The organism is Lactiplantibacillus sp. 30.2.29 (genome assembly GCF_018991255.1).
GTDB lineage: Bacteria > Bacillota > Bacilli > Lactobacillales > Lactobacillaceae > Lactiplantibacillus > Lactiplantibacillus pentosus.
Map to the genome: position 1 here is coordinate 1 of NZ_JAGYGU010000017.1, position 57,671 is coordinate 57,671.

The 57,671-nt window shown below is 48.3% G+C and carries 56 protein-coding genes and 1 other annotated feature (1 of these 57 running past the window's edge); of the genes, 21 read left to right on the forward strand and 35 right to left on the reverse strand.

What is annotated here, in order from left to right; translation table 11 throughout:
• Positions 1-34: 34 nt before the first annotated feature.
• The 19 genes from rplT to KGF65_RS10505 all read right to left on the reverse strand — a co-directional run bounded on the left by rplT (position 35) and on the right by KGF65_RS10505 (position 22,325).
• Positions 35-391, reverse strand: a complete 357-nt coding sequence (gene rplT, locus KGF65_RS10415; RefSeq protein ID WP_003638527.1) for a 50S ribosomal protein L20 — start codon at positions 389-391, stop codon at positions 35-37.
• Between the two features lie 36 nt (positions 392-427).
• A complete protein-coding gene (rpmI, locus tag KGF65_RS10420; protein WP_003638526.1) occupies positions 428-622 on the reverse strand; it encodes a 50S ribosomal protein L35 in 195 nt (64 codons plus the stop codon).
• Between the two features lie 21 nt (positions 623-643).
• Positions 644-1,165 (reverse strand): translation initiation factor IF-3, encoded by a 522-nt coding sequence (gene infC / locus KGF65_RS10425; protein WP_031267356.1) that lies wholly within the window; start codon positions 1,163-1,165, stop codon positions 644-646.
• A 23-nt stretch (positions 1,166-1,188) separates the two neighbouring features.
• Positions 1,189-1,312, reverse strand: a sequence feature (ribosomal protein L20 leader region).
• A gap of 74 nt (positions 1,313-1,386) precedes the next feature.
• Positions 1,387-3,351, reverse strand: a complete 1,965-nt coding sequence (thrS, locus tag KGF65_RS10430; protein WP_056952390.1) for a threonine--tRNA ligase — start codon at positions 3,349-3,351, stop codon at positions 1,387-1,389.
• Positions 3,352-3,683: 332 nt separating this feature from the next.
• Positions 3,684-4,619, reverse strand: a complete 936-nt coding sequence (dnaI, locus tag KGF65_RS10435) for a primosomal protein DnaI (protein WP_050338832.1) — start codon at positions 4,617-4,619, stop codon at positions 3,684-3,686.
• 3 nt (positions 4,620-4,622) lie between these two features.
• Positions 4,623-6,059 carry a replication initiation and membrane attachment family protein gene (locus KGF65_RS10440; protein WP_105924399.1) on the reverse strand — a complete coding sequence of 479 codons (1,437 nt, stop codon included), beginning with the start codon at positions 6,057-6,059 and terminating at the stop codon, positions 4,623-4,625.
• A 21-nt stretch (positions 6,060-6,080) separates the two neighbouring features.
• Positions 6,081-6,596: a transcriptional regulator NrdR gene (gene nrdR / locus KGF65_RS10445; RefSeq protein ID WP_050338834.1), complete on the reverse strand. Its 516-nt coding sequence runs from the start codon at positions 6,594-6,596 to the stop codon at positions 6,081-6,083.
• Positions 6,597-6,635: 39 nt separating this feature from the next.
• Positions 6,636-7,229 carry a dephospho-CoA kinase gene (gene coaE, locus KGF65_RS10450; RefSeq protein WP_088769640.1) on the reverse strand — a complete coding sequence of 198 codons (594 nt, stop codon included), beginning with the start codon at positions 7,227-7,229 and terminating at the stop codon, positions 6,636-6,638.
• Positions 7,230-7,238: 9 nt separating this feature from the next.
• Positions 7,239-8,063 (reverse strand): DNA-formamidopyrimidine glycosylase, encoded by an 825-nt coding sequence (gene mutM, locus KGF65_RS10455; protein WP_050338835.1) that lies wholly within the window; start codon positions 8,061-8,063, stop codon positions 7,239-7,241.
• An 11-nt stretch (positions 8,064-8,074) separates the two neighbouring features.
• A complete protein-coding gene (gene polA / locus KGF65_RS10460; RefSeq protein WP_105920876.1) occupies positions 8,075-10,723 on the reverse strand; it encodes a DNA polymerase I in 2,649 nt (882 codons plus the stop codon).
• Positions 10,724-11,884: 1,161 nt separating this feature from the next.
• The gene (locus KGF65_RS10465) at positions 11,885-12,601 is read right to left on the reverse strand and encodes a Bax inhibitor-1/YccA family protein (RefSeq protein WP_105924397.1); all 717 of its coding nucleotides are present in this window, start codon (positions 12,599-12,601) and stop codon (positions 11,885-11,887) included.
• A 253-nt stretch (positions 12,602-12,854) separates the two neighbouring features.
• Positions 12,855-13,061 carry a helix-turn-helix transcriptional regulator gene (locus tag KGF65_RS10470; protein ID WP_216748446.1) on the reverse strand — a complete coding sequence of 69 codons (207 nt, stop codon included), beginning with the start codon at positions 13,059-13,061 and terminating at the stop codon, positions 12,855-12,857.
• A 17-nt stretch (positions 13,062-13,078) separates the two neighbouring features.
• The gene (locus KGF65_RS10475) at positions 13,079-13,648 is read right to left on the reverse strand and encodes a DUF2975 domain-containing protein (protein WP_216748447.1); all 570 of its coding nucleotides are present in this window, start codon (positions 13,646-13,648) and stop codon (positions 13,079-13,081) included.
• Between the two features lie 189 nt (positions 13,649-13,837).
• Entirely contained in the window at positions 13,838-14,251 is a 414-nt protein-coding gene (locus KGF65_RS10480; RefSeq protein ID WP_003638516.1) for a hypothetical protein, read from the reverse strand.
• A gap of 29 nt (positions 14,252-14,280) precedes the next feature.
• Positions 14,281-15,243: a hypothetical protein gene (locus KGF65_RS10485; protein WP_105924400.1), complete on the reverse strand. Its 963-nt coding sequence runs from the start codon at positions 15,241-15,243 to the stop codon at positions 14,281-14,283.
• Positions 15,244-15,856: 613 nt separating this feature from the next.
• Complete coding sequence (gene narI / locus KGF65_RS10490; RefSeq protein WP_105924395.1) at positions 15,857-16,546, reverse strand: respiratory nitrate reductase subunit gamma; 690 nt, start codon at positions 16,544-16,546, stop codon at positions 15,857-15,859.
• Positions 16,543-17,112, reverse strand: a complete 570-nt coding sequence (narJ, locus tag KGF65_RS10495; RefSeq protein WP_088769646.1) for a nitrate reductase molybdenum cofactor assembly chaperone — start codon at positions 17,110-17,112, stop codon at positions 16,543-16,545. The genes narI and narJ overlap by 4 nt, the downstream gene beginning before the upstream one ends.
• Positions 17,105-18,664 (reverse strand): nitrate reductase subunit beta, encoded by a 1,560-nt coding sequence (narH, locus tag KGF65_RS10500; RefSeq protein ID WP_213472215.1) that lies wholly within the window; start codon positions 18,662-18,664, stop codon positions 17,105-17,107. The genes narJ and narH overlap by 8 nt, the downstream gene beginning before the upstream one ends.
• Positions 18,654-22,325: a nitrate reductase subunit alpha gene (locus tag KGF65_RS10505; RefSeq protein ID WP_213472214.1), complete on the reverse strand. Its 3,672-nt coding sequence runs from the start codon at positions 22,323-22,325 to the stop codon at positions 18,654-18,656. The genes narH and KGF65_RS10505 overlap by 11 nt, the downstream gene beginning before the upstream one ends.
• A gap of 307 nt (positions 22,326-22,632) precedes the next feature.
• Between KGF65_RS10505 and KGF65_RS10510 the strand changes: the two genes are divergently transcribed.
• The 14 genes from KGF65_RS10510 to KGF65_RS10575 all read left to right on the forward strand — a co-directional run bounded on the left by KGF65_RS10510 (position 22,633) and on the right by KGF65_RS10575 (position 33,151).
• Positions 22,633-23,667, forward strand: coding sequence for a HesA/MoeB/ThiF family protein (locus KGF65_RS10510; RefSeq protein ID WP_105924391.1), 1,035 nt, complete (start codon positions 22,633-22,635; stop codon positions 23,665-23,667).
• Entirely contained in the window at positions 23,664-24,131 is a 468-nt protein-coding gene (locus KGF65_RS10515) for a MogA/MoaB family molybdenum cofactor biosynthesis protein (RefSeq protein WP_050340071.1), read from the forward strand. The genes KGF65_RS10510 and KGF65_RS10515 overlap by 4 nt, the downstream gene beginning before the upstream one ends.
• Positions 24,132-24,151: 20 nt before the next feature.
• The gene (locus tag KGF65_RS10520) at positions 24,152-25,366 is read left to right on the forward strand and encodes a molybdopterin molybdotransferase MoeA (RefSeq protein ID WP_216748448.1); all 1,215 of its coding nucleotides are present in this window, start codon (positions 24,152-24,154) and stop codon (positions 25,364-25,366) included.
• Positions 25,345-25,848: a molybdopterin-guanine dinucleotide biosynthesis protein B gene (gene mobB / locus KGF65_RS10525; RefSeq protein WP_216748449.1), complete on the forward strand. Its 504-nt coding sequence runs from the start codon at positions 25,345-25,347 to the stop codon at positions 25,846-25,848. Before KGF65_RS10520 ends, mobB begins: the two co-directional genes overlap by 22 nt.
• A gap of 5 nt (positions 25,849-25,853) precedes the next feature.
• Entirely contained in the window at positions 25,854-26,345 is a 492-nt protein-coding gene (gene moaC / locus KGF65_RS10530; protein ID WP_105922007.1) for a cyclic pyranopterin monophosphate synthase MoaC, read from the forward strand.
• A 16-nt stretch (positions 26,346-26,361) separates the two neighbouring features.
• Positions 26,362-26,931, forward strand: coding sequence for a molybdenum cofactor guanylyltransferase (locus KGF65_RS10535; RefSeq protein WP_105924388.1), 570 nt, complete (start codon positions 26,362-26,364; stop codon positions 26,929-26,931).
• The gene (locus KGF65_RS10540) at positions 26,921-27,181 is read left to right on the forward strand and encodes a hypothetical protein (RefSeq protein WP_105924387.1); all 261 of its coding nucleotides are present in this window, start codon (positions 26,921-26,923) and stop codon (positions 27,179-27,181) included. The genes KGF65_RS10535 and KGF65_RS10540 overlap by 11 nt, the downstream gene beginning before the upstream one ends.
• A gap of 398 nt (positions 27,182-27,579) precedes the next feature.
• Positions 27,580-27,897, forward strand: a complete 318-nt coding sequence (locus KGF65_RS10545; RefSeq protein ID WP_216748450.1) for a hypothetical protein — start codon at positions 27,580-27,582, stop codon at positions 27,895-27,897.
• 202 nt (positions 27,898-28,099) lie between these two features.
• Complete coding sequence (locus KGF65_RS10550) at positions 28,100-28,537, forward strand: NreA (RefSeq protein WP_050340066.1); 438 nt, start codon at positions 28,100-28,102, stop codon at positions 28,535-28,537.
• Between the two features lie 23 nt (positions 28,538-28,560).
• Positions 28,561-29,595, forward strand: coding sequence for a sensor histidine kinase (locus KGF65_RS10555; RefSeq protein ID WP_105924385.1), 1,035 nt, complete (start codon positions 28,561-28,563; stop codon positions 29,593-29,595).
• 245 nt (positions 29,596-29,840) lie between these two features.
• A complete protein-coding gene (locus tag KGF65_RS10560; RefSeq protein WP_216748451.1) occupies positions 29,841-30,494 on the forward strand; it encodes a response regulator transcription factor in 654 nt (217 codons plus the stop codon).
• A 430-nt stretch (positions 30,495-30,924) separates the two neighbouring features.
• On the forward strand, positions 30,925-31,245 hold the full coding sequence (locus KGF65_RS10565) for a hypothetical protein (RefSeq protein WP_088769654.1): 321 nt from the start codon (positions 30,925-30,927) through the stop codon (positions 31,243-31,245).
• A 10-nt stretch (positions 31,246-31,255) separates the two neighbouring features.
• Positions 31,256-32,236, forward strand: a complete 981-nt coding sequence (locus tag KGF65_RS10570) for a hypothetical protein (RefSeq protein ID WP_065674677.1) — start codon at positions 31,256-31,258, stop codon at positions 32,234-32,236.
• A 15-nt stretch (positions 32,237-32,251) separates the two neighbouring features.
• Positions 32,252-33,151 (forward strand): hypothetical protein, encoded by a 900-nt coding sequence (locus KGF65_RS10575; protein ID WP_216748452.1) that lies wholly within the window; start codon positions 32,252-32,254, stop codon positions 33,149-33,151.
• A 280-nt stretch (positions 33,152-33,431) separates the two neighbouring features.
• Here the strand turns inward: KGF65_RS10575 and KGF65_RS10580 are convergent, their stop codons facing one another.
• From KGF65_RS10580 to KGF65_RS10605, 6 genes are all read right to left on the reverse strand, one after another.
• Positions 33,432-34,310: a helix-turn-helix domain-containing protein gene (locus tag KGF65_RS10580; RefSeq protein ID WP_105920867.1), complete on the reverse strand. Its 879-nt coding sequence runs from the start codon at positions 34,308-34,310 to the stop codon at positions 33,432-33,434.
• Positions 34,311-34,352: 42 nt separating this feature from the next.
• A complete protein-coding gene (locus KGF65_RS10585; protein ID WP_003638496.1) occupies positions 34,353-34,691 on the reverse strand; it encodes a metal-sulfur cluster assembly factor in 339 nt (112 codons plus the stop codon).
• 105 nt (positions 34,692-34,796) lie between these two features.
• Positions 34,797-35,987: a NarK/NasA family nitrate transporter gene (locus KGF65_RS10590; RefSeq protein ID WP_213472207.1), complete on the reverse strand. Its 1,191-nt coding sequence runs from the start codon at positions 35,985-35,987 to the stop codon at positions 34,797-34,799.
• Positions 35,988-35,990: 3 nt separating this feature from the next.
• A complete protein-coding gene (moaA, locus tag KGF65_RS10595) occupies positions 35,991-36,989 on the reverse strand; it encodes a GTP 3',8-cyclase MoaA (RefSeq protein ID WP_105924380.1) in 999 nt (332 codons plus the stop codon).
• A 37-nt stretch (positions 36,990-37,026) separates the two neighbouring features.
• Positions 37,027-37,272 (reverse strand): MoaD/ThiS family protein, encoded by a 246-nt coding sequence (locus tag KGF65_RS10600; protein ID WP_031267350.1) that lies wholly within the window; start codon positions 37,270-37,272, stop codon positions 37,027-37,029.
• Positions 37,273-37,274: 2 nt separating this feature from the next.
• A complete protein-coding gene (locus KGF65_RS10605) occupies positions 37,275-37,676 on the reverse strand; it encodes a molybdenum cofactor biosynthesis protein MoaE (RefSeq protein WP_003638492.1) in 402 nt (133 codons plus the stop codon).
• Between the two features lie 1,221 nt (positions 37,677-38,897).
• On the opposite strand from KGF65_RS10605, the gene KGF65_RS10610 reads away from it, so the two are divergent.
• The 3 genes from KGF65_RS10610 to KGF65_RS10620 are packed head-to-tail and all read left to right on the forward strand — an operon-like array spanning position 38,898 to position 41,125.
• Positions 38,898-39,353, forward strand: coding sequence for a flavodoxin (locus KGF65_RS10610; protein ID WP_050340055.1), 456 nt, complete (start codon positions 38,898-38,900; stop codon positions 39,351-39,353).
• A gap of 3 nt (positions 39,354-39,356) precedes the next feature.
• Positions 39,357-40,358 (forward strand): iron ABC transporter permease, encoded by a 1,002-nt coding sequence (locus KGF65_RS10615; protein ID WP_213472206.1) that lies wholly within the window; start codon positions 39,357-39,359, stop codon positions 40,356-40,358.
• Positions 40,355-41,125, forward strand: coding sequence for an ABC transporter ATP-binding protein (locus KGF65_RS10620; protein WP_105924379.1), 771 nt, complete (start codon positions 40,355-40,357; stop codon positions 41,123-41,125). Before KGF65_RS10615 ends, KGF65_RS10620 begins: the two co-directional genes overlap by 4 nt.
• Before the next feature lie 337 nt (positions 41,126-41,462).
• Here KGF65_RS10620 and KGF65_RS10625 read toward each other — a convergent pair whose 3' ends face one another.
• From KGF65_RS10625 to sufC, 6 genes are read right to left on the reverse strand one after another with little or no spacing between them, the layout of a single operon-like run.
• On the reverse strand, positions 41,463-42,530 hold the full coding sequence (locus tag KGF65_RS10625) for an ABC transporter substrate-binding protein (RefSeq protein ID WP_216748453.1): 1,068 nt from the start codon (positions 42,528-42,530) through the stop codon (positions 41,463-41,465).
• 22 nt (positions 42,531-42,552) lie between these two features.
• The gene (gene sufB, locus KGF65_RS10630) at positions 42,553-43,959 is read right to left on the reverse strand and encodes a Fe-S cluster assembly protein SufB (protein WP_003638487.1); all 1,407 of its coding nucleotides are present in this window, start codon (positions 43,957-43,959) and stop codon (positions 42,553-42,555) included.
• Entirely contained in the window at positions 43,956-44,423 is a 468-nt protein-coding gene (gene sufU, locus KGF65_RS10635) for a Fe-S cluster assembly sulfur transfer protein SufU (protein ID WP_003638486.1), read from the reverse strand. The genes sufB and sufU overlap by 4 nt, the downstream gene beginning before the upstream one ends.
• Complete coding sequence (locus tag KGF65_RS10640) at positions 44,410-45,648, reverse strand: cysteine desulfurase (RefSeq protein ID WP_105924377.1); 1,239 nt, start codon at positions 45,646-45,648, stop codon at positions 44,410-44,412. The genes sufU and KGF65_RS10640 overlap by 14 nt, the downstream gene beginning before the upstream one ends.
• Entirely contained in the window at positions 45,632-46,933 is a 1,302-nt protein-coding gene (gene sufD, locus KGF65_RS10645; protein WP_216748454.1) for a Fe-S cluster assembly protein SufD, read from the reverse strand. The genes KGF65_RS10640 and sufD overlap by 17 nt, the downstream gene beginning before the upstream one ends.
• Positions 46,934-46,946: 13 nt before the next feature.
• A complete protein-coding gene (sufC, locus tag KGF65_RS10650; protein ID WP_216748455.1) occupies positions 46,947-47,744 on the reverse strand; it encodes a Fe-S cluster assembly ATPase SufC in 798 nt (265 codons plus the stop codon).
• Between the two features lie 254 nt (positions 47,745-47,998).
• Here sufC and KGF65_RS10655 point away from each other — a divergent pair, with 254 nt between their 5' ends.
• From KGF65_RS10655 to KGF65_RS10665, 3 genes are all read left to right on the forward strand, one after another.
• Positions 47,999-48,220 (forward strand): FeoA family protein, encoded by a 222-nt coding sequence (locus KGF65_RS10655; protein WP_003638482.1) that lies wholly within the window; start codon positions 47,999-48,001, stop codon positions 48,218-48,220.
• Position 48,221: 1 nt separating this feature from the next.
• The gene (gene feoB / locus KGF65_RS10660; RefSeq protein WP_105921943.1) at positions 48,222-50,210 is read left to right on the forward strand and encodes a ferrous iron transport protein B; all 1,989 of its coding nucleotides are present in this window, start codon (positions 48,222-48,224) and stop codon (positions 50,208-50,210) included.
• A 198-nt stretch (positions 50,211-50,408) separates the two neighbouring features.
• Complete coding sequence (locus KGF65_RS10665) at positions 50,409-50,573, forward strand: FeoB-associated Cys-rich membrane protein (RefSeq protein WP_003638480.1); 165 nt, start codon at positions 50,409-50,411, stop codon at positions 50,571-50,573.
• A 142-nt stretch (positions 50,574-50,715) separates the two neighbouring features.
• On the opposite strand, the gene murC is transcribed toward KGF65_RS10665, so the two are convergent.
• Genes murC through ytpR form a run of 3 tightly spaced genes read right to left on the reverse strand, consistent with a single transcriptional unit; the run spans position 50,716 to position 55,857 of the window.
• On the reverse strand, positions 50,716-52,026 hold the full coding sequence (murC, locus tag KGF65_RS10670; RefSeq protein ID WP_105921945.1) for a UDP-N-acetylmuramate--L-alanine ligase: 1,311 nt from the start codon (positions 52,024-52,026) through the stop codon (positions 50,716-50,718).
• A 60-nt stretch (positions 52,027-52,086) separates the two neighbouring features.
• Positions 52,087-55,182, reverse strand: a complete 3,096-nt coding sequence (locus KGF65_RS10675; protein WP_216748456.1) for a DNA translocase FtsK — start codon at positions 55,180-55,182, stop codon at positions 52,087-52,089.
• A 33-nt stretch (positions 55,183-55,215) separates the two neighbouring features.
• Positions 55,216-55,857 carry a YtpR family tRNA-binding protein gene (ytpR, locus tag KGF65_RS10680; RefSeq protein ID WP_050340046.1) on the reverse strand — a complete coding sequence of 214 codons (642 nt, stop codon included), beginning with the start codon at positions 55,855-55,857 and terminating at the stop codon, positions 55,216-55,218.
• A 167-nt stretch (positions 55,858-56,024) separates the two neighbouring features.
• Between ytpR and KGF65_RS10685 the strand changes: the two genes are divergently transcribed.
• Positions 56,025-56,348 (forward strand): PepSY domain-containing protein, encoded by a 324-nt coding sequence (locus KGF65_RS10685; RefSeq protein ID WP_003638476.1) that lies wholly within the window; start codon positions 56,025-56,027, stop codon positions 56,346-56,348.
• 44 nt (positions 56,349-56,392) lie between these two features.
• Here KGF65_RS10685 and KGF65_RS10690 read toward each other — a convergent pair whose 3' ends face one another.
• Positions 56,393-57,671, reverse strand: partial view of a PH domain-containing protein gene (locus KGF65_RS10690; protein ID WP_216748457.1) — the 3' portion only. It continues 218 nt past the right edge of the window; only the last 1,279 of its 1,497 coding nucleotides appear in the window; its start codon lies off the right edge, out of view; the stop codon is at positions 56,393-56,395.

Here is a 57,671-nt window from a genome sequence, read left to right on the forward strand (position 1 = left end):
CAACATTAGAGCAACGCCCTAATTAAGTTTTAAATTAAGCAAGTGCCTTTTTAGCAGTGTCAACTAATGCCTTGAATGCATCCGCATCGTTAACGGCTAAGTCAGCTAACATTTTACGGTTAACGTCAACGTTAGCAACCTTTAAACCGTGCATTAATTGGCTGTAGCTGATGTCGTTGATCCGGGCTGCCGCGTTGATCCGGGCAATCCAAAGACGACGGAAGTCACTCTTACGCCGGCGACGATCGCGGAAAGCGTATTGGTATGACTTCATTACTTGGTCCTTAGCAACCTTAAATTGGATGTGCTTAGCACCACGGTAACCTTTAGCTAATTTTAAAATCCGTTTGCGACGTTTGCGTGTTACAGTTCCACCTTTTACTCGAGCCATGTTATTTCCTCCTAGATTTAACTAAAACGTTGTGAATTATTTTTGTAATAACTTGTGGTATGTTTTGACCATTGGCTTTTCGATAATAGCCGTACCACGTAATTGGCGACGTTGTTTCTTAGTCTTACCATGGAAACGATGACTAGTAAAAGCGTTGGCGCTCTTAATCTTACCCTTAGCAGTTACCTTGAAACGCTTTGCAGCAGCGCGGTTTGTCTTTTGTTTTGGCATAATCAATAATCCTCCTAGAAATTACTTATCTGTTTTTGGTGCTAGCACTAAGAACATGCTCCGGCCGTCCATCTTAGGATAGGCTTCGACCGTCGAAAATTCCTTAGTGGCTTCGATCATTCGGTTCAAGACCTGGCGACCAATATCCTTATGGGTAATGGCACGGCCCTTAAACCGGATGGAGACGCGAACCTTGTCACCTTTTGACAAGAACTTTTCAGCATGTTTCAGCTTCGTGTTAAAGTCATTGGTGTCGATAGCTGGGCTCAAGCGGACTTCCTTGATGCTGACCACTTTTTGCTTCTTACGGGCTTCCCGTTCCTTCTTTTGTTGCTCGAAACGGTACTTCCCATAATCCATAATTCTGGCAACGGGTGGCTTCGCTTTCGGCGCAACCAATACTAGGTCTAAACTAGCGTCTTCAGCAATCTGCATTGCTTCTTGTCGTGACTTGACACCTAATTGTTCACCATCACTGGCGATCAAACGTACTTCGCGAGCACGGATGCCGTCATTAACCATTGAATCCTTAGCTATGGTAATTCACCTCCGAAAAATTTTAGAGAAATTCACAAAAAGAGCGGGCGCATAATACGCCCGCTCAACCCCGTTAATGGGAATCAATTCATCGTTCATCTGCCCGATAACTCTGGTTACCAAGGCGAGAAGCGGGTGCTTCTGCTTTTTTTCTCAACTCCAATATATTAACAAGAACGACCGCCCTTGTCAACCCATCAATCTACATTGATGTCATTAGTCGTTAATTATTTGCTAGCACCACGACTGTAACGCTTGATTTCCTGCGTGATTGCCCCAATGAACATGTCGACAGCTTCGGATTCCGTCCGTTCTTCACCGTACTTCCGAACTGAAACGCTACCGTTAGCAACTTCTTGGTCACCGACAACTAACAAGTATGGGACCTTCTTCGTTTGTGATTCACGAATCTTGTAACCCATCTTTTCGTTCCGGTCATCAATGCTTACCCGAACGCCTTCAGCGGCTAAACGACGACGAACCGTTTCGGCATAGGCGCCATGTGCACCGTTGTTAACTGGAATGATGGTAACTTGCTTAGGTGCTAACCAAGTTGGGAAGGCACCCTTGTACATTTCAGTCAAGTAAGCCACGAAACGTTCCATCGTTGAAACTAAGCCACGGTGAATCATCACTGGACGGTGTTCTTCACCATCAGCACCGACATACTTCAAATCGAAGCGTTCTGGTAACAAGAAGTCCAATTGAATCGTGGATAAGGTTTCTTCACCACCAAGGGCCGTCTTCGTTTGAACGTCCAACTTAGGACCGTAGAATGCGGCTTCCCCTTCAGCTTCGAAGTAATCCAAGCCCATGTCATCCATGGCAGATTTCAACATCTTTTGGCTCCGTTCCCACATTGCATCGTCATCGAAGTACTTTTCAGTATTTTCAGGGTCACGATAGCTTAAACGGAAGCGGTAGTCAGAAATATCGAAGTCTTCGTATACTTCAACCATCAAACTCAAGATCTTCTTGAATTCTTCCTCAATTTGATCCAACGCAACGAATGTGTGACCATCGTTCAAGGTCATTTCACGAACCCGTGATAACCCAGTCAAGGCCCCAGATTTTTCGTAACGGTGCATCATCCCAAGTTCGGCGATCCGCAATGGTAATTCACGGTATGAGCGAATGTGATGGTTGTAAATTTGAATATGTGATGGGCAGTTCATTGGCCGTAATTCCAATTGTTCGCCGTCACCCATGTCCATTGGTGGGAACATGTCCTCACGGTAGTGGTCCCAGTGACCAGATTGCTTGTAAACGTCTAAGTTAGCAAGCACTGGTGTGTAAACGTGTTGGTAGCCGTTAGCAACTTCCTTGTCGATGATGTAACGTTCGATTTGACGACGAATCGTGGCACCATTTGGCATCCAGTAAGGTAACCCGTTGCCGACCTTAGGATCAACGAAGAATAAGTCTAATTCGTTACCAATGACCCGGTGATCGCGTTCGCGTGCTTCTTGACGCCGCTTTAAGTCAGCATCCAAGTCTTTTTGCTTCAAGAAAGCCGTCCCGTAGATCCGTTGTAACATTGGATTGCTGGACTTGCCTTGCCAGTATGCACCGGCAACGGACAATAACTTGAAGACTTTGACTTTACCAGTTGAGGCTAATTGGGCACCATCTGATAAATCAACGAAATCGCCTTGCTTGTAAACCACGACTTGACCATCGTTTTCAGCAGCCCGTTCGTTAACTAAGTCTTGTTGATAAGGATTGTCGCCAACTAATGCGAGCGCATCTGCCTTCGACAAAACTTCGCGTTCAATTGGTAAGTCTTGCTTGATGATTGCAGCCATCTTATCACTGATTGCTTCCAAATCATCTTCGCTTACTTGCTTACCATCTTCGTCTGGGTTGTCGGTATCAAAGAAGAAACCGTTGGCATTCCCTTCACCACTCCCAAAATGAATACTTGGGAAGAGTTGCTTGACCGCGTTAGCCAATACTTGGGCAGCCGTTTGCCGTAAGACATTCAGGCCGTCTTCGCTATCAGCAGCGATAATTTCGATACTACCATCGGTTGTCAGTGGTTGGCGGTAGTCCACGATCTGATCGTTGAACTTACCAGCAACCGACCGTTTAGCCAATGAAGGACTAATTGACTTAGCAATTGCTTCCGTCGTTACGCCGGCATCAAATTGCTTTACAGCACCATCTGGGAACTTAACATTAATACTTGCCATATACTTGACACTCTCCTTAAAATTTACCCACTCACCAAAACACCGCGCCGGGACGACAAAAAAGTCCCTAATGCCAGACTGAACTAGCATTAGGGACGTCATTGACGTGGTTCCACCCGATTTTTCAGTACCACAAAAGATACTGACTCATTAGCGCTAATAACGGAAGCGTTCCGGCTCAATTGAGCATGTTCACAAAAGTGGTATCTTCATAAATCCGGTCCAAGACTTCCAGAACAAGGTCTTGGTCTCTGTGAGCCATGATAAACGAAGCGTGTCTTTTGCATCTGTTTTCATTAAACCACTTTTAACTTAAAAGTCAACTCTTGATTTTAACCATCTGGATTCAAGCGCCGATTGCGACCGACCATTTCGATCTCACTGGAGAGGTAGCGCACCCGTTGCATGATTCGCTGGGCTTTGACTGGTTCCTCATCACCCTTTTGCGAAATCGTTAAGTAACCGTCCTGTAATTCTTGCATTGAAAAGTTCGATGAAAAACAGGTTGGTAACTCTTCTTGCATCCGGTACTCTAAAATCACCCCAAGCACGTCATCGCGAATCCAAGTGGACGACGCGTCGGCGCCAATATCATCGATCATCAAAATTGGCGCCCGTTTAATCGCATCGACCTTATCAGCAGACGTATTGTTGCTGATGGACCGCTTCATTTCGACCGCAAAGCTTGGAAAATGAATCAATGTCGTATTGAAGCCGCGGGCGGCCAGTTCATTCGCCATCCCACCGAGCAGATAAGTCTTGCCGACGCCAAACGACCCATATAGGTAAAGGCCGCGATGGAACCGCTTTGGGGCTTGCGTATAAGCGTCAATAAAGTCCAGCGCTGCCACCAGTGCCGTCGCGCGGTCGCCGTCTTGATCATACGACTTTAAATCGGCCGTTTGAATGCTTTTGGGCATGCTGATCGACCGGACCCGTTGTTGTAGCGCTCGGGCTGCCTGTTGTTCTTGTAATTGCGGCGTTGGTTGATAAGCAATGTCGATCAGATGATTACTCATCACCAATGTCGGCTGATAGCCCGGTGCCTGCGTCGGTTCATGCCGGGCGAGCTTGCGTTTTTCTTCGCAAAATTCATATAATTTGGCACCAGAGCGTTCCAAAGCATCCGCAGATAATTCATCCTGGTGAGCGGCTAAAAACTGACGAACATCTGGATCATGATACACGGTCGTCATTAACGCCTCATAGCGATGATTCAAGTTTTTGCGATTCATTAACGTCCGGAGTGTTTCTGAGATATTCTCCATGCTTTAGTCCTCCTTTTCTGAATTTGTCTCGAGCTTGGCGAGTCGTGCCGCTAATTGTTGACGTTGTTCTGCCGACAGTTGCTTGTTGGGCTTGTCCGACTGAGCTTCGCCAGTTTGTTGTTTCTGGGCCCATTTTGGCATCACTTCTTTGCGGGTTGGCCGGGCATTCGACTTACGCCGCGGTGTCGAGGTCTTCGGCCGCTGACGTTGCTTCAAGTAGGCCAGCGCCGCTTCTGGCGTGTTGACGCCATGTTGTTGCCAGTCATTGGCAACCGTCTCGATCAAACTCCGATTGAGCGCAGCCAACTCCCTGTTTTGGAGCAAGTAATAAATGACGATGTTGATGACCGAGTTCGGTAACACGCCCCTACTGATCAAATCATGGACCAGCCGATTTTCACCACTTGTCACAAAGCCGTGCTTTTCCTGCTTCACCGCCGCCAAAAAATCGTACGGCGCGGCCTGCTTCGCAACATCGACCAATTGTTGTTCGTCCTTAGAGAGTCGTGCCGTTGAAGCTGGCTGCCGGGTTGCCTTACTAGAATTGGCCGCCGTAGTGGTTGGTTTAGTCGACTTATCGGCCGGTGCTTCATTTGTCGTCGTCCGAGTTGGCGCAGTTGGCCGCTCATACCGGCGTGCAATTAACAGTTTCAACTGATTCTCGTCAAATTGTCCAGTCGTCAAACTGGCAACTTCACTGATCAGCTTGGCCATCTCAATCTCACTGATGCCGTAAACCCGGCTTTCCGTAACGATAAGTTGGCGCGAACTAGCCACTTGTTTCAAGTCAACGTAGTTTTGCTTCAAGATTTGACCTAATAATTGCCAATCGAAGTCATCATCACTGAGTACTGGTGATTGATCTTCAGCCGGTTCATTGGCAGCCAGCTGTGCCCGCACCTGCTGGACAGGGCGTGGCGTGGTCGTGACTCTATGACCATCAACGTGAAATACCTCGAGGATATTAGCCGTCACGTCCTTCGCCGCCGTCAGATCCACCGGTTGCGTGGCAAAATCACTAGCCAGCTGTTGGTAGCGTAATTCCCCAACGGTATCGAGCAGCAAAACGCTTAACAGGTCATCTGCAAAGAATTGTAAGGCTAGTTGCGGTGCCTGCAAGCGATAAATATACAAAGTGCCGAGCTCATCTTGTTGGTAATAACTCCGTAACAGCCCCGTCGCCTCTAGTTTACGACGTGCTGCCAATACGGTCGGTAAATCGGCGTTCAAAATTCCTAGCAATTCCGCATGACTACGACGATTACTCAGTTCGTTTTCACTGCTTTGTAAGCTTCGCAGCGCGGCATACAAACTATATGCCAGTGGCCCAATTAGTGGTAAATACAGCTCCGCTAAGACTGCTTGCTGGGCGGCGCTCAACGCTGGGGCTTGTGGGACCACCAGTCCTGATTTGGGCGTCAATGGTTCTTCATTTGGCATCTTGTTCACCATTCTTTTGACCTAATCCTTTTTACGTTTTGGCGCGTGCTCGGTCTTCGCTGACGGTTTCGCCAACTTGACCTTGTCACGTTCCATCATATCTTGGAGTTCGTTCAAGAACACGTGCATATCCTTGAATTGGCGATAAACACTAGCGAAGCGAATATAAGAGATTTCATCAATATCCGCGAGTTGTTCCATCACGTACTCACCGATCACCTGGCTGGAAATTTCATTTTCACCCAGCGACCGGACTTTATTTTCAACATCATCAACGACCCCAGTCATGGTTTCCATGCTGACTGGGCGTTTTTCGGCGGAGCGAATAATCCCTCGTAAGACCTTCTCACGATTGAATTCTTCACGGGCACCATTTTTCTTGATCACTAATAACGGGGTCGCTTCGACCCGTTCAAACGTCGTAAATCGGAAACCACAGTTTTCGCATTCCCGCCGACGCCGGATGACGCGACCGTCATCAGTCGGTCGACTGTCAACCACACGGGAGCCATTATGATGACAATGTGGACATTGCATAGCTTTCACACCCCTTGTAACAAGTCACAATTATTTTTATTAAACAGTCATAGTTTCTAGCCATTTTAACACGGCGGCTTCAGTTTTATCAACGGTTGAACCGTTATCAATCACCACGTCCGCCCACGCGGCCTTTTGCGCCAATGGCAGCTGACTCGCAATCCGTGCCTGGGCCGCTTGCTTTGACAGCTGGTTGCGCGCCATCAAGCGTTTTAGTACGATGGCCGGTGGTGCAGTCACGACGACAACCTGGTCACAGACATTCTGCCAGCCACTCTCATAGAGTAACGGCACGTCTAGAATAATCGCCGTTGGATTCGACTGGCCTGCCGCAACGATGGCTTCAAACATCGCATATTGAATCGGCAAACTGGTGATGGCCGTCAAATCCTGCAAGGCGGCCGAATCATTAAAAACTAACTGACCAAGCCATGGGCGATTGAGTGAACCATCCGCCAATAATGCGTCCGGCCCAAACTTAGCTGCGATTTTCTGCGTCGTGGGTTGTCCTGGTCCTTCGACCGCCCAGGCGATTTTGTCAGCATCCACGATAGGTAAATACTGCGCTAATAACTTAGAAACGGTTGATTTTCCAGTCGCAATTCCACCGGTCAACCCGATTAATTTCGTCACGGTGATCACCTACAATCGTTGTTCAAGGGGACAGAAATGTGTCCCACGCTGCGCGACCTTGATCTTCTCAATCATCGTGCCACACCGCTCACAAGGTTCGCCTTCACGACCATAGACATGCAGGTGATTCTGAAATTGACCGGCCTCACCAAACGCCGTTGAGAACGAGTGTACCGTCGTTCCGTGTCCTTTGATGGCTAATGCCATTTCGGTAATAATATTGTCGCGCAACGTTGCAATTTCATCGGCTGTCAGCGAATTAGCTGGCCGCATCGGATGAATCTTGCTCATCCACAACGTTTCATCCGCATAAATATTGCCGATGCCCGCAATCTTACTCTGGTCCAGTAAGAGCGGCTTGATCATTTTCTTGGAATGTTCAAGCGTCGCAGTCAGATAAGCCAAGGTCAGTTGGTCAGCGACCGGCTCCGGGCCAATTGTGCGTAGTCCAGCCACCGATAGTTCCTCACCAGTCGGCACCAACGTCATCCGCCCAAATTTACGGGTATCGTTATACAGCAAGTCCCGGTCATCCGTTAAATGAAAGACGACGTGCGTATGCTTATCGCGCGCTTCACCACGCGGAACGACGTTGTACTTACCTTCCATGCGTAGGTGTGACACCATCGTTAAACCGTTACTAAATCGGAACAATAAATATTTGCCACGCCGGTCAATGGTTTGAATCGTCTGATTGATCAGCCGTTGTTTGAATAAAGCCACGTCATTATTGATGATTTTGGGCCAATAGACGTCAATATCAGCGATCGTGGCACCCTTAACGAGCCGATTCAACCCACGACGAACCGTTTCAACTTCTGGTAATTCAGGCATGGTGGTTCCCCCTATTTTGCATCGTACCAAGTATCACCGTAGTGACTCTCGACCTTCAACGGTACGGCTAACTTCACGGCGGAATCCATCACGCTTGGTACTAATTTTTCTAAAACTGGAATCTCTTCCTTTGGTGCTTCAAAAATCAATTCATCATGAACTTGTAAAAGCATGGTTGCTTTCAAACCAGCTTTTTTCAACTCGGCTTGCATCTTGATCATCGCAATTTTGATAATATCGGCCGCACTACCTTGAATTGGCGTGTTCATGGCCGTCCGTTCGGCAAACGAGCGTTGGTTGAAACTCTTCGAATTAATGTCTGGCAAATAGCGACGACGATGAGAAATTGTCTCAACGTAGCCTTGTTCCTTTGCCGATTTGACAATATCATCCATGTACTGCTTGACACCTGGATATTCCTTGAAGTAAGCGTCAATAAAGCTGCGCGCTTGCTTACGACTGATACCAATATTTTGTGACAAGCCATAGTCACTGATGCCGTAAACGATACCGAAGTTGACCGCTTTGGCTTGCCGACGAATATTAGGTGTCACGTCTTCAGCAGATTTCAAATTAAAGATTCGCATCGCCGTGGCAGCATGAATGTCGTCGCCTTCCTTAAAGGCCGCTTGCATGTTCTCATCACCGGTAATATGGGCGAGCACCCGCAATTCAATTTGCGAATAATCAGATGAAAAAATCTGCCAACCGTCATGACTCGGAACAAACGCTTGCCGAATCTTACGCCCTTCTTCAAGCCGAACAGGAATATTTTGCAAGTTCGGGTCAACTGAGGACAAGCGGCCTGTTTGCGTCAACGTTTGAAGATAACGCGTGTGCACTTTTTGGTCTGTGGAATGAATGGCATCCAGCAAGCCCACCACGTAGGTTGATTGAATCTTTGAAATTTGACGATACTGCAAGATATTCGCGACGATTGGTGCTTCTGGTGCTAATTTTTCCAACACGTCGACGGCGGTTGAGTAACCGGTCTTCGTCTTTTTAATGACTGGTAACTTCATTTCTTCAAATAAAATGTGACCCAATTGCTTGGGTGAATTGATATTGAACTCTTCACCGGCTTCTTGATAGATGGTCTGTTCGATCTCACTCAGGCGTTCCGTAAACTGACTACCCATCGCCTTCAAGCGACTGCTATCAACGGTAATGCCGGCAATTTCCATCTGAGCGAGCACCGTCGCCATTGGTTTTTCGATATCATCGTAGAGTTGGGCCTGCTCATTATCCGCGAGTTCTTTCAACAAGCGTGGTTTCAAATCAGCAATTGCCGCTAATTTTCGTGCCAAATGACTGAAGAACACGTCATCATCCTCAGGAATCGCACGTTTGACACCCTTGCCGTAGACGGTCTCGTCACTTGGCAAGTCAGTGTAGCCGTGTTGTTCCGCCAGACTACCAAGGTCGTTGCTGTTATCATTGGTGTCTAGTAAATATGAAACGAGCAATAGGTCAAAATCAACTTTACCAAGCTGGATGCCCAAACGGTTCAGCCCAACCATCGTTCGTTTCATATCAAAAACGTCCTTGGTCAGCGTATCGCTAGTCAAAAGCTCGCTGACTGCGGGTTGCATCAACAATTCAACATCACGACTAATATACCAATGGCCATCCGCACCAATCGCAAAACCAGCGAAGGCGGAGGTGTGGTAGTTTGGTGTCGGCATTTCAAGATAGAAGTCGACATTGGTCGTAAATTGTTGTAATTCATCCAAATTGTCTTTGGTCAAAACAGTGTATTCGATTGGTGTCGCTGGTTCGTCAGATTGCAGATGCAACTTCTTCAAAAATGACTGAAAATCCATCGTTTGATAGAATGCGGCCAACTGGTCCAAATCAGGGCCATTATAAGTCAAATCCGATAACTGAACCTCAATCGGTGCATCCCGCTTGATGGTTGCGAGCACCTTGGCTTGAGCCGCCTGTTCGCGGTCCTCAATCAGATGTTCCTTCATCTTGCTGGCCTTCATCGCATCGATGTTTTCATAGATACCTTCCATCGACCCGTATTGTTTCAGCAATTTCAGCGCTGTCTTCTCGCCGACCTTGGTCACACCAGGATAATTATCTGAAGTATCACCCGTTAGCCCCTTCATATCAATGATTTGTGCCGGCGTGATGCCTAATTTTTCTGTAACGTGTTCTGGGGTGTAGCGTTCAACTTCTGAAACCCCTTTAACGGTCACTGCCACCGTCGTCCGTTCCGTCGTCAACTGGGTCAAATCACGATCACCAGTAACGATCGTCGTCGTATAGCCCGCTTGATCAGCCTGCCCAGCCAGCGTCCCGATAATATCATCGGCTTCATAATCTTTTAATTCATAATGTTTAATGCCATAAGCGTCTAATAATTGCTTAATATATGGCATCTGCTCAGAGAACTCACTTGGGGTCTTGGCGCGACCGCCCTTATAGTTATCATACATGGCGGTTCTAAACGTAGTCTTACCCGCATCAAAAGCCACCAGCATATCGGTGGGGTCCACGGCCTTGATCATGTGGTCAAGCATGGTATTAAAGCCATAAATAGCGTTTGTATGCAAGCCATCCGGATTTACGAACCGTTCCAGTTGGTTATGCAAGGCAAAGAACGCCCGAAACGCCACACTGTTACCATCAATCAGTAATAATTTTTTTGCCATTGGTTTGCTCCCCGTCTCTTAATTTTAAGTTATCGATATCATGCAATGCTCATCAGTGTTATCAGTCATTTTGCACCGAACTGATTTTGCGACCAGTATGTGGTCCACTAACAAGTGGTTTACCCTTATAATTGTACCAAACAATCACCTAAAACGGGAGTTCGGCCCACTGAAAACCCGGTAAATCATAGATTTTCTGTTTGTTAGTGAGCTGGCCGCCTTTGACTTTGAACATTGACACGCATTGTGTGTTATGAATCATGATTAAAACGTGCCATTTTCTAAGTTCAAGTGCTGCCAGCTGGGACCCGCTGGAAACAGTGCGAGTTACCGTAAACTTGCTGTAGTAGATGCTTCCTACACCGGCTTCCAGGCATTCTGTGCAATGGCCGGAACGTGGTGGACACAGATTTAAGCCGACAGCCCACGTCTTAAATACTGGTCTTTCACTAACCAAGCCAAAAACGCTTGCTAAGTGAGATTTCACCACTGGGCCTTGCCCAGAATGCCTTCCAGCCGGGATAGTAGTCGAAAGGCGGACATGTGCGGACCCAACTTTAAATGAACTGCTCGTCGATTCTTAGTAAATAGTCATTTTGGTAATGAACTTTAAGATTTGTTTCGGGTAAAGGCTATCATACTCACGTTCCAATCATAGGAGTCGGTAGCATTACTGAATATTGTCAGAACTTTTTCTACTCGTATAAGACGACAAAGCCTAAGTCCAAACGAAGGGGAATTCTATGCACTAACTTCAAGGATAGTGTCTCTAAAATTAGTGCACATTCTTGAAACCATCATACTCAGCATTGAAATTAGATAAGTCTTTAAGCTCAATAAACCATCATCTATGCTGATTTCAAAAGTTTACCCGAAGGTCCAGCTACTGAATAATCGATGGTCAATTGCACCAAAAAAAGGTGACCGTTCATCCGCCATTCGAGCGGGGTCCCGACCTCCGCTGACGAACAACAATCCAACTAGCACGTTTCAATCAGCTTTTATGCTAAATAATAACTAGCACGACGCATATTGACGCATGTTTCAATAATTATGCATCACAACTCATAACCACCAGCTGGCCCATATCGGCATACTAACGAAAAGACACCCTAACCGAACGGGCTAGCGTGTCTAATTTGAAGTTTATTCTGTTAATGATTAGTCGCGGCTTGAGCCACCGAAGATTTGGACGAAGTATAAGAACAAGTTAACGAAATCCAAATAAAGTTGTAAGGCTCCGGTAACGGCTAAACCAGTAGATGAAACTTGGTCACCATATTGTAAATACATGTCCCGCATCCGATTAGCATCCCACATGGATAAACCGGCGAAAATCAAGACACCGATGTATGAGAAGATATAACTAATCATGGCGCTTTGTAAGAACATGTTAACGATGGAAGCCACAAACAAACCGATTAATGCGGCAATCAGATGACTACCGATCCGTGAAATATCACGCTTAGTGGTCGTCCCAATGACAGCCATCGTGGCGAAAACTGCACCAGCAGCAACGAAGGCCCCGGTAATCACCGCACCCGTGTATAAGGATAAGATGATCGACATTTCGACCCCAAAGACCACTGAGAACAGCATCAGCAAGGTAAAACTCATTGCTGGATTACGCGTTGCATTGGCTTGAATCCCGCCAATCATGACGAACATGCTAACAATGAAAATAACCAGCGCCATGATTGGATGAGCATTGAAGGCAGCGTAAATTTGTGCCTGGAACATGGTCATTGATAAGTAAACGGTCGAGGCTGAAACCAACACAGCAACCGTCATGAACCCATACATTTTTGTTAAGAAACTACGGAGCCCAACTTGCGTATTAATGGTCCGTGGTTGTGGGTCATTTTGAAAATTGTTCATAGAATCCCTCTTTCACCTAAAATTGACTACTCGTTACGTTTCCCGAGTTAAGATTAAAATTGAGTTAGTGAATCGTTACTAACGCATACAGCGCTAGCAACTTCCTCACACTAGTTTGTCAATCATTTGCCTATGACTAGCCATCTCAATCAGTCACCTCAACTTTCTTATCCTAAGTTTATCAAATTAGTCAAAGAAGGTAAAATAGTTTGTGCTTGGAAATTTGCTAAGAATTTCTAATGATTGGCAACCTCTAGTTATCATCGACGTAAATGATTATGTCACCTGGCTGACACTCCAAGACCGCGCAAATCTTTTCTAATGTACTGAACCGGATTGCTTTAGCCTTGCCAGTCTTCAAAATTGAAATGTTGGTTGGCGTAATACCAACTCGCTTAGCTAATTCACTGGTCGTTATATTACGTTCTGCCATGACGACGTTCAAGGTGATCTTGATCATTACGACAACTCTCCTTTTTAGATGGTTAAATCACTTTCAGTCTTCATGTTGACGGCTCGGGTGTATACCATGGCAATTAGGGCAAAGATAATTAGTTCGACAAAAGCGCTCACCAAGTTGTCCCATCCCAAACCAAATCGACTGATCCGGTATAGCCAACTAACCATCAATTGATTTGCACAAGCCATTAGCAACGACGAGCCCAGTATCCATATCTGACCTTTTACAATTCGATTCATCTGTTGACTGTTTTCAGTAGAAAAATAGACTTGTTCCTGAATGTTTCTGACAATCGCTGAAACTCCCTGAATAACCATAAATACACCAACCAGCATCAGAATATAACCAACAACCATCAGAATCGTATAAATTCCCGCTGGAAAACTAGCAATCATATTCGCGCTTGCTTCATGGGTCCTAATCGGCATCATAAAGTCATCACTGTGTAAAATATAACTCGTCGTATCGCCTGAAAAATAATTAAAGATGTCCTCAATCGGAACAAAAATGCCAAACCAAATTAATATTGATGCGAACCACAAAATCACGCTTAACGTTTCAGTTCCCAACTTCATCATTCTTGACATAATTACACCCCCGTATCTTTACTATTAAGATATCATATCGATAAACGATAATCAATATTTGACTATCGATATTTTTTATTTGTTTATTGAATATATTAAACAAAAAAAAGTTGTTCAGCAATCTATCAATTATGACTGCCGAACAACTATGATATTTTACTAACAAAATTTACAAATTTTTCTCAAATTTCACTCAACATACTTCCAGATTTCATCATCAAAGTGGCCGAGCCCATTTGCTTCCAGCGTCTTAAAGTACGCCAACAGTTCAATCGCCCCAGCTTTGCTAGCATGGGCAATCGCGTTCATCCCAGTTCCAGTTGGGACCACGTTACTCATCTCGGTGATGTCATGCCCATTTTCAATCTTGACTTGTGCGCAGGTGACTGTCCAGTGATTTAAGACGTTGGGCGCAAATACCAAGAAGACGTTATAATCATCCGATAAATAACCTGGCAGCGCCCACGCCGTCTCGTCGATCGGCTCTGGATACAGATTGCCCTGCAGCGCAAATTCCTGGATATTGTTCGCGGTTGGGACCACGTCTAACATAAAAATAACTTTTTCAAAAGCTTCAGTTCCTAACTGTGCATCAACGGCCATCTTGCACCGCTCCCTTCATTAAAAGTTCGCTAAAAGTTTTCCCGATAAAATTGGTATTTTTGCTTAATTTCTTTGAGCGGTGCATCCATCACGTGTTCATAGCCCTGCGCATCGAGTTTAAAATTACGGTTAACGATTGCTGCCAACCGGATTCGCAGCCCAGGATTTTTTGCCAATAACGGCCGCAAGTCACTCGACATGATTTCAAAGCGCGGCAACTGGTCTGGTACTAAAATCTTGATGAAATCTTGGTACGTATCCGCTAATACTTCTGAATAGATATGATCGGCATATTTCAATTCGACGGCTTCCAACTTATTGTAGTACTCGGCGTTGGTCAGGCCCTTCTCATTTTTGATCAAATGCTGTTCATCGTATTCATGTACCAGATATGCATCCCAGTCTCGATAAGCATAAGTCGTCATCCGCACGACCAAATGCCGCCCAGGTGCCGTCACGTTTTCGGGAACCAGCTCGCCATTTACATCCCGCAAATAGGGCTTGACTAACAACTGAGTCACAAAATGATAGTAGGTTCCCGGAATCAGCTCCCGGTCACGGTCAGCGTCATACAGTTCACCCGTGCCTTCCAGATCTGGTAAGCCAATCAAACTCAGCCGGGTCTGGTTGACCGCGTAAATAATGTCCTCAAGTTCTTCGGTGATGTCATCCGTCCGACTGATGACTTGTAACACGTGGGTGAACAACCGAACGAGCTGATTACGCTCCCCTTTTTGGTTTTCATAAACCCCCACTTGGCGCTCATACTTGCGGGTTTCGCGCTCTAATTGTTCTTCCAGCGAGGTGGTCATTCGTTCGACTTTAACGGGCAACACGGGTTGGTCAAACGCCTCGCGCGCGACTGTTCGTACGGCAGCCCGCAACGTCGGCCGCATTTCGATAAAATCGGGAAACTCAAAGACATTTTGAAAGTCATAGTGCCCACTCGCGTCCATCCGCGCAGCATTCAATGTAAAATTAAACTTGGCCATGACGGCACTCCTTTCCAATAATTTAATTAATTTCAGCATAGCACCCCCACCGCCATAATCCTATTAGGGAAACACCCCAAAGCGCGTCCGCTCACAATTTGGTCACGCTCACATTAATTCGGGCGTCAGCTTTTCCGAACACCAGCCGATTCGTGCTGATCAAAACTACGTCGTACAGACTCGGTGGATGCGGACAACTTGGTTCTGCCTGTTCTGCGGGACGTTTGACATCATCGGTTCTAGTTTAAACGCATCGTGAAAACTCCCATCTAAGCCATTTTCAAGCCTAATTTGACCATCGAATTTCTCGAATCAATCCGTTCCAGACCAAATTTAACGTCGAAATTTTCAAGCCATTGCCGGTCCAAGCTACCGTCAACCCTTCCGGACCACACCATTTCATGCCAGCGTGGCCGTCAAATCTGCTGAGCCAAACTATTTCCTAGGCAACGTGACCGTCATATCTCATGTGCCAAGTCATTTTACAATTATTCCGAAATCACCACCAAATTAGCACCGCCGGCAACCAAAAACTGGCCCCCAGACTTCAAGAATTCAGCATTCTCGAAGTCCGAAGACCAGCATTAGTTAATTTACATTTAAGCGATAGCTGCTAGACCCGCGGCCGCCGACGATACACAATGTAACGGCGGTAGAAGTATTGATATGGAATCGCAATCGCGTGAATCAACCGGGTGTACGGGAAGAAACCGAAAATTGCAAAGCCACAAACCACGTGAACCTTGTAAATCCACGGTACGTTGGCCATCAACCACCATTTTGGTTGGAAGTAGAACAAGGACCGTGCCCAGACTGATAAAGTCGTCCGGTAGTCAAAGGTCGGGTGAAACGGCCCGGACAGCGTTGATGATAACCCTAGGATGATCGTAATCAACAGGGCTACGTTGACCATCAAATCGCTCCATGAACTGGTCATGAAGACCCGCACATTGGTGAAACGCCGGTAAGTCAGGATAATCATCCCAGCCAGCGCTAACACCCCGGCACCGGTCCCCATCATCAGGGAGCCAAACATATGATACATTTCATCCGAAATCCCTAGGAAATCCGTAAAAGCTTTGGGAATCAAAATTCCTAAGATATGGCCGAAAAACGCCAGGATAATCCCAACGTGAAAGGTGATCGCACCAATCATCAGCTTTTTCTTTTCTAGCATTTCACTGGAAACTGCGGTGACGCTAGCTGGATAAAATTTCATTCGGATAAAGGTTCCGAAAAAGAACGATAACAACATGGCATACGGGTAAATGACCCATACGACCACGGAGAAGAAATCTTTCATGACGCCACGACCCCCGTTTCGACACAGGTTCGTAAGGTGGCCCGAACGACCTGTAAAAGTTGGAAATACGGATCATCCAAGTCTGCGGCGGCATTTTGCAATAAGGTATAGGTGCCATCTTCAATCACTTGAAAGGCGAGCTTAATATCTTGTTGCCGGGCGTCCCCTTCGAAATGACCGTATGCCAGGAATTCTAGCAGCAAGGGCAAAAAGTCTGCCAATTCACTGTTGACCGTCGTCAAGCCAAACATTTCATACATCATCTTGAGTTTGGCCAGAATCGTGCCGCGTTCGCGTGAATCCGTCATCTTGTAATAGCTCATGTACAAGGTGTAACGCTTATTCATTTCAAACAAGCCGGCATAATGGGCCTGCTGTTCGAGTGGTGTTTGAGCGGCAATCGCATCAAAGGCGGCCAACAACTTCGCTTTTTGCGCGTTGATTGGATAGCTCATGAGTGCCGCACGGTTACTGGCCGTGAACGTCTCCTCATCGGGATAATCAACCAGTTGCGACAGTGTCACCAAGGCCGGTCGGATGGTTGTCAATTGTTTAAAATTAATCACGCCAAATCCCCCCGTAGAAACTTTCTGCGTAAATCTGGTTGGTCGATTCACCAGCTTCAGCCTTCTTGAACATACTGCCGTGTTGTGGTGCTAAGGCACAGCCGGCACATTCATCGTAGCCTAAGCCACCCTGTTCACTCTGCGCATCCTCGACCTGTTCCTTGTGATTTTGTGGAATCACAAAGCGGTCTTCATACTTGGCGATTGCCAGTAAACGATACAGTGAGGTGGCAGTACCCGTGGTCAAACCGACACGTTGTAACTTGGCAACGTCAAAGTCCTTGCCACTGGTCTTGGCCCGCATGTAGAGCCGCATCATCGCTAACTTATAGAGCGCGTGCTTGATTGCCGGCACATTGCCACCAGTTAGTAAACTAGCCAAATAATCCACTGGAATCCGCATTTCGTCGATCCCCGGGAAGATCATTTCAGGATCTTTGATCGAATCGCGGCCTTCAAAGTAATTCATCACTGGTGACAGCGGTGGGATGTACCAAACCATTGGCATTGTCCGGTATTCGGGATGCAATGGAAAGGCAATTTTTTCTTCGACTGCCATCCGGTAAATTGGTGAATTTTGTGCCGCTTCCAGCATTTCTTCTGAAATACCGTCAGCCAACGCTTGTTCGATCACTTCTGGGTCATTGGGATCCAAGAATAAGTCCAGTTGGGCTTGATAAAGTTGATCTTCTTCAGGCGTCTCAGCAGCTTCTTCTACCCGGTCAGCGTCATAGAGCATGGCACCAATGTAGCGAATCCGGCCAACACAAGTTTCGGCACAGACAGTTGGTTCACCCTCTTCGATCCGTGGGTAACAGAACGTGCATTTTTCCGCTTTGTGGGTCTTCCAGTTGAAGTAGACCTTCTTGTAAGGGCAGCCAGTCATGCAGAAACGCCAACCGCGACACCGTTCTTGGTCCACCAGCACGATACCATCTTCATCACGTTTATACATCGCACCAGAAGGACAGGATGCCACACAGGGTGCGTTCAGACAGTGTTCGCAGAGCCGTGGTAGGTACATCATGAAGGCCTGTTCAAAGTTGGCCTTGATGTCGGTCTCGATTTTTTCCATGTTGGGGTCAGCCTTGAAGTATTCTGGTGAGCCCGCCAAGTCATCATCCCAGTTAGGTCCCGTCTTCAAGTCCATCTTCAGTCCGGTAATTTGGGAACGGGCCCGTGCAACCGGCTGATGCGACTTTTCTGGACCGAATAAAGTTTGATAATCATAAGTCCATGGTTCGTAATAGTCATCTAATTCTGGCATGTCGGGTTGATAGAAAATCTTTCCGAGCGCGATCTTATTGACTTTGTTCCCTGCCCGGAGTTGAAGTTTCCCCTTGCTGTTGAGTTCCCAACCACCTTTATAGTGGTCTTCGTCCTCCCAACATTTCGGGTAGCCGACCCCTGGTTTGGTCTCGACGTTATTAAACCACATGTATTCCGCCCCAGGCCGATTGGTCCAAGTGTTTTTGCATGTGACTGAACACGTATGGCAACCAATACACTTATCGAGGTTTAAGACCATCCCAATTTGTGCTTTAATCTTCATTCCAGTTCACCTTCTTTAACTTCCGTACGTTCACGTACAGGTCCCGTTGGTTACCGATTGGCCCGTAGTAGTTGAACCCGTAGCTCAATTGACCATAGCCCCCGACCATCTGAGTCGGTTTGACGTGAATTTGGGTTGGCGCGTTGTGTGACCCACCCCGATTACCGGTAATGGTCGACAACGGTTCTTGAATTTCCATATCTTGTGCATGGTACATATACATCGTTCCAGCAGGCATCCGATGCGAAACAACGGCCCGCGCTGTGACGACCCCGTTACGGTTGTAGATCTCCAGCCAGTCGTTATCCTTGATGCCGGCTTTATCGGCGTCGACCGGACTCAACCAGACGTTAGGACCGCCCCGGAACAACGTTAACATTTCGAGATTATCGTAGTACATCGTGTGAATGTTCCACTTGCCATGTGGCGTCATATACCGCAATGTCAGCTCATGGTCGGCTGGTGCAACATCCGTATCTCCAGGCGCCATGACTTGTGGTGGTAAGGTCGGCTTATAGTTGGCCAAACTTTCACCATATTCTTGGAAGATTTCATGGTCCAAGTAAAATTGTTGCCGCCCGGTCAAGGTCCGAAATGGCACTAACCGTTCAACGTTGACCGTAAATGGTGAGTAGCGGTCGCCGTCATGCTTAGCCGACGTAAAGATTGGCGTCGGAATGGCTTCTGCCGGTTGCACCGTAATACTTTTAAACGTCATCTGCTCTTCGGTCCGACCGGCACTAATATCGCTCAATGGCCGACCAGTAACGGTTTCAGCATTGGCCCAGGCCTTCTTGGCCACGTGACCATTTGACGTACTCGACAGATGCAAGATGGCATCAACGACGCGTTTGTCTTGGTCGAGCTTTGGACAGCCTTCGTTGATACCGCGGTCATATTCACCCAATATATCCTTGAGTTCATCGTATTCCGGTGACACATCATAACTGAAGCCTAGCCCACCGATTTTGCCGCGGGCATTTGGTCCTAACGCAATGTACTTGTCATAAACTTGGGTGTAATCCCGTTTGATCAATGACAAGGCTGGCATCGTTTGACCAGGAATCGCGTCAATTTCACCTTTCTTCCAATCACGAATCTCACCTAATGGTTGGCTGATTTCGCCCTTGGAATCGTGGCCAAGTGGTTGGGTCTTCAAGTCGTACTGTGGCGTTGGGTAGTACTTCTTCGCCATATCAGAGAACGTCTTGGCTAACGTCTTGAACTGTTGCCAATCACTCTTGGATTCCCACATTGGGTTGATGGCTGCGTTGAACGGGTGAATGAACGGATGCATATCCGTCGAGGACAAGTCAGCTTTTTCGTACCAAGTTGCCGCTGGTAAAATCACGTCGGAGTACATCGGCGTTGCGACCATCCGGAAGTCCATGTCAACGACTAAATCGAGCTTACCGGTGATCGTGTCATCGTTCCACACCATTTCTTCTGGTTGACAACGACTATTGGATTTTGCCAACAAGCCATTTTCAGCCCCTAACAAGTGTTTCATAAAGTATTCTTGCCCCTTACCAGAAGAGGTAAAGAGGTTCGAACGCCAGATGAATAGGCCTTTCGGTTGATTTTGATTGGCATCTGGATCTTCCGCTGCAAAGTGCAACTGACCAGATTTCAATTCTTCAACCACGTGCTTCGAGATTTCATTGATGTCAGTCGAGTCATACTGTTTAGCGAATGCCAGCGAACTGCGATCAAACTGTGGATACGATGGTAACCATCCGAGCCGAATCGCAAGCTGGTTGTAGTCCGCCGCATGTTCATAGGCGTGTGCAGAGCCACTAACTGGTGACTTCTGTGCGGCATTGTCGAGTTCATCGTATTTCCACTGATCAGAAGCAAAGTAGAAGAACGAGGTCCCGTTTTGTTGCCGGGCACCACCTGCCTGCCAATCATTAGCAAAGGCAATCGTACTCCAACCTTCTTGCGGCCGTAATTTTTCTTGGCCGACATAGTGCGCCCAGCCACCACCAGAGACGCCTTCACAACCACACAACATCAAGTTGTTGATGATCGAACGATACGTCATATCAGAGTTGAACCAGTGGTTGATACCAGCACCCATGATGACCATCGTCTTACCGCCAGTATCTAAGGCGTTTTGGGCAAACTCGCGGGCAATTTGAACGACTAATGAGGCTTTGACCCCGGTGACCGTCTCCTGCCATGCTGGCGTGTAGCGACTGTTGACATCATCGTAGCCACTCGCTGCCAATTCATCGTGCGTGCCTTGGTCGATCCCATATTGGGCCAACATTAATTCGTAAACGGTCGTGACTAACTGTTGTTGACCATCCGCGAAAGTGACCGTTTGGACGGGGACGTGGCGTTTGAGCACGCCATTTCCATCAGCATCGAAAGTTGGAAAATCAATCACGACTTGTTGTTCGGCGTTAATCGTGAGTTGTGGGTCAATGTCGTTGCCGTCTGCGTCTTTCAAAGTCAAATTCCACTGCTGACCAGCTTCCCAACGTTGCCCAATCGTCCCATTTGGCACGACGACTTGCTGTTGGTTCTGGTCAAACACGACTGGCTTCCATTCCGCATTCACCGCTGCTTGCTTACCTTGTAAGTCAGAGATTCGAACGAACCGGCCAGAGGTGTAATCGCTGTCATTAGCCGCGCTCGGTTTCAGCATGACCATGAATGGCAAGTCCGTATATTGCTTGGCATAATTCAAAAATTCTGGCGTTTGGCGATTCTGGTAGAACTCTTGCAAAATCACGTGCGTCATGCCTTGTGCCAAAGCGGCATCGGAACCCGGATTAGGTGCCAGCCAGTTATCCGCAAACTTGACGTTTTCTGCATAATCTGGACTGACCGCCACGATTTTGGCGCCGTGATACCGGGCTTCCGTCATGAAATGGGCATCGGGTGTCCGCGTCAGTGGGACGTTCGAGCCCCACATCATAATATATTGACTGTTGTACCAATCCGCTGATTCGGGCACATCGGTTTGTTCACCCCAGATTTGTGGGGAAGCCGGTGGCAAGTCCGCGTACCAGTCGTAGAAGCTGAGCATCTCACCACCAAGTAGTGACATGAAACGAGCTCCGGAGGCATAACTGATCATCGACATCGCCGGAATTGGCGTAAACCCAGCCAACCGATCCGGACCATACGTTTTAATCGTGTAAAGTAACATGGCTGAAATCAATTCAAGTGCTTCTGGGCGATGGACCCGCACCATGCCGCCATGACCACGTGCTGACTTATACAGTTTAGTCTTTTCTGGGTCTTCGACAATGCTGGCCCAGGCGTCTAACGGATTAGTGTGCACTTTTTTGGCATCCGTCCATAATTGCCATAATTTGCCCCGAATATAAGGATACTTGATCCGAACCGGACTATATTCATACCAAGAAAAACTAGCCCCCCGCGGACAGCCCCGTGGCTCGTACCCAGGCATGTTCACCCCACATTCCGGATAATCCGTTGCCTGATGTTCCCAAGTAATGATGCCTTGCTTAACATACACATTCCAGCTACATGAACCGGTACAGTTGACGCCGTGAGTCGTGCGGACCACTTTATCATGCGACCAGCGTTCCCGGTAGAGTCGTTCCCAGCGCCGGCTATTTTCTTCCAGCTGTGTGAACGTGCCGTTGAACTTCTCGACGTTTTTAAAGAACCGAGATTTCTTCACCGATAAGACCTCCTTTATCACGTGTAAACGGCTTGAATTAAAAGTAAGCCATTTCCCTAATATCTATGGTAGCAGGCGTTTTGTTATACTTCGACTAGGGAAACACCTATATTTTTTCGTTTTAGTCATTGAATTTTAAATGGGCCTTATCGGTCAACAACGCCGAACGGATGCGGTTTTACCATTTATGGCGCATGAATGAAATTAGACGTCTGATTTTAAGAATAGTTACCATTAAAATTAGTATCTTTAGATTATGATTCACAAAATTCGCACAATGTTTAATATGTAGAAAGAAGATGAGCACATGCTAAATCGTTACGACCGCCAAGAACGCGTGGCCGCCATTGGTGCCGCTGGGCAGGCGAAGATCAGCGCGGCGACCATCTTAATTGCCGGCGTCGGCGCCTTGGGTAGCTATGCGGCTGAACAGCTCGTCCGTTCTGGCGTCGGTCACTTGATTCTGGTTGACCCAGATACGGTGTCACTGACGAATCTTCAGCGTCAAACGTTATTTACGGAAGCCGATGTGCAGCAGCGCGCCCTCAAAGTTGACGCAGCAAAACGTCATTTATTGGCAATCAATCATCAGGTTGACATCACGGCAATGCCAACATCGCTATCTGGTGACCTTTTACAGGAAACGACGTTCGACCTAGTTCTCGATTGTTTAGATAACTATGGCGCACGGATCTTATTGAATCGGGCCGCACTCGTGCGAAATTTTGATTATATTTTTGCGAGCTGTGCGGGGACGTTTGGTAGCGTGATGCCGATTCGAGCACGCCAGCACGCTTGCCTCAATTGTGTCTATCCCAATCTTGCTGAACTTCAGCAGACCGATTGTGACTTACTGGGTGTCAACACGGCGCTCGTTCCAATTATCGCTGGTCTACAAGTTTCACTCGCACTACATTATTTAGTCGATGCCAGCACGGTCAACTTCGACCAACTCACCACGGTCGACAATTGGCAACTGTCACAACAAGCATTTCGCGTGCGTAAGAATCCGGCCTGTCCAACTTGTCAGCGCACCGATTGGGACTTGACTGAGCCCGCGATTCCGAATCAGGTACAAGTCCTCTGTGGGACGGAGACCTATCAGGGCCGCTTGAATAGTCGGCCCCAACTCGCAGCAATCAGTGACTGGCTCGTCGACCGTCAGTTAACGGTCAACGCCCACGCCAGTTTTGTCAGCTTTACCGCCGAAGACAAAACTGTCAGTATTTTCAAAAACGGTAAAGTCCTGCTCTATGGTCTACCTGATATCACAGCCGCAACCCAATTATTCAACCGGTTACAAACCCAATTAAACCCATTTCTGGAGGTGAGCGTTTCATGACTCGTGCTTGTATTTTGACCGTCAGCGATACCCGCGACTTGCGAACGGATAAGTCCGGCAAATTGATTGCCTCACAGCTTGAAAGCCATGGGGTCACTGTCATGGCACGTCACGTCGTCATTGATGACATCGTAGACATTCAGCAGCAATTCCTGGCCTTTGAACAACTCGGACCCGACCTGATCGTCACGAATGGCGGTACTGGCATTGCGCAACGCGATGTGACGATTGCCGCACTGACACCGTTACTGCCTACTATGATTCCAGGCTTTGGTGAAGCCTTCCGCGAGCTATCGTTTGAAGAAATCGGCACCCGGGCGCTAGCTTCTAAGGCCGAAGCTGGTTTCAACGTGCGCAACCAGCTCTGCTACTGCCTACCAGGGTCTACTAATGCCTGTCGCACGGCCCTGGATCAATTGATCTTACCTGAATTTGAACACCTACTATATGAACGTCACAAATAACGAAACAAGGAGTAATCGCTATGTTAACTAGAAGATATCCGATCTCAATTACCGAAGCACAAGCTAAAATCAACAACGTTACACTGCCAACCGTCACTGAAACGATTCCTGTCGCAGAAGCCAATCACCGCGTCTTGGCTGAAACGGTGACCGCCCCCTTCGCCTATCCGCATTTCCGACGGTCCGGTGTTGACGGCTTCGCGATTCGCCAAGCGGATGACCACGATTATCCACATGAATTCAAAGTCGTCGGCAACGTCCCAGCTGGTGCCACCTTCCATCAACCACTAGGCCAAGATGAAGCCGTTCGTATCATGACGGGGGCGGACGTCCCAGTTGACGCTGGCGTCGTTGTTATGCTGGAAAAGACCCGCGACCTCGATGATCACCACATCAACATCGTGGTCCCTGAAAAGCACAGCAACATTACCGAAATCGGCGAAGAATATCAGGCCGGCGATGTTTTGATTGAAAAAGACACCGAATTAAATCCCGGCGGACTGGCTGGTTTGACGGCACTCGGCGTTCAAAGGGTTACTGTTTATCGGCAGACACGCGTCGCAGTCATCACGACTGGTAGTGAATTGATGGCAGCTGACGAACCCGTCCAAGAAGGTAAAATCTACAATAGTAACGGTATCTTGATTCCTGAACTCGTCCGTGAAAATGGCGGTATCGTGACGAGTGTTGAACAACTCGTCGATGACAACGATTTGCTCCAAGCTTCGCTCCAAAAAGCCATTGCCGAAAACGACATTGTTATCACAGACGGCGGCGTTTCAGTCGGTGACTTTGACTTCATCGGCGATACAGCGCGGCAAGCTGACGAATTGTTGTTCAATAAAATCAAGCAGCGTCCCGGTAGCGTCACCACCGCGTTCGTGCAAGACCAGACCCTCGTCATGGCCTTATCTGGTAATCCGGGCGCCTGCTATACTGGTTTTTACCTGTACGTCGAACCATTGTTACGGCGGTTTGTCCATCAAGCTACTCGCCTGCAAAAAGTCACATCACGCTTGGCCGCGCCATATCATAAGACCAACGGCTTCGACCGCATCCTACGCGCGACTTACACCGTTGAAGATGGCCAGTACGCCACTTATCCGAATGGCCCTGACCGTTCAGGCGCGCTCAGCAACCTACAAACGACGACCTGTTTGATTAAGATTCCACACAGTAACCAACCGATCGCACTCAATGCCGAGGTGGAAACATGGCTGTTACCTTTCAAATAATTGGTTATAAAAAAAGTGGTAAAACGCTGATTACGACGGCTTTGGTTCGGCAACTCAGCGCGCAACAATTACGTGTGGGCGTACTCAAACACGACGCCCATGCCAGCAGTATGGACGTGCCTGGCACCGATACCGCACGTTTTAGTGACGCCGGTGCCCAAGCCGTCCTGCTACAGTCAGCCAACGGCACGTTTTATCATCAAACGACGCCGCAAATGCCGCCCGTCAGCGCTTTGATTGCGCAGCTACCGGCGACGACCGACGTTATTTTACTAGAAGGATTCAAGCAAGCCAACTACCCCAAGTTGGTCTTGCTACGACCAGAAGATTGCGCGACCGATTTTGCCGCGTACCCGAACATTCAAGTGTTCGCTAGTTTAACCGCCCATCCAGACGCAACGCTAATTGGGGTGCCAGCCATCTGCGACTGGTTTCAACAACACTACTTAACGGACTTTAATTTCAAGGAAACGAAGGACTGATTTCTATGACAGATTCATTGACGCATTTTAACGACCAGAACCGCGCGAAGATGGTTGACGTCACCGACAAGGCCGTCACTCACCGCGTCGCGACCGCCACCGGCCAAATCTCGATGCACCCCGCGACGCTTCAGCGGATTCACGATGGTCAAATTAAAAAAGGCGACGTACTCGCAGTCGCCCAAGTGGCTGGTATCATGGCAGCTAAACAGACCAGCAATCTAATTCCCATGTGCCACCTGATTCCACTGACGGGCGTCGACATTCATTTTAGCGATAATGACACCGACACCATCACCGTCGACGTGCTCGTCAAGGCCAAACACGTCACCGGCGTTGAAATCGAAGCGTTACTTGCCGTTCAGGTGACTTTACTGACGATCTACGACATGTGCAAGGCGATCGACCGTGGCATGCTGATCAGTGACATCCACCTCGTTGAAAAAGATGGTGGCAAAAGCGGCCACTTCGTCTATCACGACACACCTGAATCATAAGAAAGAAGGCCTAGAAATGCTGGGAATCGTTTTAGCGGGCGGTCAATCACAGCGCTTTGGTCAAGATAAAGCCCGTTACCAGTTGGCCAATCAGCCACTCAACAATGTCGGTTTGGCTGTGGCCAAGTTACAACTACTGTGCGAGCACGTGATTGTTAGCGCGAATGCCAACAATTTCAGTGCGCTCGCGGCCCAATTTGCAAGCGACCAGCACGTGACCGTCACCCGCGATCAAGCCCCGTTTGTACAGCAAGGTCCGCTCAGCGGCATCTACGCGGCAACCTGTCTTTCGCCTGAACTCACTGACTACTTGTTATTAGCCGTCGACTATCCCCTAATGACCACGACCATTTTGACAACTCTAACGACCGCAGCCAACTGCTACGCGGCCACACCGACGCGCGACCACTACCTCGTCAGCCACTTTCAAACGAGTCAAGCCATCGTCCGCGACGATTTATTATTAGGTGATTTACGGGTCAGCCACTTTATGACCGCCACTTGTCAGGCTGTTCCCATCACTTTTCCTGCTAGCCGCGCACTAATCAATTTAAATAAACTGGAGGCACTTACAGATGTTAACTAAAGCAGACATGTCCGACCGTGATTTTCAAAAATTATTACAGGTGGCCCTGACCGACTTAGGACTTCGCCAGACCATGCTCGAAAACCGCGTCAGTGAAGTCAACGAAGAAATGCGCTCACTTGAAAAAGATGACCAATTGGATAAACTCGATATGCAGCTGCGCGCCGTCCGCCAAGACTACGATCACTACCGGCAATTCGTCGATCCTGATTTCAAATTAGATATTGCGGATCAATACCGGGAATCTTAAGCGCTGTTTTGATATTACTTTCCAAATCAAAACACACCAGCTGAGGCCCTCTGGGAACAGTTCAGGCTTGCGTAAAGTTGCTTTATGTCCGCGTCCTAAGCCGGCTTACAGGCGTTTCTGACAACGCTGGATAATATTCGAAAGGCAGACATATGCGGACCCAACCTTTTGACGGACTAGTCGTCGATTCTTCGTAAACAGTCTTTTTGGTAATAAACCGTTTATGACGAAAGCGATCATACTCGTGTTTAATTACAAGACTCAGCAGCATTACTGAAGGTTGTATAGATTTTATCTACTCACCTGAACTGACAAAACCTTTATGCTAAGTGAAAGCCAGGACTATCGACTAATTTCATGGCATTTTACCAACATTTGGATGGTTGGGCAACACTTAAATGCGACAAATCAGTGTCATGCTGATTCAAAGTTTGCTTGAAGTTACTGCAACTAAATATCCATTGATCAATTGCACCAAGATAGTGGCCGTTCATCCGCCATTCGAGCGGCTTCCCGACTGTCCGGACAATGCCCAAGGGGGAAGTTCTTCTTGTCCGGGTGGTCTTCCCGGGCTAGAAGAAGACTCGTATTTGAAATTGCGCAGTGATTTTCTGCGTGAGTTCAAATCGATGTCCACCCAGTTCCAGCGTTGTCAGCCGGCCCCGGAAGTCGGACTAAGGCACGTATCGGCTGGCGAACAGGAATCCACCAAATAGCATGATTTAATCATGCTTCAAGACAACTTAATTAGCACAATGATTTCAAGACGCTACCCATTAACTATAGTAATAAGGTAAAATAAATCAGTTGGCATAAATCTGATAAAATATTCCATTTATGTATAATTGTAAAAAAATAAAAATGTGTAAATCGGTTTCAAACCGTTGTAATCATGGTATGATAAAGGAGGAATAAAAAGTGACCTTAGCTGAAAATGCCAATCGACCAAATTATCAACAGGTCGTTGACCAACTCTACCAGACAAGCGATTTTGACTTTGTCGGTATTGCCCTACAAAGTGCGCAACCGCCCCATCAGATTACTTGGCAATACGTTGCCGGAAATCAAAGTGAGCAGTTTCGTAATATCGTATTGCGTAGTGGGATTGGCATTGCCGGATTAGTGGTTCGCACGGGTAAACCATTTTGGAAGAATGCGTTACGCGCCACCAGTTACAGTGATGCCCTGTATACCCCGATTGCCGCCAGTGAATCATTGACGGCGGCCGCAGCGATTCCAATTCTAGCAACCCCCTTTCGATTAGTCGTCGGGGTGCTGCTAGTCGGCTATCGCTCCACGCAAACTGTTTCTGAAGCAACTGTCAGTCGGCTTTCCCGTTACTTGGCCACTTTTTAATTCGGCGAAGGGAGGCCGACTTTTTGCTAGAATCAAATCATTGGATTCAACAATACTTTGCAGAGGCAACGGATGCGGTGCTGATTTTTAAAGATGAACAACTCGTCATCAGTAATCAACTCGCCCGTGATTTGCAAGCGGAATTGGATTTCGACCCCAATTATTTAGTACAAGTCGCGGATAACGCGGTTCAACAAAAGTTTAATACGACTGATGATTGCTTTGACTGTGTCATCCGCAATCTGATGCCGGAAATTTCGATTCCAATTACGCTGGCGGTCAACAAGCCCCACCCACTCAATTACTTTCTCATTTATCACGTTATCGATAAAACCGAGCGGGTCTTCTCACTGACGCTCAAAAATCGGGGCACCATCAAACGAATGGATCAATTGGCGCAGCAACGGCAACTGAACGCATACGTGAACCGGGCACACGAAGAGGAACGTAAGAAAATTTCAGCGGACCTCCACGACAGCATCGCCCAAGGAATTTACTCCGCAATCATGGGCGTGCGTCGAATCAGCGATGATCAAGCGAATTCCAGTCAGACCCAAGCCTTGACTCAAGTGATTGAGACGCAACTGGAAGATACCTTAGCCGAAGTTAAAGGTATGGCGCTGGACATTCGACCTTCAGTCCTAGACAATTTCGGCTTATTAGCCGCGTTGCGGGCGCTCGCCAAACGTCTCCAGGCTAACTCCGGCGTCACGATTACCGTGACCGGCCAGGATAAGACAATGCCGCTCTCGACTGACGTGCAAAACGTGCTCTACCGGTTGGCCCAGGAGTCAATCAATAATGCACTCAAACACGCCCATGCTAACGAAATCAATTTGTTATTGGTTGCCCATCATCACTACGTTACACTCGAAGTCATCGACGACGGCCAAGGTTTTTCAGTTCCTGCGCAATCCGGGTTTAACGGGCACTCACTGGGACTATTGAATATGAATGAACGGGTCAAAGCACTCAACGGCACGTTTGGTATTCATTCGCAACCTGGACACGGCACCACCGTTACGGCAAAGTTTCCGATGGCTGATGAACCAGATTGAGTCGATCATCGAGAATTCGTGGGGAACGATTGAATCGTGTTCGCCACGAACGATAGCCGGTGTGCGTTTGATGGCTTAGAGCCAAACGACAAATAAGCAGTCACGCTGAGATTGCTCGCTCACAACTGAACAGGCTGGACAAGCCTTGCATTACCGTCCCACCAAGTTTACCAACCACACGACACCAGCGTTACCTTTTGCCATATTTGCCTATTTGCCAATTTGCATAGAGGAGTTGTTTTATCATGTATCACGTCTTAATCGCGGATGACCATGCCGTCGTCCGTTCAGGGTTAGCCTACTTAATTAACCAACAACCTAATTTTGGAGTTATCGATGAAGCCGCGGATGGCACTTCGACCTACCTACGCGTTGAACAAGGTGACGTGGATATCCTCGTCATGGATTTAAGCATGCCCCCTGGTGAAAGTGGCCTCATCACGACCCAACGCATTCACGAACATTTTCCGGATGTCCGGATCTTAATTTTGTCGATGCACGAAGAACAGGAGTACATCAATAAAGCGCTACATAATGGTGCCATGTCCTATATCATGAAGAGTTCTTCTGACGATGAATTACTGAAAGCCTTGAAAACGGTTGCGAGCGGTGAGGAATATGTCGATGCCAATATCGTCATGACCAAATCCGATGTTCAGCAAATCAATTCAGACGGTGTCGACACGAATCTGACCGGCTACAATGGTCTGTCCAAACGTGAACGCGAAGTCTTCCCACTGGTTGCGTTAGGCTACTCCAACAAGGAAATTGCTGCCAAACTGTTTATTTCAACTAAAACGGTCGAAGCGCATAAAGCCAATATTATGCACAAACTAGCGCTCAACAACCGCGCGGATTTAATTCGCTACGCTATTCACCATCATTTGATTGACTTCTAATCGGCACGATGGGTGGCGTCTTTAACTTAATTGTTTCACCGCAGAATCTAGCACTGGCTGGGTTCTTTTTTTAACCACATTTAGCTACTGGACGTCTGAGACGGGTGAATTGGTCATGGATTCATGCTTAAACCGGCGCTTCGCCGAGTGGCGTTATTTGCATCTCAAACGGGCGCAGTAGTTGGCTTGGGTTCGTCTACCGATGGGGCCCCTATTTCGTCCTCGAAAAAGCCAGTTCGCGCCCACGCCGACCACTAATCTACGCCAGCTCACACGGTTTCCAATATTCTTCAGCAGGCGTATTTAAGCCTTTTTCGATGAAACACGCCAACAAAATTCACGCCACGTAATATTAGTCATTTCCCCAATATCTAATACCGATGCAGTCCGCTAAACTAGGGTTAAAAGCACTTGGAAGGAGCACTACCTCATGGCACATAATGTTAGTCAAGATGAAGAACTATTAGGAATCCTACGGGACGTTGCAACCCACCGTTTTCACCAAGGAAGACAAGTCAATCCCAATTCAATGCTCTACCAAACAGTGAGCGTGGCTGTTGAACGTGGTTATCTGAACAACGCGACCCTGGACGACAACTACAGTCATACCTTGGCCAGTATCGACCTGACCAAGGCGACGTTAACTGAAGCGGGCACGACAAAATTGCAAGCCCTTACCAATACCAACGATAACAATGATGGTAATGAAGCAGCCGCCGCGACAGATACTGACAACCAACCAGAAGCATAGGAGGCCGTTCATGGATATTCAAGAAAAATTAGCTGCAAAGTATGATAACATCGCCATTTATACGGCTGGCTTCTATGCGGATCCTGAAGATGAATTGGGGACCCGTAGCAAGCTCAGCGAGACTTTAAAGTCATTCACGATGAACCAACACGCAGACACCCCCTTCTCACTGCAAATCATGACGACGAATGGTGAAATCAACGTCATGCCACTGGGTCTGCTGAGTTTGGATGAATTAAAAGCCTACGAAACTAAACGCCGTGAAGAAGCCGGTCTCAGTGCAGATGACGATTCAATTCCGTTGGTCGTTCAATTTGCACCTCATACTGAAAAAGGCCAAGTTCAAAAGCAAATCGTAGACAGTACGCAAGCATTATTCGCAGATTTCAACACCCAATTTGCCAAAATCTGGGCCGTGGTCAAAGCAGACCTGCAAGTCAATCAGAACTTGTTGGTGACAATGGAACGCGATTTGATCGCCGATAGCGTCGATGTCCAAAGTGAGTATCAAAACAACTTCAAGATGATGGATGCCGCCACTCGGAAGTCTAAATTAGGTTTCGAATTAGCCGACGAAGACTTGGGCCATTTTAGCGCGTACATGGCTGACATGCACGAAATTCAGGCAATTGTTCTTTCAGCAGCCGCTTTCGTCAAACATGAGCTTTTGGGTGACGATTTATTTGCCCAGGTCATGAATGACAAGGTTTCACGCAACACCCTCTTCTGGGTACTGGATAATACTTTTTATGAGACGCTTTACTATTTCATCGAGAAGAATCGTGAGACGACCAATGGTGACAAACTCGTCAAACATCTGCATCATCAGAAAAAACTACTGATTATCAACATGCGCAACGATGCCTATCAGCGCGCACAAGCGGCCCTGGATGATACTACAACTCGAATCGACATGGACAAGTATTTCAGCGATATTTTCGTCCCAATTGCCGAACAACTGGCCCGCGAAGTGGATCAATTTCAAGATTAATGGGGGCAAACATGCATGTTACTAGATTATGACGTCGCCTTGGAAGACGATTTTCAACAATTACTGGCCCACCTACCTGCCCCTGTCCGTGATTTATTAACGGACGTCGATATTGATGCGCACTATGAGCGCCAAGCGGTTTACACGTTGTTTGGTGCCGGTAGTCCGACATCCGAATTGACACAAGCCGTCGAGTGTTTGGCGCTAGCGACCAATCTGAATCGTGCCAGTTTCACACCTAAACCGACCCTGAACGACTTGGCCATCAGTAAAGCACAGGCCTATGCCAGTCAATATCTGGGTCAACGTTTCAATCAGTTAGTGGTTCATGCGACTGGTCTAACCGATACCACGAAACAAGACCTATTTACGGCCGCCACCGAGTTACCGCTCGCTAATCTCAACCGGTTGCGACTGAACTTCAACCAGCGCGAACGCATTGCCGATTTTCTAAAGGATACCAAGGATCGCTCGGCCCGACTGACTGGTTTGAGTGCCGAACTCGCCGCAAGTCTTGCCGATACCGACACAGCCGTGAGCGGCCTAGCCCGCGCCATCGGGGAAACGATTGGGATTATTGCCAAGATTCACCATGACGTCCAAGATACACGGCAGATCGCCGATTTTCATGAACGACTGTTACGTGGCGACTACCCATTGCCGCTACTCTTTGGCTTTGAAAATGAAGCGGGTTATTTCTACGACTTCTTCCATCAAGCGCACCAGCCCACTGCCGACCAATTCGTGGCCGCCCAACAAAAAGTCCTCGCGACAGGACTGGAACCCGCCCTCACGATGGCCAATGAACTAGTCGATCAGGCCCGTCTGGATTGCCAGCAATTACCCGCCGGTGACACGCGCCAACGCGTTGAACGGGCCTTGGAACGACTGACAGCAACTAACAGCGAAGCATAGGTAACGAGACGAACATTGATGGGCTCGTCGACAACCGTTGCTAGCGGATATTCATCGTTATCATTCTGGTTCAACCTCATCTCACATCAACAACTAGCCGCATCGAAGTCCTCCAGGTGGATCACTTCGATGCGGCTGTTGTTTTGGCAATTGTTCATGATTCAACCGCTCCCAGTTGTGGCCCGATAGTCTAAAAGCAGCTCGACCCGCATTCGTCTTGAATACGGGTCGAACTGCTTTTTAATGTGAATGCTAACTGACACGCTAGTAACTTGCGCCATTAAGCCCGTTTACTTGCACGTAAATACCGACTTCGTAACGCGGCCGTTTTGACTTCCACGACTTGGTTATGGTTGATGCGGGCAAACGCAACCGCCTCGCTCAGTAGCTGCTGAATTTCAGCAGCTGGGCGCTGACGTTCGATAGCATTTGCCGCCGCCAAATATTTGAGCCGTGGCAAATAATACGTCACGTGTTGACTGGAACACAGGTTAACGCCATCGTCGATCAACTGGTTGCTCGTTGCAAAGTCGGCACGCATGCTGTAATACTCAGCCGTATAGAAAATCATCGTTAGCAAGCGCAAGTAATCCTGGTCAGCAACCGCCGCCATTAACTGTTCGATCGCCTGAAGGACCTTTTCAAAATAAAACTGTGCCTTTTCCAATTCCGCCAGCCGACTGTACATCACACCTAGCCCAACATAGGCTAACGGGGTGAAGACGGTCTCGTGGGACTGGTCCAGGTCGTCTAGGATTTGATCGAAATCAAAACAGACATCACTGGCGGCACCATTGATCAATGATTTAAGTAGCCCACTGAGATAGTAGAATTGCATTTTTAGTGGGACCGCCTCGATTTGCGCGACCTGTACTTGTTTTAACGCCTGTAAAACGGGTTGGTAGTTTTCCATCATTAACTGCCGTTCAATCTCATCTAGTTGGGCACGAACTTGAGTCACCGAGTGGTCGCGACTTTCGTTTAAATCATCGACCGTCAGCCCGAGTCGGCCACACAGTTGTTCCAAAATTGCTAGTGATGGCACCCGCCCACGTCGCTCAAACTTGCTGAGGGTCGCTTGCGTGCAAATGCCAGTCGATAACTTCACTTGTGAAATTTTCAGGGCCTTGCGACGGGCCACAAATTTTTGAATGTCCATACTCGTTTCAACCCCATTTCACAATTTAATCCTGGCGACCACTTAACCGTGGATACCCAATGCGACCTTCGCAAACCGGCTCATTTTGCTCATATCCCAAGCCGGTTCCCAGACTAAATCAATTTCACAGCCCGTCACACCGTCAACGCTAGTCACCGCGCGGTTGATTTGGTCGGCTAATAAGTTTCCAAGTGGGCAGCCCATGGTCGTTAACGTCATGGTAACCACACAATTACCGCCATCATCCACGTGAATATCGTAAATCAGGCCTAAATTGACCATATCGATACCTAATTCTGGATCGATCACATCCTCAAGTGATTTCATCACCGCGTCTTCAATCGGCGAGAATTCTTCGCCTTCACCAATGCCATCTGCCATTCTGCCACACTCCTGTCTAATTGTTATGCGTTTAATTATACCATTTTTATAAGCGTTTTTATGTCAATTGCTAATATTTGACACACAACTGTAATCGATTACAACTTACCTCACGATATGCACGTCCCCGTGAATGAATCGACGCCACAATGCGTACCAGCAGACCAACCCAGTCAAGGCCAGTAGCACAATTCCCAATCGATAACTCCCAGTCCAGGTATGAATCCAACCAACGAGCAGCGGTGGGAAGAAGCCACCGAGGCCACCAAGCGCACCAACAAAGCCGGTCACCGCCCCAGTATTTCCCTTTGAAACGTACGGCACCATCTTGAAGATGACCCCGTTACCAAAACCGGCAATCAATCCCGCACCAACGATACCAAAGATGAACAGTGACTGATTACTGAACGTCAAGGTAATGATGATGGCAAAGACTGTGATCCCAATAAAAATCCACTGGAGCATCTGCATTGGCCGCCACTTATCAGCTGCCGCACCCCCGATAGGCCGGACGATCGTACATAAGCCCGCAAATAAGGCAGCGTATAATCCGGCCGTGACTTGTGGGACTTTGAAAATATCTTCTAGGAAGAGTGGCGTTAAATTCGTAAATGAAACGAACAACCCGAAAGTCAAGAAATAGAATAATGACAGATACCAAGTACTGCTTTCTTTGGCGACCGCTAACGCTCCTGTGACCGTCTTGGTCTTATCGACCGGCATTTCACGACAGAAAATCGCAAATAACACGGCTAAGATCACCGTCAAAATCATTAAGAAATAGTAGACCACGTTAAAGCCATAGGACGTTGAAATCGAAGGTAGCGTCAACGCTGCGACGGCGTTACCCATGTTCCCCATACTGACGATGCCGAGCGCAAGTCCTTGTTTTTCTGGTGGAAACCAGACCGACGCATAGGAGACTCCCACGGCAAACGATGTGCCGGCCATCCCAACGAGCAGCGCTGCCACGAGTAACATGCCGTACGTGTGAACTTTCGTAATCATAATCAGTGGAATGAGAATAAAAGCCATCAAAATTAAGTAGACTTTCTTACCCCCATACCGATCACTCAAAATCCCCACTGGAATCCGCATGATGGAGCCGAGCAGAACTGGTGTCGCTAACAGTAGCGTCCGTTGTGAGACACTAAGGTGAAACTTCGTCGCCAACTCCCCCGCGAGCGGTGCAAAGTTCGACCACGACATAAAACAAACGATCATTGCAACAGTTGCCAGTCCCAGCGCCAAATACGCGCGCCCCCGATTACTGGTTTGTGCTTCTTCAACAGTCATGATTTATCCTCCAATCTGACTCATATGACGCCATGTTGGGGCTTTGTCGATAATCCGGTCCGTCTCCTTCATGGCCATTTCATGGTTGAGTGGCTTGTTATCTAAGGCTTTTTGAATCAATTGACGAAATGCCGCTGGGTCACCGATGGCCGCACGAATGTCGATTTCTTCGTTCCAGTAGAGGCACGCCTTCACGTAGCCGTCCGCTGTGATCCGTAACCGATTACAGTTTTCACAGAACTTCGAACTGATTGGATGAATCAAACCAAAGCTCCCCTCGTAACCGTCGATCTGATAATTATCCGATGGACCGTTACCTCGAAGTTCAATTGGATGGTAGGTCAGGCCGTTTTCATCGCAAGTATCAAAGACACTCTTCAAGCCGACGTACTCCTTTTGCCATGTCTTGAGGGAATTACCAATCGGCATAAATTCGATAAACCGAGCATTGACGTCGTGATCCTTGGTATACTGCAGAAAATCTAGCACTTCATCGTCATTTTGACCTTTAATCAACACAATGTTTAATTTGATTTTCTTAAAATGTAACTTGCTGGCCGTTGCGATTCCGTCTAAGACCTGCTGAATATTCCCGCCACGCGTAATCTTACGGTACCGGTCTGGTTTGAACGTATCCAAACTAATGTTGAGTCGGTCTAAACCAGCTTCTTTGAGTGGCTTCGCCAATTTCGCCAAAAACAGGCCATTCGTCGTAATCGAGACGTCGTTGATCCCTTCAACGGCCTTAATGCGCCGCACGATTTCGACCACGTCAGTCCGCAATAATGGTTCGCCCCCGGTGATGCGCACTTTTGAAACACCCATTGCGGCAAAGTTCTCAATCATCTGGACGATTTCATCCTGCGATAACACCCGGTCAGTTGGGAAGAATGGCAAACCTTCCTTGGGCATACAGTAAACACACCGCAAATTGCACCGATCAGTAATCGATAACCGGACATAATCATGGAGCCGGTCAAAACTATCATATAATTTCTCCATTTGTTCATCCTCCTTCGTTGTCACTAACCCGCTGCGCCTAGCCCCCGCTTACTGGCGGAATCAGTGCAACCTCGTCGGTGGACTGTAGGACTTGTTGCCCGTCCACGATAAATTCTTGATTGACGGCAATGCGCGCATTATTAATCAGCGTTTTCAATGCTGGTGCTTGCTGGCACAATGCCGGTTTGACCATTGCCGCGGTACTGGGCTGCGCGACGTCAATCGTCACGGTCGGCCCCAGCTGTTCGCCGAGCATGGCAAAGAGCTTAACTGTCAGTTTCATCTTCAATCCCCCCAACGAACCTTATCGGTATCAAATTCTTTCTTCCAGATTGGGACTTCTTGCTTTAACGTATCAATCAAATACTGACACCACTCAAAAGCTTCCGCACGATGCGCCGCAGCGACACCAATAAATACCGCCTCGTCCATTAATTCCAAATGACCAACGCGATGTGCAATGACCACCCGGGCACCCTGAGCTTCAATCGGTGCGGCCAATTTCTCTAATTGACTGATTGCCATTTCTGAATAGGCTGAGTATTCAATTGACTGAGTCTCAATATCCCCCGTCCACTGGCGAACCGTCCCCACGAACGTCACGATTCCCCCATATTCCGGTGCCTTCAACGCCTGATACAGCGCGTTGACATCCAACGGCGTCGCAGATAATTTGATTTTCGCCATGGCGTACCCTCCTTTTGACCTCATTTGCTTACCCTTCTATTATGTCAGAGCCCACTTTTAAAATGAATTAGTCAAATCCCTAATAATGGTCAGTTCGTGAAAATGCTATCATATATTTATAGCACGTATTGTGTGGCTTAATTGGGCATGAAGTGTGATTAAAACGCACTGGTTATTTGTCGTACTGTTCGTCTGCCGGCGATCGTCCTGGTCCGACTTCCGGGGCCGGCTGACAATTGCTGGAACGTAAGCCGACATCGATTTGAACTCACGCAGAAAATCACTGCGCAATTTCAAATACGAGTCTTATTCTAAGCCGGAAGAAAGTCACTTCCGACTAAGAATAATTTGGCTACTGAGCATTGTCAGCCAGCCCCTCCAGTCGGGAAGCCGTTCGAATGGCAGATGAACGGCCACCTAACTTGGTACAATTGACCACGGATATTAGGTGACTGGTCCTTCAAGCAAACTTTTAACCGAGATCGATTATGCTTTACGAAATTTGAGTAGTGAGAAGATTTCCTGAATATTACTTCTAGTTTTTATAGCTACTGGTCTTGAAATTAGTCGATAAAATTGTCGTCGTTTAGAATTTAAGACTTTGTTATTTGAGACGACTAGAGAAAATTCTGACAAGTTCAGTGAAGTCTTGTGTCCGAATCATTAAATCATGGATAAGAATGTTTAGTGATTGTTAGAAAACTGTCCGACAGGTGAATATCAAGATTACCGTGTACCAAGGAACCAACGACCAATCTAACGAAAAGTTGGGTACACACATGCCTGCCTTTCGAATACCATCCCGGCTGGAAGGTATTCTGGGCAAGGCCCAGTGGTGAAATTTCACTTAGCAAGCGTTTTGTGCTTGGTTAGTGAAAGACCAGTATTTAAGACGTGGGCTATCGGCTTAAATCTGTGTCCACCACGTTCCGGCCATTGCCCAGAATGCCTGGAAGCCGGCGTAGGACGATCCGATCACTGCACGTTTACGGTAACTCGCACCGTTTCCAGCGGGTCTCAGCTGGCTGCTTTTGACCTTAAGAACTGACATTTTTTAATCATCAATAATGCGAAACAATAACCAGCACAATGCGTTTAAGGCATAAATGGGTATACTGGGCTATTTGAACGACTTTGAAGTGCGTGACATGCTGCACTGACAAGCGCACCTCGCGATAATGGGTCCAGTGACCATTCGGTATAACAGAGGAGGAATCCACCATGAACGCAACGATTATCTACGCTTCATTAACTGGCAACAATGAAGAAGTTGCTGAAATTATTCAAAAACAACTACAGGAACAGGGGGTTCAGACTCAGCTGATTGAAATCAGTCAAGCGGACGCCTTTGAACTCTCATCCGCAGATTTGGCGATTGTCGTCCCCTACACGTATGGTGAGGGCGATTTGCCCGAAGAAGGTCTCGATTTTTATGAAGACTTACTAGATGCGGATTTGGCCGGTGTCGTCTTTGGCGTCGCTGGGTCCGGTGATGAGTGGTATGCAGATGAATACTGCAAAGCCGTCACGGAATTTGATCAACAACTTGCGGGTACGAAGGCAACACGTGGGGCGCAACCAGTCTTCATCGATTTACATCCGGAAGCTGAAGACGAACAACGGCTGGCGGCGTTTACCACTAGTTTGATTCAAACCGCCACGCAACTGGAGGTCTAGCTAATGGTTAAAACTCGTACGCGTGGTTACGGTATTTTGATGCTCGCACTGGTGACGTTACTCGTCCTGATGTTCGTTGCACTCTGCCTGGGACGCTATCAATTGAGCCTACAAGAACTAACCGCTACCTTAACGGGACAAGCTACCGTTAGTCCAGTCATTCACAATATTGTATTCAGTCTCCGTTTGCCCCGGATTTTAGCAGCCGTCGCAATTGGCGCCGCCTTGGCGATCTCTGGGACGGCCTACCAAAGTATCTTTCAAAATCCACTGGTCTCGCCCGACCTGCTCGGTGTCTCAAATGGGGCCGCAGTGGGGGCCGCCCTCGCAATTTTACTGGGTTGGCACACGGTCGGCACACAACTATTGGCGTTCGTCCTCGGACTCGTGGCCGTATTACTCAGTGTCGGCATTCCACGGCTGATTCATCAGTCGAGCACTTTGGCATTGGTCTTAGCCGGCATCGTGATCAGCGGACTGATGCAAGCAATTTTAGGCTTGCTCAAATATCTGGCTGACCCTGATTCGCAGTTACAAGACATCGTCTACTGGCAACTTGGAAGTCTAGCAAAAGTCAATCTTGGCAGTCTTGGTGCCGTTCTACCGCTATTTATTATCGGCATGCTCATTTTACTGATCATGCGCTGGCGACTGACGGTATTGGCGTTGGGCAATCAAGTCGCACTGGCCCAAGGGATCAACGTTCGTTTGGAACGTGGCCTAGTCATCCTGAGCGCAACGATGCTGACAGCCAGCGCAGTTTGTTTGAGCGGAACGATTGGCTGGATTGGCTTGATTGTCCCCCACATGGCACGCATCGTGATTGGTGAAAACACCAAATGGTCCCTACCACTGGCTGGATTGATTGGCGCCATCTTTTTGTTAGTCGTCGACACGCTCGCCCGGACGCTGTCTGCTGGCGAGATTCCGCTCAGCATTTTGACTGGTTTTATCGGCACCCCGATTTTTATTGCAATCTTACTTTCAAAGAAGGTGGCCCTATGACCGCACTATTATCTGGCAAACACCTGGCCTTCCACTATGGCCAACAGCCCGACTTGTTCACTGATTTGAACCTCGAACTGGCTCGTGGTCAAGTCTTGACGTTACTTGGACCCAACGGCATCGGCAAATCCACACTTTTGAAATGTCTGTTGGGCCTATTGACGCCGACAGCCGGCCAACTTGAACTCGATGGCCAACCACTAGCGGCACTCACACCCAAACAACGCGCACAAATCATCGCGTACGTCCCGCAGACCATTCCAGTCACGACTAGTCTGAGTGTGCGCGACTATTTACTAACGGGTCGGACGCCATACCTAAATTTCGCGCAATCTCCGGGCGCCGCTGATGAAGAATTAGCGAACGAAGTCTTGGCCCAACTTCACTTGACTGCCTTAACGGACCGCGCCATCAATACCTTGAGTGGTGGGCAAGCTCAGCTGGTCACGATTGCCCGCGCGTTAGTCCAACAACCACAACTGATCATTTTGGACGAACCGACCGCCGCCTTGGATTTTGGACGTCAGCAACAGATTTTACAACTGGTACAACAGCTTGCTGCATCTGGCATTGCGGTGATTTTAACGACCCACAATCCCAACCATGCTCTGATTTTGAAGCAGCACGTCGGCTTGTTTGGCGCGCACGGTGACTTTCGGACGGGTGGCGTCGAACTATTGACCGAAGAACGGCTGCAAGCCACCTACCAGACCAAACTACACCTGTTGTACGTCCCTGAGCTTGGACGAATGATTTGTGAATTTTAACGATTTGCTGGTTAGTGAGCAGTGGCAAGAGAAGACTCGGCAATGCTGACCGTGTTCACATTAAGCATTTGGCCGCCGACCCTCACCACTCGATTTTTCAAGGCGACTGGTCGTAAATTAACCGCAACAGGTCACTTAATCGTTTGCTCGCCAGTTAAATTCAACTTATCGCCAACAGAGCAGCGCCCGACACCGTACCACTCATCAGGCTACCGCGACCAGCGTTCGAAATTCAAAACGCAAATAACCGTACACCCGAAAAAAGCTAAGCGAACCAACCACGAGAAGGCTCTCGTCAGTTGGTTCGCTTAGCTTTTTCATTGTGCGCCCGATTTATTTACTTAGGCGTCGATGCCCCACTCAACAGTCGGTTGGTCTGGGCGGTACTCAATTGATAATGATAAAATTCCTGATAAAAGGCCTTCGTTTTGGCGACCATATCCAGTTGTTTAAACTGAGCTGGATGTAGTTTTTGTGCGGCCCACAAGACTTGCAAGGCTTCCTCCGCGCTATAGCGATCCCACGGGAAGGTTCCCTGCGGATTACCATACACGTGATTAGTCTTGACCGCCTTGAGCTTACTCAAGACCGCGTTCTTCTTCAGCGCAGCTCGAGCTTGAGCGGTGGTGGCACTACCGACGATAATCACGTCTGGATTCGACTTCGCCAGGGTCTCCGTTGTGACGGAAATCATATTGCCGGATTGCTTCAAGGCGTTCTGACCCCCGGCAGCTTTGATCCATTCATCGACGATCGTGCCGGTTCCATCGACCTGATTCAGGTTAGTCGCGTTCACAAAATGCAACACTTTTGGTTTGGTCGTCACGCCTTTCAGCTGCCGCTTAACGTATGCCAAGTTGCCATTCAGTATGCGTTGATAGCGTTTCGCCACTTTAGGTGCCTGGCCACCGAGGACTTGTGCCGTCAGATTGACCGACCGCCGCAGCCCAGCAAACGTCTGATACATCGCGTTGACCGTGGGCACCTTGGTCTTCTTAGCCTGCTTGGTTTGGGCCGGGTCCGCCGCAATCACGACATCCGGCTTAGTCTTCAGGAGTTCCTCGGACTGCAAGTCGTCGCCCGCAAACGGTGCGGTGACTTTGCTGATGCTGGGATCAATCGTCTTGAACCACGGCGACTGCTTGATCATCTGAGTCGTCGCGACTAGCTTCTTCTGACCACCGAGTAACAAGACCACCTGGTTATTGGCGTGCCATAAATCCGCGACCCGCGTGACTTTAGCCGGTAACTGAACCCGTTTACCACTCATATCGGTGACCGTGCGCGTCGTTGAAGAAGCCGCGGCCGTCGATTTAGCTGGTTTCGTCTGAGACTGACAACCCGCAGCGACACTGATTCCGAAAACGAGCGCCAGTCCCAGTAAAATTCGTTGTGTTTTCTTCATATGCCTACTCCAAATAACCGAATTAACCGATTGAACCTTCCATTTCAAAACTAATCAACCGGTTCAACTCGACCGCGTATTCCATTGGCAACTGCTTGGTAAATGGTTCAACGAAGCCCATGATGATCATTTCAGTGGCCTTAGCTTCTGAAATCCCACGACTCATCAAGTAATAGAGCTGCTCTTCCGAAATCTTCGAAACTTTGGCTTCGTGTTCCATGGCAACGTTGGCACTATCAATTTCGTTATACGGAATCGTGTTCGATGAGGATTGGTCATCCATAATGATCGTGTCACATTCCACGTGGGCCTTGGAGCCGTCAGAATGTTTGGCAAACCGCACCGTCCCACGGTAATCAGTCGCCCCGCCAGTCTTGGCAATCGATTTGGAAACGATCGAACTGGACGTGTTCTTGGCGTTGTGGATCATCCGCGCCCCAGAATCTTGGTGAATCCCGTTGCTAGCGACCGCAATCGACAACATCGTGCCGCGCGCACCTTCACCGTTCAAATAAACGCTCGGGTACTTCATCGTGACTTTAGAACCTAAGTTACCGTCGACCCATTCCATCGTCGCGTTTTCAGCGGCCGCAGCCCGTTTGGTTTCCAAACTGTACACGTTATCCGACCAATTTTGAATCGTCGTATAGCGGCAATAAGCGTTGGGTTCAACGTTGACTTCCACGACGGCGGCATGCAAACTATCTGATGAATAGTTAGGCGCGGTACACCCTTCAACGTAATCCACACTGGCGCCGTCTTCCACGATAATCAAGGTCCGTTCAAATTGACCGGAGTTTTCGGCGTTTAAGCGGAAGTAGGATTGAATTGGCGTCTTGGTCTGTACACCCTTCGGCACGTAAATAAATGAGCCCCCGGACCAAACGGCAGCATTTAGGGCCGCAAACTTGTTATCGGTTGGCTTAACGAGCTTGCCGAACCACTTTTTGAAGAGTTCTGGATAGTCGTGTAAGGCCGTATCGGTATCCGTAAAAATGATGCCAAGCTTTTCGAAATCTTGACGCATGTTGTGATAAACCACTTCGGATTCGTATTGTGCGGATGAACCGGCCAAATATTTACGTTCAGCTTCCGGCACACCCAGCCGGTCAAATGTCCGTTTCAAGTCAGCAGGCACTTCATCCCAGTCACGGAACTTCTTGTCCGTCATCTTCTGGTAGTACAACATGTCCTTCAAATCCAGCTTGGTCAAATCAGGACCAAACTTTGGCATCGGCATCTTCAAATATTCATGATAAGCGTTTAGCCGATAATCTAGCATCCATTGTGGTTCGTGCTTGGCCGCTGAGATCTCGCGCACCGTCTCCTCTGTTAGGCCACGGCCAGTCGAATAAGCTGGCTGCACATCATCATGGAACCCATATTCATAATCACGGTCATTTTTGACCACGTCAGGTACTTCACTCATACTTCTGATTCCTCCTCTTTGCCATTTTCAGCGAGCAATGCGCGTTGCAAGGCCCACCAAGCTAGCGTGGCACATTTGATACGTGCCGGAAATTGCATAATATTTGATAAAATGGCGGCATCTTCTAAGGCGTCGATATCCGCTTGTGAATGCTGCTTGCCGATTGCCATGTCCGAAAATGTCTTCGCCATTGCCAAGGCCTGTTCCTTCGACTTACCCATCACGGCATCGGTCATCATACTGGCGGATGCTTGGCTGATCGTACAACCTTCCCCGGTAAAGCCGATGTCTTCAATTTTATCCGTATCATCTAATTGAATCGATAAGTTGATCACATCGCCACAGGTCGGGTTCTTTAAGGTAATCGCGTGCGTCGCATTTGGGAGCGCATTTTTATGATGCGGATGATCACCGTGATCGAGAATCACTTCACGATACAAGCCGCTTAATTTAGACAGTCCCATGTTTGAAAAACTCCTTTGTTGCTTGGAGTGATGTTAATAGTTGGTCAGCGTCAGCTTGCGTGTTGTATAGGTAAAAACTAGCGCGGGCGGTCGCTACCACCCCGAGTGCTTCCATCAACGGTTGCGCACAGTGATGACCAGCACGAACCGCTACGCCTTCCATATCCAGCGCGGTTGCGGCATCGTGCGGATGTAGCCCATCAATATTGAAGGCAATCACCCCGGTATGCCGTTGTGGATCTTGAGGGCCGTAAACGGTCACGCCCGGCATCGCAATCAGCTTCGGTAATAAGTAATCGACCAACTGCTGCTCATGGGCTTGGACCTGGGCCATGCCAATTGCGTTCAAATAATCGATGGCAGCGCCTAAACCAATCGCACCGGCGATATTTTGCGTCCCAGCCTCAAATTTCCAAGGTAATTCCGCCCACGTACTATTGTCACGATGGACGAAACCAATCATCTCACCGCCATATTGGTACGGTGGCATCGCTTGTAATAGGGCTTCGCGGCCATAAAGCACACCGATACCAGTTGGCCCCATCATTTTATGACCTGAGAAGGCGTAAAAATCAACGTCGAGGTCTTGGACATCGACTGGCATATGCGGCGCAGCCTGGGCCCCGTCCGCAATCATAATGGCGCCATTTGCGTGGGCCAGTTGTGCCAATTCTTTGATTGGATTGACCGTGCCTAACACGTTGCTGGCATGTGTGACTGAGACAATTTTCGTTTTCGGCGTAATCTTTTGTTTTGCATCCGTCAGGTCTAATTCGCCGGTCGGTGTCAACTCGATGTATTTTAAGGTTGCGTGTTTCTTGAGCGCCAACTGCTGCCACGGAATCAAATTGCTGTGATGTTCCATGATTGAAATCACGATTTCATCGCCGGCCTGAATGTTGGCTTCACCATAAGTGCTCGCAATCAAGTTCAAACTATCGGTCGTGCCCTTCGTGAAGACGATCTCATCAGTTTTCGGTGCGTTGATGAACGCTTGAACCTTGGCGCGAGCGGCTTCATATTGTGTCGTCGCCCGTTCAGCTAAAGTATGGACACCGCGGTGCACGTTGGCATTGTCGTGTTGATAAAAATGAACCAGGGCGTCAACCACCTGATTGGGCCGTTGCGCGGTCGCCGCGTTATCGAGGTAGACGAGTCGTTCATCGTTGACTTGCTGATCTAAAATTGGAAAATCTGCGCGATGTTTCTCAAAGTTCGATACCATCTTCAAGCTTCCTTTCAATCGTATTCGTCAGCCGCGTCCGGACCGTCTTCGATGGAATCGCACCAATCACGGTACTCAAGAATCCCCGAATAACGAGTCGCTGGGCTTGGGCCTTGTCGATTCCCCGACTCATCAAGTAGTACATCTGATTCTGGTCGATTTGACCGACACTGGCTGCGTGCCCGGCCAAGACATCGTTTTCATCAATCAACAAGATTGGGTTGGCATCCCCATGGGCATCATCGGACATCATCAACACCCGATTTTCTTGTTCGGCATGGGCGCCAGATGCACCGTGGATAATATGACCGATCCCATTAAAAACCAGATTTGATTTTTCCATGATGACCCCGCGTTGAACGATGTTGCCATCGGTCTTCTTACCGTGATTAGTGACCCGGGTATTGATGCAGACATCTTGCGACTTAGTGGTGACCGTAATGACTTTGGCATCCGACTTGGCGCCTTCACCAATTAGTTCGGAATCAAAATCACCAAAGGTATTGCCATTGTTCATCATCCCAATCGCCCAGTCGACTTTCGCCCCGCGGCTGATTGATGCCCGCCGATTGAGGTAAGCCGTCGTATTGGCACCGAGTTCGTCAAACGCGGAATAGTGCACTTCACTGTCACCACGCGCTAAGATTTCAACGACACAGTTGGCAATGTTAGTCACATCCCCCTTAGTCGTGAGGTGTTGAGTAACGGCAAAGTGGCTGTCCGCTTCCGCCACGATCAGCACGTGGCTGACCAGTGGCTGGGTGCGGGTGCTGTCTTGAATCGTGTTGATTTCAATGGGCGCTTTGATCGTGACACCCTTCGGAACGTAGAGAAAGACCCCCGCATTCAAAAAGGCGGTGTGATAACTAGTCAGGCGGTCTTCATCCGTTTTAACGACTTTGACCATAAAGTGTTTTTCAGTTAATTGCGGATGTTCACGAAAAGCGGTGAACATGTCGGTCAAAATCACGCCTTGTTCGTCGAGTTCATCTGGCAAGTTGACCGTCACCGTTGTCTGACCGACCTGCACGATTTGGATGTGGCCTTCTTCAGCGGTCACGTCGGTTGCCAGCGTCCGGTCTGAGCGACTGAACTTTAAGGGTTGCTCCGTTGGGGTGAGCGGCCAGTCTCGAATGCTGAACCGGTCGGCTTTTGGAACAGCCAAACCCTGCATTGCATCGACAGCGGCTAACCGCCGTTCAACGAGCCAGTGCGGTTCGCCGTGTTCGTTAGCCGCGTCAGCTAACGTTGTTTTGATTGCTTCATAATCAGCAGTTGCTTCCATCGCTTCACACCCCCTAGTCTTCGTCATCAACAAGCTTGACGTCTAAGTTCAAATCATCACGTAATCCAGCGTAACCTTCTTTTTCAAGCGTCTTGGCTAAGTCAGCGCCACCGGTCTTCACGATCCGGCCACCCATCATAACGTGAACAACGTCTGGCACGATGTAGTTCAGTAGTCGTTGATAGTGGGTGATAATCAATGAGCCAAAATTATCGCCGCGCATTGAGTTCACCCCTTTTGAAACCACTTGGAGTGCATCGATATCGAGTCCAGAGTCGATTTCATCAAGTAAGGCGAAGGATGGCTTGATCATCAATAATTGCAAAACTTCGTTCCGTTTCTTTTCACCACCGGAGAAGCCTTCGTTCAGATACCGTTCCGTCATCGATTCACTCATATTTAGTAAGGCCAAATTCTTATCTAACTCTTTTAAGAAGGCCATGACCGAAATTTGATCGTCTTCAGCTCGCCGCGCGTTCATCGCTGCCCGTAAAAATTCGGCGTTCGTGACCCCTTGGATTTCAGCTGGATACTGCATGCCCAAGAAGAGGCCTTTACGTGCCCGTTCATCGACTGGCATGTTGACGATACTTTCACCATTTAATAGGATGTCCCCCTGCGTCACATGGTAAGCTGGTTGTCCCATAATAGTTTGTGATAAAGTGGACTTACCCGTCCCATTTGGGCCCATAATCGCGTGAATTTCACCGGTCTTCATCGATAAATTAACGCCTTTTAGAATTTCACGAGACTTCTGTTGCTCATCATCCGTCACTTCAACGTGTAAATCTTTAACTTCCAAGGTTGCCATGTAAATCATCCTCCACAATTCAATTTATAACGCTAGCCGTTATTCCTTTCGTATATAACGAATCGTTAACAGCTTCAACAAAAATACCGAAAAATCGGGCTTTCTGTATTCTATACCTAAAGTATAACCGTTTTCATTTCAAAAGAAAATAAGGCTTTTCCCCATATTATTAAAAGCCCTTTCATGCTATCATGTAGGTATAATATTTTTGACAAATTATTCACGATAGGAATATTCAGAAAGGACTGAGTCACATGCTAAGTCAATCAGTCACAAGCTCGCAGTTACATATTCAACAATTCACAGGTTTGGATGAGCAAACCGTTCAACGCTTGCACAGTTTAGGACTACACGTTGGCAGCCAACTCGTGCCAGTCCGCTACTACCCGTTCCATGGCCCAGTGATTATTCAAATCGACCAGCAACGTATCGGCATTCGCTATACGGTGTTCCAGACGTTGATTGGAGGCAAGTGACATGACAACCGTCGCACTATTAGGAAATCCGAATACTGGCAAGACCACGCTGTTCAACGAATTGACGGACAAGTACGCGTACGTCGGCAACTGGACGGGCGTCACGGTTGAGAAGAAAATGGGTCGCATTCGTCATTCTGAAGTGGAAGTCGTCGACCTACCCGGCGTTTACTCACTGAATCCGATCACCAAAGACGAGGCCGTGGTGACGAACTACTTACTGCACAATCACCCTGACCTGATTTTAAACGTCACTAACGCCAGTCAGCTCAAACGAAACTTGCTACTATCAATTGAAGTCCTAGAATTCGGTGCCCCGGTGATCATCGCACTCAACATGATCGACGATTTGAAGCGCACCGGCCACTACTATGATTTTAAGACGCTGGCACAACAATTAGGCTGTCAGATCAAAGCGACCAACGCACGTAATAAGGAAGGGTTAACCCAGCTACGTGAAGAATTATTAGCGGCACCGACGCCCGCCGCGAGTCCGCTCAAGCTCAACTATCCGTTCATGATCGAACAGGCGATTCGTCAGGCCAGCAATCAACTCGTGAATGATTACGACTGCACCCCTGACTTTGCGCGGTGGCTCACGATCCAATTCATTAATCAAAACAAACGGATTCGCACGTACGCCAAGCAGTTGGATTTAAAACCACTCCTGAGTCAGGCCGCCTATTACGATGCACAGCAATTTGACGACCAGATTTTTCAAACCCGCCTGACTTTTATCGAGCAGACGTTAGCGAGTGCCAGTCAGAATCTCGCCAGCACTAGTCACGTTGAAATGACGGCCAAAATCGACAAGTGGATCACTCATCCGTTACTCGGACTGCCCGTCTTTGTCGGTATCTTCTACTTGATGTTCAAGCTCTCATTCGATTGGATTGGCACGCCACTGTCAGATTTACTGGATGGCTTCGTTTCAGGGCCGTTATCGACGACGGTCAGCCATTGGTTAACGATTGCCGGTGCGATACCGATTTTACGGTCACTCATCGTCAACGGACTGATTGCCGGCGTTGGTGGTGTCTTAGTCTTCATTCCACAAATTTTCGTTTTGTTCGCATGTATCTCGATTTTGGAAGATTCTGGCTACATGGCGCGGGCCGCACTAGTCACCGACCGTTTGATGCAGATGATTGGGTTAAATGGGAAGGCTTTTATCCCACTGATCATTGGCTTTGGCTGCAACGTGACCGGAATCATGGCAGCGCGGACGATTGAACAGCCCAAGGAACGGTTGATCACCACGTTGATTTCACCGTTTATGAGCTGTTCGGCCCGTCTTCCGATTTATAGTCTGTTCGTCGCCGCGTTCTTCCCGAGTAACCAAGCGCTGATCGTCTTATCGATTTACTTTCTCGGTATCGCGGTGGCACTCGCGATGGCGAAGTTCTACCAAGTCATTTTCAACGTCGACGATAGTTCAGTCTTCATCGTTGAACTTCCGCAGTACCACATTCCACGCGCCGACATCATCTGGCGTGGCACCTGGGATAAGGGCAAGGGCTTCATCAAAAAAGCCGGGACCATTATTTTTGCCGGGACCGTCTTGATTTGGTTGCTCTCTTCATTTGGGACCAGCGGCTTAGTCAACGATATCGACCGCAGCTTTGCAGCCACACTGGGTAAAACCTTGCTGCCGCTGTTCGCACCACTTGGCGTCACTGCCTGGCAAGTGATCTCCGCACTATTCACCGGGATTCTCGCCAAAGAAGTCATCAGTTCCAGCATGATGGTGATGTTCCACAGTGCCAATCAAGCTGGGTTGATTGCGATGATGGGGCGCTTTTTCACCCCACTATCCGCCTACGCGATGCTGGTCTTTATCCTACTGTACGTGCCCTGCTTTGCAACGATTGGGACGATCAAGTCCGAGACCGGTTCCACAAAATGGGCCGTCTACTCGGTATTCTCGAGCCTCGCAATTGCGTATGGCTTAGCCTTCATTATTTATCAAGTCGGCAGTTTGTTTATTTAACGTTATGGATGACTGGGTAGGTTGACTGATGGCCAACTGATGCGCTCCCTGATTCGACTCTCGGAGCCGGCTACCATCGAACTTTAGAAACGACCTGCTCCACTTGTAACTGATGACAAATTAGCCAACACAACCCACTGAACTTAGTATTTATGATGACCACACTTACCAACCAAATCTCAAAGGAGTCTGATTCAAATGGCATTATTGATTAATATTTTGATTATTGCACTGATTATTGGCGCAGCCGGCTATCAAATCGTCCGGGTCGTCAAGCGGGCTAAGAAAGGCAAGTGCGCAGCTTGTGATTATGACTGTGAGGCCAAGAAGATGCTCAATAAGGCGCAGAAACAGCATGGTTAATGTTGTTGCATTAGCCAGCCGCTAGATTTAAATAGCACCAAAAAAGTCGCCATCGATATCGTTTGAATGTTGGTGGCGACTTTTTAGTCTCGTCGCATAAAGAAAAGCGCCCCGCAAAAGAGCGGAGCGCTTTAAATTATCTCTATTTCATTTGATCTTCATAAATCTTTTCATACTTCTGAATGTCACCGGCACCCATAAAGACTGCAACAGCATTATGGTAAGCCGTCAATGCAGACATATCATCAGTCGTAATGATCTCACCGCCATTTGGCAACTTGGCAGCTAAATCCTTCGATGACACATCGCCAGATTTTTCACGGGCTGAACTGAAAATGTTCGTTAAGAAGACGTGATCAGCCATACTTAAGCTCTTGGCGAACCCGTCCATCAAAGCCTTAGTCCGTGAGAACGTATGTGGTTGGAACACGGCCAAAATTTCCTTATCCGGGTACTTTTGGCGTGCGGCATCCAGCGTCGCTTTGATTTCAGATGGATGATGCGCATAGTCGTCAATCATGACCATATCGCCGACTTGATGTTCGGAGAAGCGCCGTTTAACCCCACTGAAGTCCAATAATTCGCGCCGAATTTCGTCTAAGTTGACCTTTTCAAAGTAAGCCACCGCAATAACAGCTGTACTATTCAGAACATTATGTTCACCGAACAATGGAATTTCGAACTCACCCAATGATTCGTCATGGTACTTGACTTCAAATGAAGACCCCTTCGTCGTCCGTTGAATATTGACGGCCTGGAAATCATCGCGATCACTAGTCCCGTAATAGTAAATTGGTGTGTCAACGTTCAAATTACGCAGGCTTTCATCGTCACCCCAGGCAAAAATGCCCTTCTTAACTTGATTACCAAATTGTTGGAAAGCAGATTGAACGTCGGCCAAATCCTTGTAATAGTCTGGATGGTCAAAATCGACGTTGGTCATGATCGCATAATCGGGATGGTAAGCCACAAAGTGCCGGCGATATTCATCCGCTTCAAAGACGAAGAAGCGGGCATCTGGCGTGCCTTTACCCGTCCCATCACCAATCAAGTAACTCGTTGGTGCAATGTGACTCAAAACGTGTGAAAGCAAGCCAGTCGTTGAGGTCTTACCGTGTGTGCCGGCAACCCCAATACTCGTGAAGCCTTCCATCAATTTACCCAAGAATTCATGGTAACGGTAGACTGGTAAGCCCATCTCCCGGGCCTTCTTGATTTCAGGATGGTCATCCGTAAAGGAATTCCCAGCAATCACCGTCAAACCTTCATGAATATTTTCCTCTGAGAATGGCAACATTTTGATACCGGCTGCGGCTAAGCCCTTTTGGGTAAACGTATATTGCTCGATATCAGAGCCTTCCACTTGATAACCCTTATCGTGCAAAATTAACGCTAACGAGCTCATCCCAGAACCCTTGATCCCAACAAAATAGTAAACCGTCGTTTTATCCATTATGAAATAATCTCCCATATTCACAATTCATCAATCATCCGGTGAATCGTTTATTTTTAATTATGAATTGGCTTGTAATTTAGTTAAATCATCCGCAGTAAAGTAGACATCCCGTGGTTTGGATCCTTTGGCCGCTGAAACGTAGCCGCGGTTCTCCAAATCATCGATAATGTTGGCCGCGCGGTTGTAGCCGATTGAGAAGTTCCGTTGCAACTTGGACGTCGACATCGTGTCTTCATTGGCAATATAGGCCAAGGCTTCTGGCATCAAGTCGTCCTCATTACGAGCCGCCTCCTCGTGTTTCAACAAACTATCCGGCTGAAACTCGTAGTGTGGCGCGGCTTGGTCGCGAACAAACTGAGTAATCGAATCAATTTCGCTATCCACGAAGGTTCCTTGCAAGCGAACGGCGTTACTTTGACCATTACCGAGGTACAGCATGTCCCCACGGCCAAGCAAGCGTTCAGCGCCACTACTATCCAGAATCGTCCGCGAGTCAATTTGACTCGCAACCATGAAGGCGACCCGGGTCGGAATGTTGTTCTTGATCAACCCAGTCACCACGTCGACACTCGGCCGTTGGGTGGCAACCAGCAAATGAATCCCGGCTGCCCGGGCCTTCTGCGTGATTCGCGCAATGTAATCTTGCACTTCACTCGACGCGACCATCATCAAGTCTGCTAATTCGTCGATGACGATCACGATGTACGGCATTTTCAAGCCAGGTTCATGATGTTCTTCGGCCAGCTGATTAAACTGCTCAATATTGCGCGCCCCACCCGCTGCCAGCTTATCATACCGATTATCCATTTCATCGACGACCCATTTAAGGGCGGCCGAAGCGGCTTTCGGTTCTGAGATAACTGGTGCTAGTAAGTGCGGAATTTCATTGTACGGTGCCAATTCCACGGCCTTCGGGTCAATTAACAATAGCTTGACCTGTTGCGGGTTGGCCTTGTACAAAATCGAAACTAAAATACTGTTGATGAAGACTGATTTACCGGAGCCCGTAGCCCCCGCAATCAACCCATGCGGCATCTTACGTAAATCGGTCACTTGTGGTTTGCCGAATAAATCAACACCGAGTGCGACTGTCAATGGGGATTTGGACTGCCGGAACTTATCCGTATCCAGTACCTCTGACAGCATGACTGGCCGTGACTTCATGTTTGGAATTTCAATGCCGACCGTGTTACGGCCAGGAATTGGCGCTTCGATTCGGATGTCCTTCGCCGCTAAGGCCAACTTCAAATCATCATTTAAGTTAGTAATCTTGCTGACTTTGACACCGCGCGCGAGCTTGACCTGGAACTGCGTCACGGTCGGACCGATCGTCCAGTCGACCACGTTGGCATTGACGCCAAACGCATCCAGCGATTCATCTAAAGCACTGGCTTTTTGTTCGATCCAATCATCCATTTCAGATTCATTCGGCACGATTGGCGCCTTCAACAGGTTCAATGGTGGCAAATGGTACGCCGCCAGCTCTTTATCTTCCAACACTGGCGCTGCCGATTCACCACTGTGCACTAATTCCGGCTGGTCTTCATCAGAAGTCTGTTCAACAGTGGCATGTGGCGTCGGCGCCGTTACCGCAGAAGTTGCCGCGGTTGACGGCGCTGGCCGGTTCCCCGTCGTGGTGTCAGCGTGACTTTGATGAACAGACGTTGCGGAAGTCGTCGCGGATGCGGTTGTTGAAACTGGCGTCACGGCCGTACTCGATGCGGGCCGCATACCGACTGGCTGATACAGCTCATCTGGTTGTGGCGCCTGCGAACGAGGAGCTGTTGACGCTCCCCCACTCCCGTTATTGTGCGGGGTAGAATCTGTAGCGTGTGACCCGACTGCCACATCTGATGTCGATTGCGCTTGTCCATTAAAATCATCGGATTCATCGGACGCTTCGGAACCAACTGGTACATCTGAATATTCTGTTACTTCTGACGAATGTTGGTCAGTCACTTCAGACTCCTGTGTTGCAGAATCTGTGGCAGCTGACAGGAGGCGGTCTGCGTCTGAAGTTTTGGCAGCTGAAGATACCGGTGCCGCTGCTTCTGAAGTCGTTGCCGGCTGGTCCTTAAACAGTGCCAAATCAGCCTGTGCACCGTGCTCCGCAGTCATAATATCTCCGAGGGACAGTCCTAAGCCATGGGCGGGTTTAGCCGCCGCACTTTCGCTTCCCGCATCCGTTGTCGAATCAGCTGATTGGGCATTAACTTGGGCTGCTGACGCTGCTAGTTCAGGACCACTCGGTTCAAACACTTCTGTTGGCCGTGCGACTTGAGGCTCAGCGACATGCGACTGATTAATCGCCGCTGCTGACGCTGCTAACTCAGGGTCACTCGGCTCGAAGACTTCCGTTGGCCGTGCGACTTGAGGCTCAGCGACATGCGACTGATTAACGGCCGCTGCTGAAGCTGCTAGTTCAGGGTCACTCGGCTCGAAGACTTCCGTTGGCCGTGCGACTTGAGATTCAGCTACACGTGACTGATTAATCGCCGCTGCTGAAGCCGCTAACTCAGGATCACTCGGTTCAAACACCTCAGTTGGCGCTGCGCTCGCAATTGCAACCGTTGCCTGCGATGTAGCTGCAGACTGTTCAGCGGTTGCGGTGGCCTCAGACGCGTTTGCCGAAGTAGCAGCCATCGACTGACGAGTTGGCTCATTAGACATAGCGCTGTCCGCCTTATTTGACGGTGCTTGACTTAATGGCGTTTGGCTGAACGATGACGCACTCGTCTGTGGCGCTTGTAAGTCGACTAGTGGCAAATCGGCCGTCGTCTCGTCTGCAAACAATAGAAACGATTCAGGCCGTTTGTGCAAGCTGGCTTGAATTTCTAAGTAATTACGATCATCGTTATCCTGAATAATGCCCCCATTAGTTAACGCACTGGTCAACTGTGCGGGAACCCGTGATGGATGGAAATCGCCATGTGTGCCGCCATTGAACAGCGTTGTGGTATCCGCACCAGTACTGCTTGAACGGACAGGACTCGCCGCGCGGGCAGGCGTTTCAACGGCACTGGCAGCGCTAGAGGCTGCTTGAGAACTAGCCGACACTGCTGTTGGAGTTGATTGACTGGCCGCTGAATTATTCATTTGTCGTTGATTATATCGATATTTCCGGAAAAATGCCGGGCCATCATAATGGTTCATTTTCAATCATCCTAATTTTTAATGTCTGCAAGTCTAAGCAGTAAATAATGTTTGAGCGCGGTCGAAATCAAAGGCTGCGCCGACTGGTTGATAGTCTGCTGGCAAAATTAAAGCGCCGGGACGTTGTGGCGCGTTTGGCAGTTGTAATTCACGTCCAGAGACGATCATGCCGTTACTCTTAACGCCCCGCAATTCACCAGGCCAAATAATCAAACCGTTTGGCATCATGGCACCGACTTTGGCAACCACAACTAAAATATCCGCCTGCATGTTAGGTGACCCACTGACAATTTGGAGTGGTTCATCAGCACCAACGTCGGTCTTCGTAATTTTTAAATGATCAGATTTGGGATGGGCTTCGGCAGATTGGACGTAGCCGACCACAAATTTAGGATCTGTATCTAAGACTAATTCAGGTTCAAAATCGTTCGTTTGTAATAAATTATTTAATTGATCAACTTGTTCGGCAGTTAAGTGAACTTGACCATTGACATCCAAAGACCCAAGCGTCTTGGAAACGTCAAAAAAATTATAGCCCAAGGTTTCGCCACTGTCAGCGTCACTAATACGCGTGACGTTAGCATGTGTTTCAATCGTCTGGGTGGCCGTATCTGGTCGTAAGATGGTGATTAACGTGTCACCTAATTCGGATGGATTATAACTTGTAATTAACATGTGAAACCCCTTTACTCTCATTTTTAGCGTTCAGATATTATTATAGCGTATTTTACTTAAATCATACTGATTAATTATGACTTTTCTTTGTATTCTCGTCAATCATTGGTATACTAAATTTAAACAAACATTTCCTAGTCAAGTTAGCTGAAAGGAGACGCAGCATCATGAATAAACAATTACAGTATGGCGGCCTGTTAGCGGTTGGGATGGCTGGTATCGCCGGGGGCTTTTCCGTTGGCGGCCTGTTCAAGCGGTTGCGCCGTCCCACCCCTAACCAAATCCTCGGACAAGTGAAACGTGCTTTTCTTAAAGAAGCACCGATTGAAGGCTCATGGATTGAAATGAAAAAATCGCCACTACAAAAATTTGCCTTGCGCACGGATGTCTACTATGGCGGCATTACCCGCTACGAAGACGGCCAGCTGGTGCAATACGAATTTTTAGCGGACGCCAATACGGGCAGTATTTTAGATATTTACCGACTTTAAATCAAAAAACTTTCGCACTTCACAATGAAAAGTGCGAAAGTTTTTTAGTTTACATTTAATGCTTTATCATTGGGCACATACCATCCTTGAATCTGACGCACCATCGTCGTCGGCAAATAACGCACCGTAATTGTTCGCTCATGGCGGCCATCGCGAATTGAAACCTGCAGATGTGCACTATGACTGGCACGCATCCACCAGCTTTGCTTAATTATTAGTGCCTGAACTTGACTACGCGGTAGTACCCACTGTTGCCGAGTGAAAAAGTGACTCGTTTTTAAAATCAAAATCACGTCTGAACTGATTGCTGCACCCCGCCAGTTACTGGCATAGCTGCCCTGCAACACCGCAACGGCGACCCATATCGGTAGACTGATGAGCAACCAACTGAGGGATTGCCGGCTAATTTTTAGAACAATCAGGCCAAGAACCAACAATAAGCCACTCCATAAGAGCAGGCAATTGCGAATCACGGCCCACCGTGCTCGTCGATCGAGCGACGTTAAATTAGTAATCATGGTTGGTACCCAGTCAATAAAGCGACTGACTGTTGTTAATGCTTGTGATTGGGGCACGACTGGCAACAACTTCAATTCGTTATTGTCTTCAGTATCCCCGACCTGACTAGCCGTCACCACTTGGACGGTGGTCAGATGTAGCCACTGTCGCAACCAATTCTGCTGCAATTTGACAGCTTGGATACGTGATAGTGCAACGCTTGCTTCTCGTCGTTGCAACCAACCCCGCGTCACGGTCACCACCGTGGCACGTCTTTCAATCGTAAAATGATAATATTGTGCCATGATTTGAGCATAAGCACACGCGTAACTGACAAGCATGACAACGCCCACTGCCATGCTGATTTGCCAAACCGACCACTGACCCACTAGACTGGTCATCCGTCGCCAAACACCACCACGACCGGCATCAAAGACCTGCTGACCGAACCAGGCCACCACACCCATGATTAGAACGATGTTCACCGAGCTGAGGGCGTACACGTTTAAATCATGCCAGCTGACCCGTAAACGTTGTGTGGCCGGCTCTGATTGCACCGATTGGTCACCATGCTTGGATGCAGTTGCGTTTTGACTTTGACGCTGATGCGCAATTAACTCATCCCCGACCGTTTGCCGGACTAGGGGCAACTGAATGAGGTCATCTTCACTCACCTTTTCAGCGGTCTCAATAATCAGTTGCTCTAGATGCCAAGGTTGTAAAAACCACGACTGTTGCCGCTGAATCGTTTGAATCTGACGATAAGGGATATGCTGAACTTGACGATTAACAAGGCCTTTATTGATTGTAAGACCGCCATCCGTC

What these genes read in the sequence shown, in the direction of transcription:
- feoB (WP_105921943.1), top strand. Translation starts at nt 48,222, where the DNA reads ATGACAACCGTCGCACTATTAGGAAATCCGAATACTGGCAAGACCACG.
- KGF65_RS10540 (WP_105924387.1), top strand. Translation starts at nt 26,921, where the DNA reads ATGTTAACTAAAGCAGACATGTCCGACCGTGATTTTCAAAAATTATTA.
- murC (WP_105921945.1), bottom strand. Translation starts at nt 52,026, where the DNA reads ATGGATAAAACGACGGTTTACTATTTTGTTGGGATCAAGGGTTCTGGG.
- KGF65_RS10480 (WP_003638516.1), bottom strand. Translation starts at nt 14,251, where the DNA reads ATGGCCGTTGATGCACAGTTAGGAACTGAAGCTTTTGAAAAAGTTATT.
- dnaI (WP_050338832.1), bottom strand. Translation starts at nt 4,619, where the DNA reads ATGGAGAATATCTCAGAAACACTCCGGACGTTAATGAATCGCAAAAAC.
- KGF65_RS10510 (WP_105924391.1), top strand. Translation starts at nt 22,633, where the DNA reads ATGCTAAATCGTTACGACCGCCAAGAACGCGTGGCCGCCATTGGTGCC.
- KGF65_RS10665 (WP_003638480.1), top strand. Translation starts at nt 50,409, where the DNA reads ATGGCATTATTGATTAATATTTTGATTATTGCACTGATTATTGGCGCA.
- KGF65_RS10475 (WP_216748447.1), bottom strand. Translation starts at nt 13,648, where the DNA reads ATGTCAAGAATGATGAAGTTGGGAACTGAAACGTTAAGCGTGATTTTG.
- KGF65_RS10565 (WP_088769654.1), top strand. Translation starts at nt 30,925, where the DNA reads ATGGCACATAATGTTAGTCAAGATGAAGAACTATTAGGAATCCTACGG.
- narH (WP_213472215.1), bottom strand. Translation starts at nt 18,664, where the DNA reads ATGAAGATTAAAGCACAAATTGGGATGGTCTTAAACCTCGATAAGTGT.
- KGF65_RS10640 (WP_105924377.1), bottom strand. Translation starts at nt 45,648, where the DNA reads ATGGTATCGAACTTTGAGAAACATCGCGCAGATTTTCCAATTTTAGAT.
- KGF65_RS10535 (WP_105924388.1), top strand. Translation starts at nt 26,362, where the DNA reads ATGCTGGGAATCGTTTTAGCGGGCGGTCAATCACAGCGCTTTGGTCAA.
- KGF65_RS10685 (WP_003638476.1), top strand. Translation starts at nt 56,025, where the DNA reads ATGAATAAACAATTACAGTATGGCGGCCTGTTAGCGGTTGGGATGGCT.
- rpmI (WP_003638526.1), bottom strand. Translation starts at nt 622, where the DNA reads ATGCCAAAACAAAAGACAAACCGCGCTGCTGCAAAGCGTTTCAAGGTA.
- KGF65_RS10625 (WP_216748453.1), bottom strand. Translation starts at nt 42,530, where the DNA reads ATGAAGAAAACACAACGAATTTTACTGGGACTGGCGCTCGTTTTCGGA.
- KGF65_RS10610 (WP_050340055.1), top strand. Translation starts at nt 38,898, where the DNA reads ATGAACGCAACGATTATCTACGCTTCATTAACTGGCAACAATGAAGAA.
- KGF65_RS10580 (WP_105920867.1), bottom strand. Translation starts at nt 34,310, where the DNA reads ATGGACATTCAAAAATTTGTGGCCCGTCGCAAGGCCCTGAAAATTTCA.
- rplT (WP_003638527.1), bottom strand. Translation starts at nt 391, where the DNA reads ATGGCTCGAGTAAAAGGTGGAACTGTAACACGCAAACGTCGCAAACGG.
- KGF65_RS10600 (WP_031267350.1), bottom strand. Translation starts at nt 37,272, where the DNA reads ATGAAACTGACAGTTAAGCTCTTTGCCATGCTCGGCGAACAGCTGGGG.
- KGF65_RS10590 (WP_213472207.1), bottom strand. Translation starts at nt 35,987, where the DNA reads ATGACTGTTGAAGAAGCACAAACCAGTAATCGGGGGCGCGCGTATTTG.
- KGF65_RS10620 (WP_105924379.1), top strand. Translation starts at nt 40,355, where the DNA reads ATGACCGCACTATTATCTGGCAAACACCTGGCCTTCCACTATGGCCAA.
- KGF65_RS10520 (WP_216748448.1), top strand. Translation starts at nt 24,152, where the DNA reads ATGTTAACTAGAAGATATCCGATCTCAATTACCGAAGCACAAGCTAAA.
- KGF65_RS10560 (WP_216748451.1), top strand. Translation starts at nt 29,841, where the DNA reads ATGTATCACGTCTTAATCGCGGATGACCATGCCGTCGTCCGTTCAGGG.
- moaA (WP_105924380.1), bottom strand. Translation starts at nt 36,989, where the DNA reads ATGGAGAAATTATATGATAGTTTTGACCGGCTCCATGATTATGTCCGG.
- KGF65_RS10605 (WP_003638492.1), bottom strand. Translation starts at nt 37,676, where the DNA reads ATGGCGAAAATCAAATTATCTGCGACGCCGTTGGATGTCAACGCGCTG.
- KGF65_RS10615 (WP_213472206.1), top strand. Translation starts at nt 39,357, where the DNA reads ATGGTTAAAACTCGTACGCGTGGTTACGGTATTTTGATGCTCGCACTG.
- KGF65_RS10485 (WP_105924400.1), bottom strand. Translation starts at nt 15,243, where the DNA reads ATGGCCAAGTTTAATTTTACATTGAATGCTGCGCGGATGGACGCGAGT.
- KGF65_RS10675 (WP_216748456.1), bottom strand. Translation starts at nt 55,182, where the DNA reads ATGAACCATTATGATGGCCCGGCATTTTTCCGGAAATATCGATATAAT.
- sufB (WP_003638487.1), bottom strand. Translation starts at nt 43,959, where the DNA reads ATGAGTGAAGTACCTGACGTGGTCAAAAATGACCGTGATTATGAATAT.
- thrS (WP_056952390.1), bottom strand. Translation starts at nt 3,351, where the DNA reads ATGGCAAGTATTAATGTTAAGTTCCCAGATGGTGCTGTAAAGCAATTT.
- KGF65_RS10515 (WP_050340071.1), top strand. Translation starts at nt 23,664, where the DNA reads ATGACTCGTGCTTGTATTTTGACCGTCAGCGATACCCGCGACTTGCGA.
- KGF65_RS10465 (WP_105924397.1), bottom strand. Translation starts at nt 12,601, where the DNA reads ATGAACAATTTTCAAAATGACCCACAACCACGGACCATTAATACGCAA.
- moaC (WP_105922007.1), top strand. Translation starts at nt 25,854, where the DNA reads ATGACAGATTCATTGACGCATTTTAACGACCAGAACCGCGCGAAGATG.
- mutM (WP_050338835.1), bottom strand. Translation starts at nt 8,063, where the DNA reads ATGCCTGAATTACCAGAAGTTGAAACGGTTCGTCGTGGGTTGAATCGG.
- KGF65_RS10570 (WP_065674677.1), top strand. Translation starts at nt 31,256, where the DNA reads ATGGATATTCAAGAAAAATTAGCTGCAAAGTATGATAACATCGCCATT.
- sufU (WP_003638486.1), bottom strand. Translation starts at nt 44,423, where the DNA reads ATGGGACTGTCTAAATTAAGCGGCTTGTATCGTGAAGTGATTCTCGAT.
- sufD (WP_216748454.1), bottom strand. Translation starts at nt 46,933, where the DNA reads ATGGAAGCAACTGCTGATTATGAAGCAATCAAAACAACGTTAGCTGAC.
- KGF65_RS10655 (WP_003638482.1), top strand. Translation starts at nt 47,999, where the DNA reads ATGCTAAGTCAATCAGTCACAAGCTCGCAGTTACATATTCAACAATTC.
- polA (WP_105920876.1), bottom strand. Translation starts at nt 10,723, where the DNA reads ATGGCAAAAAAATTATTACTGATTGATGGTAACAGTGTGGCGTTTCGG.
- nrdR (WP_050338834.1), bottom strand. Translation starts at nt 6,596, where the DNA reads ATGCAATGTCCACATTGTCATCATAATGGCTCCCGTGTGGTTGACAGT.
- narI (WP_105924395.1), bottom strand. Translation starts at nt 16,546, where the DNA reads ATGAAAGATTTCTTCTCCGTGGTCGTATGGGTCATTTACCCGTATGCC.
- KGF65_RS10575 (WP_216748452.1), top strand. Translation starts at nt 32,252, where the DNA reads ATGTTACTAGATTATGACGTCGCCTTGGAAGACGATTTTCAACAATTA.
- ytpR (WP_050340046.1), bottom strand. Translation starts at nt 55,857, where the DNA reads ATGTTAATTACAAGTTATAATCCATCCGAATTAGGTGACACGTTAATC.
- sufC (WP_216748455.1), bottom strand. Translation starts at nt 47,744, where the DNA reads ATGGCAACCTTGGAAGTTAAAGATTTACACGTTGAAGTGACGGATGAT.
- KGF65_RS10545 (WP_216748450.1), top strand. Translation starts at nt 27,580, where the DNA reads ATGCGACAAATCAGTGTCATGCTGATTCAAAGTTTGCTTGAAGTTACT.
- KGF65_RS10470 (WP_216748446.1), bottom strand. Translation starts at nt 13,061, where the DNA reads ATGATCAAGATCACCTTGAACGTCGTCATGGCAGAACGTAATATAACG.
- KGF65_RS10585 (WP_003638496.1), bottom strand. Translation starts at nt 34,691, where the DNA reads ATGGCAGATGGCATTGGTGAAGGCGAAGAATTCTCGCCGATTGAAGAC.
- mobB (WP_216748449.1), top strand. Translation starts at nt 25,345, where the DNA reads ATGGCTGTTACCTTTCAAATAATTGGTTATAAAAAAAGTGGTAAAACG.
- KGF65_RS10440 (WP_105924399.1), bottom strand. Translation starts at nt 6,059, where the DNA reads ATGCCAAATGAAGAACCATTGACGCCCAAATCAGGACTGGTGGTCCCA.